Raw genomic sequence first — 55,153 nt, forward strand, 5'->3', positions numbered from 1 at the left:
GGTCTTTGCCGACAGGAAATGGGTATCGCCATAGCCGCGGGCGTAAGGCACCAGCACCCGGTAGCCCTGGGCAGCCAGCAGCGGCGCTACCTCGGAGTAGCTGTCAATGTCGTAGGGCCAGCCATGCAGCAGGATCACCACCGGGCCATCGGCCGGGCCGACTTCGGCGTAGGCCACATCCAGCAAGCCGGCTTTCACATGCTTCAACGGGCCGAGCGCGCTGTGGGCAGTTGCGCTGGCAGCCGCCGGTGCTTGCGCGTCCTGTGCACTGGCGACGCCGAGGGCACCGAACTGCAACAGCGCAAAGGCCAGCAGCGACGCGCCCATCAGGCGGCGGGGTGGGGGGTTCAACTGTGTGTGCATGGTGAGTCTCCGGCGGCGGGTGGTGTGCCTGGCTCACAGTTGAACGTAGTTGTGTATCCCGTCTGTTTCGAGAAAACCCGTGGGTTAAAGGTTTTGTATCGCAGCGGTGTTTGGACACACTGCGATACAAGGTCAGAGGGCCCGCCGGGCCACATACACCAGGCTCGGCGCCTGACCGGGTACATCGTCCAGCTCATCGATGTACTGCATGCCGATTTTCTCCAGCACCTTGATCGACGCTGTATGCGCCGGACGCACCACGCCGTACACCTGCGGCTGGTCCAGTTCGACAAACGCAAACTGCAACGCCGCCCTGGCAATCTCGGTTGCAAAGCCCTGGCCCCAGGCGCTGACCGCAAAGCGGTAGCCCAGGTTGATCCGCTCAACGTCGTTGTAGGGGTACAAGGTGATGCCACCAAAGCCGATCACGCGGTCCGGCGCCTCTAGTGTAGTAATCGCCCATTGGCCAAAACCATGTTCTGTCCAGTGCAGCAGCCAGCGAGCCAGGGCGGCCTCGGCTTGGCCCAGGTCCGTCAAGGGGCCCGCCGGGTTGTAGCGGTTGGTCTCGGGATCGCCATAAATGGCAAATACACTGGCCACATCGTCGGCCGCTGCGGGCCTGAGAATCAGGCGTTCGGTGGTAATCGGGTGGGTATTCATGGGTGGACTCTGATCCTTGGAGCGAGCGAGAAGGTGTTCACCTATATTTATCCTGCTTTCGGCGCTCTAGCACGCTTGATTCAGTTGTTAGGGCTACTGGCAGGATGCCACAATGGCACTTTGTCGCGGCAGTAAGATCAGGCGGACCAAATGAATGGCCTTGGGCGTGGGCAGGACCAGGATTGCTTCATCGAGGAGCAGGTACGAACAGATCGATTGCACCAGCTGTTTCGCCAGTCATTCTCTGCAGTGTTCGGCAGTTATATGGCGGCCGCCATGCTGTGCTGGCTGTGCTGGGAACGTTTTGATCACCGGGTAATGCTGGTCTGGCTGGTGGTATTGGCGGGGACGTCGTTGCTGCGGGTGTGGATGTTCTTGGACTGGTTTCGCTGCCCCAACAGTGAACGCACCCCCGCGCGCTGGGAGCGGCGCTACTGGGTAACGCTGATGTTGTCGGCCGGGGTCTGGGGCATCGGCGCATTCGCCCTGATGCCCACCGACGACCGCCTGTCCCAGGCCCTGGTGATGTTGTTCACCGTGGGCATGTCGGTCAGCGCAGTCTCGTGTTATTCGGCCTATCGCTACATGACCCTGGTCTCCATGGGCCTGGTACTGTTGCCGTGCACCCTGTGGCTGCTGTTTCAACCGTCGTCGATGCAAGTCGGCATGGCCCTGGCGGTGCTGGTGTTCTCTTCGTTTGTCGGTGGCGCCACGCGCAAGCTGTCGGATGCCCTGGAAAAAGCCTTTCGCCTGACCCGGCAAATGGAACGTGCCCACAACATCTCCGCCCGCGCCGCACAAACCGACGAACTCACCGGCCTGATGAACCGCCGGGCGTTTTTCGAGCATGCGCAGTTGCTCTACGAACAGTGCCGGCATAACCAGCAGCCGTTGTGCGCGCTGATGATGGACATGGACCACTTCAAGGACATCAATGACACCTACGGCCACCAGGCCGGGGACCAGGTGCTGCGTCAGATCGGCGGGGTGATCAGCGCGTCGTTTCGCCAGGCCGATGTGTATGGGCGGCTGGGGGGCGAGGAGTTTGCGGTGTTGCTGCCGGATACGTCGCTGGAGACCGGGCGGGACATCGCCGAGCAGTTGATCAAGGCCATCGCCGGGCTGACCAGCGAGCCGGTCCAGGGGTTGACCGCCAGCCTCGGCGTGGCCTGGGCCCGCGCGGTGGACCAGGACCTGCACGGCCTGATGAACACCGCAGACAAGGCGCTGTACCGCGCCAAGGCCCTCGGGCGTAACCAGGTGGCCGTCGCGGAATAGGCCTCAGCCCTTGAGCAGCGCCTTGGCCAGCACCTGCGAGACCTGGTCGGCCGAGTAGGGCTTGGGCAGGAACACCAGGCCTTCATAGCCGCTTTCCGCCAGCTCCTCGCTGTAGCCCGAGGTCAGTACCACCGGCAGGCCGGGCCGGCGGCGTCGCAGTTCCCTGGCCAGGGCCACCCCGGTGATGCCGGGCATCACCACATCGGAAAACACTGCATCGAACCCCAACGCGTCTGCGCCGGCCAGTTCCAGCGCCTGTTCGGCATTGGTTGCCCAGGTGGTCTGGTAGCCGAGGTCCTGGAGGATCTGATTGGCAAAGCGGCCCACTTCCAGGTTGTCTTCCACCACCAGGATATGGCGCTGGGCGCATTCGGTGATCAACCCGCAGGTGTCCGGGGTGTCTCGTTGGAAGCTCTCTTCAGGTACCACTTGCGGCAAGTACAGGGTAAACACCGTGCCCTGGCCGACCTGGCTGGCCACATCGACGTTGCCGCCCGATTGCTTGGCGAAGCCGAACACCTGGGACAGTCCCAGGCCGGTGCCCTTGCCGACTTCCTTGGTGGTGAAGAAGGGTTCGAAGATGCGCTCGAACGTCTCCCCGGGAATCCCGCTACCGGTGTCGGTGAGTGAAATGGCGATGAACGCCTGGCGTGAACCGGCGTCACCACGGATGCTCGGCAGTGCTTGATCGGCGTCCAGTCGCAGGGTCAGGCTACCCTGGCCGTTCATCGCGTCCCGGGCGTTGAGGGCGATGTTGATCAGGGCGGTTTCAAACTGGCTGGAGTCGGCGCGGATGTAGCACGGCTGCCCGGGCAGTTCGACGTGCACATGAATCCGCGCGCCAGTCACCGTCTCGAGCATCTCGCCGATGTTTTTCACCCGCAGGCCTGCATCGAACACTTCCGGGTTCAGCGGCTGGCGCCGGGCAAATGCGAGCAACTGGCTGGTCAATTTGCCGGCCCGGTCCACGGTGTCGGTGACCGCGCTCATGTAGCGCTGGCGACGCTCTTCGGACAGGCTCGGCATCCGCAGGAAGTCGACGGATGAGCGAATGATGGTCAGCAGGTTGTTGAAGTCGTGGGCCACGCCACCGGTCAACTGGCCGATGGCTTCAAGCTTTTGCGATTGACGCAAGGCGGCTTCGGTCTGGGTCAGCAGGGTGGTCCTTTCGGTGACGCGCTGCTCCAGGCTTGCATTCAGCTCGGCCAGGCGCTGGGACAAAACCACGGTGGTGGTGGTTTCGGTCACGGTGTCGAGCATGCCGACCACCTTGCCCTGTACGTCGCGGATCGGGCTGTAGCAGAAGGTGAAGTACGCCTGCTCCGGCGCGCCGCCGCGTTCGATCGTCAGCGGGAAGTTTTCGATAAAGGTGGCTTCACCTGCGAAGGCGGCATCCGCGATCGGACTGATCTGGGGCCAGGCTTCCTGCCAGATCTCGTTGAATGGCCGCCCGAGGGCATCAGGCTTGTCGCCGAGAATCGGGATAAACCCGTCGTTGTAAAGCGTGATCAGCGCAGGCCCCCAGACGATCGCCTGGGGGAAACTGGAGGCAAGGCACAGGGCGACGGTGGTCTTCAGTACGTCCGGCCAGTGTTCCAAAGGCCCCAATGGCGTATTGGCCCAGTCGTGATGCCGGACCCGTTCGGCCATTTCGCCGCCGCCTTGCAGCCAGTTTGTCATTCGGTGAACGCCTTCTTGCCACGGTTCGCTGAGGTAGGGATGCCAAGCTACAGACATCCCGGGACTCAGCCAGTTCAGCGGGATTATCCACTAGATGGCACTTTAGTGTCTCGGCCGGATAATGCTTCGCTGAGCTCCCTTCAGGCCACCGTAATCGTTACCGCGATATTGCCGCGGGTGGCCTTGGAATACGGGCACGTCTGGTGGGCACGGTCCACCAGTGCCTGGGCGGCCGAGTGTTCGATACCCGGCAGGCTGACCCGCAGGCGCGCCTGCAGGTAATAGCCATCTTCCGGGCTGTTCACCAGGTCCACTTCGGCACTCACTGCCGTGTCGGCGGGCAGGCGGATGTGAAGGGTTTGTGCGGCTTTGCCCATTGCGCCGATAAAGCAGGCGGACCAGCCGGCACCAAACAGTTGCTCGGGGTTGGTGCCGGGCGCCTTGGAGCCGGGCGGCGACAGCTTGATGTCCAGGTGCAGGTCATCGCTGTGGGACGCGCCTTCACGCCCGCCGGTGGTGTGGGTTCTGCCGGTGTAGAGCACGGTGCTGTTCTGGGACATGACGGTTTCCTCGCAAGTGGCCCGGGGTGGGCCGGTGTGCACAGGAAACCGCGCCGGCGTATCCGCAATGTGTCATCGCCGGGGGCCTGCACCTCGCAGTGTGTCGCCTCGCCGGGAAGATACGTTGGGATACAAACCGTTATTGCTGCTGCACGCCAAACAACCCGGTCCAGTAGATGCCGGCATCACTTTTCGGGTCCATGGCGTAGGCGGCGCCCATTTCGCGGAACTGCGGGTTCATCAGGTTGGCACAGTGCCCGGGGCTGGCCAGCCAGCCGTCGACCACCTTGCGTGGGGTGTCCATGCCGGCAGCGATGTTCTCGCCGATCTGCTGGCCGATGTAGCCTGCCAGTTCAGCCCGGTCACCCGGGGTGCGGCCATCGTGGTCCAGGTGATCGAAGAAGTTGCCGTTGGCCATGTTGCGCGCGTGGCCGGCGGCGGCGTTGGCGAGTGCTTCGTTCCAGCTCAGGGGCGTGGTGGCGGCAAAGGCCTGGGCGCCACATTGGCGTGGTTGCTGGCGGGCGGTGTTGATCAGGTCGAGCACCTTCTTGCCTTCGGTCTGGGTCTCGCCCAGGCCGCTGGTCAGCAGCGGGCGGGCCAGCACGATGCGCCAGTCCTGGCCGCTGTTGCTCACGCCGATATCAATGAACTGCGGGTCGAGCACCACCCGGCAAAAACTTTCGCGCACGGCTTTCATCGCGGCTTCGGCGTTCCTGGGCCCGGACAGGCTGATGGCCTGGACGTTGACCATCGGGTACGCCGCTCGCGCCAGCGCCTGCTGCAAGTCGCCGACACTGTTGACCGGCAACACCAGCCGCGTGTCGCTGGCCAGCGGTGGCAATTCCTGGGAACCCTGGTTGCCGCAGCGCTGGACCTGGCTGCGGTATTGATTGATCGAGTCGACCAACAGGCTTTCTTCACCCGCCTGCGCCTGGGTGGTAAACACCAGACTGGCGGCCAGCGTCGTAAGACCCATCATCAATGACAGAACGCGCATGGACGTTTCCCTTGAGCTTGAAAGTGCCCATGATGCGCGATGAAGGGGCATCCATGCACCCGTTGGTCCGAACTTTTTGCCTCAGTTCTTGAATGCCGAGTGTTTACGGCCCTGATCGCACAAGGCGAACACCACCACCAGCAGGGACGAGATCGCGAGGATTATCACAACGCCATCAGTGGAGTGAGTGGCCGACGCCGCCACCATCGACAACGCCCCTAATGGCGCCAGGCCACCTGCGATCGCGGTGCCGATTTCCCGCCCGGTGCCAAAGCCCGAGGAGCGGGTCTGGGTCGGGAACTGGCGGCTCAGGAACGAACCCTGCGGCGCAAACATCATCGGCGCGAGGATGCCGGTGCCCACGCCAATGGCGACGTAGATCATCAGGCTTTCACCGGTATTGAGCAGCGCAAGGAACGGGTAGGCAAACAGCAGCGACAGCAGGCCGCCGAGCATCAGCACGGTCTTGCTGCTCCACTTGTCGCACAACCAGCCGAAGCATGGCACGGCGACGATGGCGATCAGGCTGGCAATGGTCACCGACAGCGACGTGACGTGCACATCGACACCCTTGAACTGGGTGAGGTAAGCCAGGGAAAAGGTCTTGAAGATGTAGCTCAACGCGTTGTAGCCAATCGCCACGAAGAACACCACGGCCAGGCCCTTGAGGTCGTTCTTGAACAGCGCCTTGAGCGGCGACGCCTTGGCCTTTGCGGTTTCCTTGCTCAGTTCCTTGAATTCCGGGGTTTCCGGGATGCTGTTGCGCACCCACAGGCCCACACCCACCAGCGCGATGCTGCAAATGAACGGAATCCGCCAGCCGCCGGCCAGCAGGAATTCATTGCCGTTGATGGTCAGCAGGTACACGGTCAGCGACGACAGCAGCAAGCCCAGGTTCAGCCCGAGCGCCGGCCATGCACCCTGGCTGCCGCGCTTGCCTTCTGAGGCGTGCTCGTAGGAGGTAACCGCCGCGCCGGACAGTTCGGCACCGGCCCCCAGGCCCTGGATGATGCGGATAAACACCAGCACGATCGGCGCCCAGATGCCGATGGAGGCGTAGCTGGGGATCAGCCCGATCAGTGTGGTGCACACGCCCATCATGCAGAAGGTCAGCACCAGCACTTGTTTACGCCCGAACTTGTCGCCCAGGTAGCCAAACAGAATGCCGCCGAACGGGCGCGCGATGAAGCCGATGGCAAAGGTGGAAAACGCCATCAGCGTAGCGGCTTTCGGGTCGCTGTTATCGAAGAAAATCTTCGAGAACACAATCGCCGCCATGGTGGCGTACAGGTAAAAGTCATACCACTCCAGCATCGAACCGAAGATCGTCGCGGCCGCGACTTTGCGCAGGCGTTTCCTGGTTTGCTCGGGGGTTTCAACGTCCGGGGTGCGGGCTGTAGCCGTCATTCTGTACTTCCTTATGAGTCATTATATTTATTGTCAAAGTGAGGCGTGGTGCGGTGCGTCAGTGGGGCTTGAGCATGCGGTCGGCGATCATCGAGCCGATGGGAATCGCGGAGGTGGCAGCGGGTGAGGGCGCATTGCACACGTGGAGCATTCGCGGGGTCTGGGCGAACAGGAAGTCGTGCACCAGGGTGCCGTCGCGCATCACGGCCTGGGCGCGGATGCCGGCTTCATAAGGCAGCAGGTCTTCGATGTTGAGCGATGGGCAGTACTTGCGGCACTGCTCCAGGTAGCCGGACTTGAACAGCGAGTTCTTCATCTCGACGCTGCCCGAACCGAGGTTCTGCCAGATGGTTTTCCAGAAGCCCGGGAAACTCGCGTACTGCGCCACGTCGCGCCAGTTCACCGAGAATTTGCGGTAGTTCTCGCGACCCAGGCCGAGTACGGCATTCGGGCCAACGGTGACGCTGCCGTCGATCATGCGGGTCAGGTGCACGCCAAGGAAGGGCAGCTCCGGGTCGGGAATCGGGTAGATCAGGTGGTTGACGATGGTGTTCTTCGATTCCGGCAAGCGGAAGTATTCGCCACGGAACGGGATGATCTGGTGGTCGATCTTGACGCCGGCCATCACGGCCAGGCGGTCCGATTGCAAACCTGCACACACCACCAGATGCCTGGCCTGCCAGCTTTCGCCCCGGGTGCTGACGGTGACTTTGTCGGTGTCCTCGACGATCGCAGTGACGGTGCGTTCCAGGCAGATTTCCCCGCCGGCGCGACGAATCACCCGGGCCATGGTTTCGCAGACTTCGCGGTAATCGACAATGCCGGTGGCGTCGAGAAACAGCCCGCCCAGCCCGACGATGTTCGGTTCGCGCTGGCGCAACTGGTCGGCGTCCAGGCGTTCGACTTTCATGCCGTTGAGCTGCGAGCGGGCGTACAGCGCTTCCATCCGTTGTACTTCCAGATCAGTCGAAGCCACCAGCAACTTGCCGCACACTTCGAACTTGATCCCGTGCTCGGTGCAGAACTGCTTCGTGGCTTCGGCGCCGCGTTTGCACAAGTCGGCCTTGAGGCTGCCCGGCGCGTAGTAGATGCCGGCATGGATCACGCCGCTGTTATGGCCGGTCTGGTGCTTGGCCAGCAGGCTTTCCTTCTCCAGGATCACCAGCGAGGCGGTGGGCTGGCGCTTGAGCAACTCCATCGCGGTGGCCAAACCGACGATGCCGCCGCCGATGATGCAAAAGTCGTAAATCATTGTTTTGGGTACCTACGCATTTCAGTCTGCTTATCAGGTTGTCAGACTAATGGTTTTGTTAAAAAAACAGCGCGCCATCGGCACGCTTTAAACGGGTTCGGATCGGTCAATTGATAGCGGGCAGTTCCAGATGCAGGCGCCTTGCTGCGGCGCGCAAGTGAGCCTCGGCACAGGCGGCAGCACCTTGGGCATCACCGTCGACGATGGCCTGGTAGAGCGCGGTGTGTTCCTGGGTGGCATCGGCCGAGCCGCTGACAAAGCGGGTGGCGGAGTTTTCCCAGGCGGTCTTGCGGGCGCTGGCCAGTTGGCTTCTGAGGAAGTCATGGAAGGCCACGAAATAGTCGTTCTTGCTGGCCTCGGCGATGGCGCGATGGAATTCCACATCGGCCAGGGCGGCGGCGTCGAAGTCGGCGCGCTTGTCGTGCATTTCCTGCAGGGCGGTCTTCATGCGCTGCAGGTCGGCGGCGTCGCGGCGTTGGGCGGCAATCGAGGCGGCCTGGGTTTCGATCCACAGGCGCACTTCGAACATTTGCGCCAGGTCCGGGCGGCGACCGTTTTTTTCCGGGAAGCGGAACACGGTGCCGGCCGGGGTTTGCGAGATAAATGAGCCCAGGCCACGCCGTGCGGTCAGTACGCCGTCGGCCTTGAGCTGGGCAATCGCTTCGCGCACCACCGAACGGCTGACATTGAGTTGTTCAGCCAGTTGCTGTTCGGTGGGCAGGCGCGCTTCGGGCGCCAGTTGGCCGGAGTCGATTTCTGCACGAATGGCGCTGACAACGCGCATAACGAGCGAATCAGGGCGCTGGAGCTCAAGCATAAGAAAACCTTGGTAATCAGGTTGTCAGACAATAGTCGTTACGATTTTACCTTGTCAAGACAGGTGTTACGCGGAACCGGGCGCGTAGGGCCAGGAAAAGACCTACACCAATCAGTGCCAATGCCACGCCGAACGTGGCTTGCATCCCACTTCCCACATCGCCGGGAGTGGCTGTGGAGAGGTCACCTGAAACGTGCGCAAAGACAGCACCCAATGCCGAGGCGCCCGCGATCAGCCCCACATTGCGCGACAGGTTGAGCAAGCCGGCGACTACGCCACGGCGGTCTGCCAGTACGTCGCTCATCACGGCGGTGTTGTTGGCGGCTTGAAACTGGGCGTAGCCGAGGGTGAGGATGATCAGCGGGGCGACGTACCCGGCAACCCCAAGGTTCAGCGGCGCCAGGGAGAGCAGCAGGCACCCCGCCAGCATCGCCAGCAGCCCGGCGATGGTCATCGGGCCGCAGCCGAAACGGTCGGTCAAGCGTCCCGCAGGGATGCCCATCAATGCCGAAACGCAGGGCCCGACTGCCATTGTCAGGCCCATCCAGGCGGGGTCGAGGCCTGCACCGTGGGTCAGGTAGAAGGGCCCGACCACCAAGGTCGCCATCATCACCGCCGATACCAGCGCGCTCATGGCCAGGCCAGCGCTTAGCGTTGAATCCCGTAGTGTCGACAAGAAACTGAACCCGGATTGCGCGGGCTGTAGCCCATGGCGGTCGACGCGCAGATAACGCCGGGCGAGGGCAAATGTCAGCAAACCCAGCGGCACGGTGATGAAAAACAGCGCGCGCCAGCCAAACCCCGCGATCAACACCCCGCCAAGGCTTGGCCCCAGCGCGGTACCCATGGCCGACATCGTGCCCAGCAACCCCATGGCGCGGCCGGTGCGTTCCTTGGTCACGGTGCCGCCCACCAGCGCCATGGTCATCGCCATCATGACCGCCGCGCCCAGGCCTTGCAGGGCGCGGGCCGCAATCAACAGCCCGAGGGACGGAGCCATGCCGCACAGGGCCGAGGCAACGGTGAAAAGCAACAACCCGGCCAAGAGCAGGCGGCTGCGGCCCATCAGGTCGCCCAGTCGCCCGACGCTGACGATCACCGCGGTAATCGCCACCAAGTAGGCGAGCACCACCCACTGCGCCGCCTGGAACGATGCATCAAACGCCTGCACCAGGCTCGGCAGGCCGACGTTGGCGATGCTGGTGCCCAAGGACGCCAGCAACATGGACAGTGACAGGGCGACGAGAGCGCCACGGGGTGCAGGTGATTTCATCAAGAGGCTCCAGGGTTTGACCGCTGTCAGAAATCTACGCCGTCACCTAACATGGCGGAAGGCGCAGCATTTGCACTTTATACGTGCGCCAAACGCCCTATGAGGTTTGCCGTGTCGACACCTGATTTCAATCTGCTGGTCACCCTCGATGTGTTGCTCGCCGAAAGCAGCGTCGCCCGTGCCGCTCAACGCTTGCGCCTGAGCCCGTCGGCGATGAGCCGGGCGCTGGCGCGACTGCGGGAAACCACCGGCGATCCGTTATTGGTCCGTGCCGGCCGCGGCCTGGTACCTACGCCGCGCGCTTTGGCGTTGCGCGAACAGGTCAGCCAGTTGGTGCAGGACGCCGAAGCGGTGTTGCGACCCGCTGCGACGCTGGATGTGAGCCAACTGGTACGCACCTTCACCTTGCGCACCAGCGACGGATTTGTTGAAAACTTCGGCCCGGCGCTGTTGACGCGGATCGCCCGGGAAGCGCCTGGCGTGCGGTTGCGCTTCGTGCACAAGCCGGACAAAGGCAGTACGCCGCTGCGCGATGGCAGTGTCGACCTGGAAACCGGCGTGGTCGACAGCAGCGCCAGCCCAGAGGTGCTGACCCAGGCGCTGTTCCGCGACCGGTTTATCGGCGTGGTGCGCAAGGGCCATCCGCTCAGCCAGGGCGAAGTCACGCCGCAGCGCTTCGCCGAAGGCCAGCACATCTACGTGTCCCGGCGCGGCCGTGATCAGGGCCAGATCCATCAAGCCCTTGAAGCGCTCGGGCTGACCCGGGACGTGGTGACCATCGTCGCCGGCTTCTCGACCGCCCTGGCCCTGGCCCGCAGCACCGACCTGATCGCCAGCGTGCCGGAGCGGCATACCGCCAACCTGCACAGCGACCTCTACCGCTTTGCGCTGCCGTTCGTGTTCCCGGACTTCACCGTCTCGATGCTCTGGCACCCGCGCCTGGACGCCGACCTGGCCCATCGCTGGCTGCGCGGTTGCCTGCGGGAGGTATGTGCGCAATGAGCCGAGCCCGGACATCCAGCTCCCCCTGTGGCGAGGGAGCTTGCTCCCGCTGGGCTGCGAAGCAGCCCCAAAACCTGCATCCTGTTTCCCGCGAAAAGAACGCGGTGCGCTTAATGGGGCTGCTACGCAGCCCAGCGGGAGCAAGCTCCCTCGCCACAATGGGTGCTTGCGGGTCCACGGCGGCCCTTCAGCAGGTACAATCCGCCGGGCCTTAAAATGAAACACCAGGAATTCAAATGTTCAGCCTTACCCATTACGAAACCCCATGCCCCGAGCCGATCAACGCGCAGATCCTGCAGATGGTGGTCGACTACCTGACGGACATCAGCATGGTCGCCATCCCGCCAAGCAACCTGCTGTACAACGTCTACCAGTACGCCATCGGCTACGAGGTGCACCTGTACCTGGAAGCGCTGGGCGGGTCCAAGGGCATTGCGGTGGAATTGATCGTCGCGCTGGACGCGCAGGAGCAGGTGATCGGCTTCCTGCTGTACCTGCCGGTGAAGGACGATCCCGAGGCGTGCGGCGTGGCTTACATGGCGGTGCACGCCAGCCATCGGCGCAAAGGCGTGGCGCGGGCGATGATGCAGGACATGCTGGCCCGCTACCCCCATGCCGAACTGACCTGCGCAGTGGAGAAGGTCCCGGCGTTCGAGTCAATGGGTTTTCAACTGCGCGGTGTGCGCGGTACCCAGGTGTTGATGAACACCCGCGACTACAGCACTGACGGCTTGATGGGGTTGCTGGATGTGGCGTCGATCTACAGCTCGCTGGAGGTGCGGCAGATCCACACCTACCTCCTGCAAAAGCACGGCAAGCGGGCGATGGTCGATGCCGAAAAACAGCGTGATCGTCACTTCGACCAGATGACCCACAAGGCTCGGATGTTTGTGCACGCAAGGCTGGGCTAACGCGCTCCTCGACTCACCATCGACTTGATGCTCGCAAACAGCTCCTCCTGTGCCTCCAGCGCGCTGATTTCCCCGCTCGCTGCGGCATGGGACAAGGCTTCCGCTGCGCCCAGCATCCCCCTCAAACCGGCCTGGGTTATCACACCGTCCACGGCAAAAGGGGCGAGGGCATCGCGGCACTTGCCGAGGAATATCACGTCGTACTCACGCTTGATGCTTTCCAGTTCCGGGCTGCCAGCCAAGGCGGAAATCACGCCCGGAATTTCACGTCCCTGCAGCAACACACAGTCGACATAGCACGAGGCGATGACCCACGCGCGGTCGTCCAGGGTGGGTTCGCTGGCCTCGATTGCGGCGGCAAATACCTGGTTCTGACGGGCGTCGAAATCTTCATACAGCGCGGCCAACAGCCCCGCGCGATCGCCAAAATGGTCATACACCACCGGCTTTGTAACGCCGGCCAACTCAGCCAGATGCCCCAGGGTCAGGGCATCGGTGCCTTCTTCTCGCACCAGTTGCCAGGCCACGTCGAGCAGCTGGCGCAACCGGTCATCCCGGGACAAGCGGCGGCGAGGGGCAGGGGATTGATCGCTTGACATGCTTATATACCAAAAGTAACTTACCAGCGGTAACTTAGCTCAAGCCTACTCAATTTGCCTGCTCATCGCCACCCCCCGAAGGAGTCATTGCCATGCACGCGCTGATCGTTGTTGCACATCACGACCCACAATCCCTCACCCACAGCCTCGCCAAACAGGCTGCTGCCGGCATCACTGCCGCAGGGCACACCTTCGAGATCGCCGACCTCGCCGCTGAAGGTTTCGACCCGCGTTACAACGCCGCCGACCATAAAGTGCATCGCACCCGCGCCACGCCGCCGGCCGACGTACTGGCCGAACAGGCCCGACTCGACCGCGCCGACGCCTTGGTGCTGGTGTACCCGATCTTCTGGTGGTCGATGCCGGCCTTGCTCAAGGGCTGGATCGACCGGGTATTCGTCAACGGTTGGGCGATCGACTACAGCCTTGAGACGAAGGTGGTGAAAAAACTCGGCCACTTGCAGGTGCACTTACTGGGCGTTGGCGGGGCGGACGAAGGGGTGTTTGAACGCCACGGCTATGCCGACGCCATGCGCACGCAAATCGACCATGGGATCTTTGATTACTGCGGTGCGAAAGTGCTGACATCCGAGCTGCTGCTGGACTCGGAAAGCGGCGCTGCCGAACAGCATCTGGAGACGGCGACGAAGTTGGGGCGACAACTGTTCGTCACTCTGCAACCCTGCGAAACCGCCTAAACCAGGCTGCTCTGTATGAGCGCTGCCAGCTGTTCGACCGCAGCGCCTGGCGCTGGATGGCTGCAATGCAATTCATAGCCAAGGGACGACACCGGCGGCAGACCGTCGAGTACACGCAGGTGCGCAGGCAAACCGATACGGGTGCGCAAGGTCACACCCAACCCGGCATCGACCGCCGCCCAGATCCCACCCACGCTGGGGCTGGTGAAGGCAATGCGCCAGGCAATGCCGGCGCGGTCCAGGGCTTCGGTGGCAGCGCTGCGCAATACGCAGGGTGCCTCGAACATCACCAGCGGCAGCGGCGCGTCTTCGGCGCGCGGTAGTTGGGGCTTGTCCCGGGGCCCGATCCAGTGCATGGGTGTTTGCCCCAGGCGGGTGCGGCAGGACGATGTCTGACCGGTTTCCCAGGTCAGCGCCAGGTCCAGGCTCGCGCTGTCGATCAGGGTCAACAGCTCGGCATTGCGGCCTATCCGCACTTCAAGGCTGATCATCGGATAAAGCCTGGCGAAGCGCCGCAGGATGTCACTGAGCACATGCTCGCCGAAATCCTCCTGTAAACCGAGGCGCAAAGTGCCTGCGGTTTGGGTTTCGTTAAGGCTGCTGAAGACAGTGTCATTGAGGTCCAGCAACCGCCTGGCGTGGCCGAGCAGCGCTTCACCCACCGGCGTCAGCACCAGCCCGCGCCCGGATTTGCTCAGCACCGGCGTGCCGACCTGTTCTTCGAGTTTCTTTAATTGCGCGCTGACGGCTGAAGTCGAACGGCCCAGGCGATCCGCCGCCTTGGCAAAGCTGTTCAGCTCGACGCCGGTGACGAAGGTGCGCAGTACATCAAGGTCGAAGGTGGGGCGGCGCATTGAATGGTCCATTAAAACGGGATGGTGGATGCTATTAAATCTGATATTCGGAATGATCCTGGCTTGCTAGTTTTTGCCCGTCAACTGAATTGTCGGAGCGAGCGCCCATGAGCAACAAATTTACCGAGCTGACCCGCGACGTGCTGTTCGCCGATATCTGGGAGCGCGAGGGCCTGTCGCCCAGGGAGCGCAGCCTGATCACCGTGGCGGCACTGGTGGCGATGTACCGTCTGGAGCAACTACCGTTTCACTTGCAGCGGGCGGTTGGCAATGGCTTGAGCGTCGAGGAACTGGGTGAAGTCATCACTCACCTGGCGTTTTACTCCGGCTGGCCGACAGCGGCGTCGGCGCTGAACCTGTTGGCAGCCATCCATCCTGCGGAGTAACCACCATGCCTTACGCCCGAATCTCCTTGCACCGCGGGAAATCCCCTGAGTATCTGCAAGCGCTTTCACAGGAATTGCATGACGCCCTGGTTGAGAGCTTCAAGATTCCTGACGCGGATCGCTTCCACGTGATCCACCAGCACGAAATTGGCGAGATGATCATCGACCCCAACTATTTGGGCGGCCCGCGCAGCCACGACTATGTACTCATCGCGATCACGGGCGGTAAACCTCGTGATACCGAGACCAAACGGCGGTTTTACCAGGTGTTGGTGGAGCGGCTGGAGGCTACGATTGGGCTGAGCCCTGAGGATGTGATGGTGGTGATTACAACGACGGCGGCGGATGAGTGGTCGTTTGCGGGGGGAAGAGGGAATTAGTAGCACGGGCGTACTTTTCCAATTGGAATGATTGCCCACAAGGTATGGAGAGGTGATCGGGAAATGTCAGTCTGGAAAGGAGGACCTTTCTGACAACCTTTCAGGCGGCTCAGTCTTACTCTTTGCGCTCTCGTGGAATCCAGGAGTAAAGGAATGACTTCCAGCGTCTTGAAGGACGGTTTTCCAGCTGCCTATCGCACCACCCGCGAACGGATCGAAGGCAGTATCGACCTCGGCCGGTTGTTTGCCGCGATCGATGCTGACTCGGCGATTGCGGGGGCAGGAGTGGGTGCAACCATGAGTGTCATAGGCAGCGGCGTCTCCGGGAATATCCGGACACTGGCCATCGGCCTATATGAAGAGTTTGAATAATGGAGCTGAGAAATTCCCCTAGAGCTTTTATGGCTCACTATTTCCCTGTTTTCATCAGTGCTTTTATGTTTGCGCTTTTTGCTCTTGCGGTAGCGGGGTCGTCGATGGGTAGTACCTACATGCGAGGCGTGCCTGCTTATCGTAGTTACACGGGACTGGATGTGGGCATCGCTTCCATTATCTTGTCAGCGGGCAACTTTCTTATCCTCCGAGGTCGCGCCTGGGGCGTCTGGATACTGGCAGGCAGTTGTGTGATGAGCTTTTTCATTGTGCTGTTCACCTACAGCTATCAGCCCCATCCTTTTATCTACACAACGGGGCTGTTGTTCCCGCTGCTAAGCCTCTACCTGCTCAATACCCACCGCCACCGCCAAACGCGCGCAGAACTCGTTCTACTTCGTCACGAACGCCAGCGCTACAAAGCCGGCTTTCGGCCCCCGCGTACTCAGGAGATGGCCCAGGCTCGCCTCGAATACAAAACGGCCCGCAGACTCAAGCGTGAAAATCGCCGCAAATGGAACGCGGCCCTCAACCCTCGCGAAACAAGTCATGAGCATCCAGCAACCGATACGCAATCTCCGGGCGCTTCTCCATGCCCTTGCGAATCGCCGCTGGAATCGACTGCCGGGTCTTGCGACACAACCCCGGCAAGTCATCGATAACGATCTGAATCCCGCGCATCGTCTTCACTTCCGTATGGCCCGGCGCGATATGCACGCGAATGCCCAGTTGCTGGTACATCAGCTGTTGCATGCGCTCAAGATCGGGCAGGCTTTGCAGGTTTTCGAGGCGTTCGAGCAGGCGTTTTTCTTCCTGGCGCGTCAGGTGCAGGATGCGTGCATCGGCGCCGAGAAGGTTGAGCAGTTGCTCACGATTGCAGTCGCAGACGCCGGGTGGGCAGGGTTGGCGAATCGTCATGCAGTCTCCCTCCCGTTACCGGCGCCGTTGGCTTACCAGGTCAGATGAACCCCAAGGCTTTCCAGCTCTTTCCAGTACTCGGGATAGGTCTTGCCGACGCAGTCCGGGTCCTGAATCCTGATCCCCGAGACCTTCAAGCCCGCCAAGGCAAAGCACATCGCGATGCGGTGGTCGGCGTGGGTGTCGATCAGCGCGTTGCACGTGGTGCCCGCCAGGGCCGGATCGCTGGCCACCAGCAAATCATCACCTTCAATGGTCGCCAGGCCCGGACGGACTTCATTCAGGCCGTCATGCAGGGCCTGCACCCGGTCACATTCCTTGACCCGCAGGTTGGCCAGTTCCGTGAAACGTACCGGCGTGTTGTTGAACGCGGCGAGCACGGCGAGGGTGGGGATTGCGTCCTGCATCTGCGAACCGACAACCACCGGTTGCATGTGCGGGAACTGCGCGATCACTTCCTGGGCCTTGGCATCGGGCTGGGTGAAATCCTGCGGGGCGACACCGAGGTCGATGCGGCCGCCGGTCAACACTTCGGCAGCCCACAAATAGGTGGCGGCGGAAGCATCAGGCTCGATCAGGTAGTCGTGGGCGGTGTAGCCGGTCGGGGCCACGCGCCAGGTGCTTTCATCGACGATGTCTACCTGGGCACCGAAGGCGCGCATGCAGTCCAGGGTCAGGTCGACATAGCCACGGGCGCCAATGTCCTTGCCGGTCAGTGCCACTTCAATCGGGGCTTCGCCGCACGCCGCCAGCATCAGCAGCGCCGACACGTACTGGCTCGACAGGCCGCCGTCGATCTCGAAACGCTTGGCTTGCACGCGGCCAGTGCCATGGACGGTCACGGGTGGGCAACCGGTTGGGCTGTCGACCTGGATGCCATTCTGGCCGAGGGTCGCCAGCAGCGGGCCGATCGGGCGTTTTTGCATGTAGGCATCGCCGTCCAGCACCACGGTGCCTTGTACAGTGGCCACGGCAGCGGTGAGGAAGCGCATCGCCGTGCCGGCGTTGCCGAGAAACAACGGCTGCGCCGGCAATTGCAGCTTGCCCAGGCTGGTGACGACGAACGTGGTGTCGTCCGGTTCATCGATCACCACGCCCATCTGCCGCAGGGCCACCGACATGTGGCGAGTGTCATCGCTTTTCAGCGCGCCGCTCAAGCGACTGGTGCCCTTGGCCAGGGCCGCCAGCAGCAAGGCACGGTTGGTAATGGATTTGGAGCCGGGGGGCGCTACCTTGCCGTTCAATGGAAAGTTGGGCGGTGTAACGGTCACGGTTTTCTGCGAACTCAAGGTACAAGGCTCCTGCTTCAAGGCGGGTGGCGTTTGGCGGACACGAATAATCGGCCAAACACGCTACCCTTGTCGAGCATGGATCTACGCCTCCAGCCCTGCCACCGGCTTCCAGGCGGCCAGTGGTGTCAGGAAATGCAGCTCAAAGCGCCGCTCGCTGAACGCCCATTGCCCTTGCCGGCGTTCGAACCGATCGTGATAAAGACCGCTGATCTGCACCTGCCCCAGTTCGTTATGGGTGCACAGGCAATCCACCGCAACCCTCGCGCTGGCGGTATCGCCGCTGATGTCGATCAGCGGGTTGGCCATCCAGTGATGCATATGCGGCATGGCTGCCCAGTTGAGGTGGGCGGAAGCAATGATCGCGGCGACGCCGTCATGGCAGCCGAACGCGGCACCGAGGTCCAGCCGTGCGTCGTCGTGCCAGATGCTGCGCAGCAGTGTTTCGTCGCGGGCGTCGAAGGCGTGGGCGTACTCACTGATCAGGCGCTCCAGGGCGAAGCGGGTTTCCAGCTGTTCTACGCGGGTGATGAGGTCAGTCATGACAGAGGCCTTTATTGAGGAAAATCGGTGGAGGTGGACAGCGAGCGCCAGCGTTCAAGATCGGCGCGAACCTGGTCCAGCTTGGCTTCGACGACACTCAGCGCATCGCTGCCAGCGACGAAGCGCAACGGCGGTGCTGCCAGAGCCGCCAATTGCACAACCGCCAGGCCGAGTCGGTACGGGTCGCCGATTTGCCGGTGATTACGAGCCTCGAAGACCGCCAGCGTGCGGGCGCGAAATTCGGCGTAATCCTCAAGTGCCCGGGTGCCGAGCTTGAGCGTGCGGCTGTCGAGAAAGTCAGTACGAAACGCCCCGGGCTCCAACAGCGTCAGGCGGATGCCGAACTCGGCGACTTCCTCGGCCAGGGCTTCAGAAAACCCTTCAATCGCAAACTTCGACGCCGAATACATCGAGGCCCCACGCACGCCCTTGAAGCCGCCATTGGACGACATCATCACAAGGTGCCCGCTGCGCTGGCGGCGCATCACCGGCAGCACTGCGCGGGTGACGTTGAAGGTGCCGAACACGTTGGTCGCGAACTGACGCTCGATGGCCTCGGGCTCGACTTCCTCGAATGGCCCGAACTGTCCGTAGCCGGCGTTATTGACCAGCACATCGATGCGTCCGAATCGTGCGATGGCGGCGGCCACCACCGTTTCGGCCTGTTGCTCATCGCGGATGTCCAGCGCGGCGGTCATCACCTGGTCGCCGCCGTAGGTTTGATCCAGGCGGGCCAAGTCAAGGTCAGTCGCCACCACCTGGTCGCCGTGGTCCAGCGCCGCGCGGGCGATGCCGGCACCCAGGCCGCCAGCGCTGCCGGTAATCATCCAGACTCGGCTCATAGCGGCATCTCGCTGCCGATCCAGTCGAGGATCGAAGCGTGCCGCGGCGCCCAACCCAGCTCGGCGCGAGCACGCTTGGCCTTGACCCGGCTATTGGTGCCGAAGGTGTAGTGCACATGCATCGGGTCCCAGTGTCGTTCGGCTTCGTCGGCCGGCCATGACTGCACCGCGCCCAGGTTCATGCGCTTGGCCAGTGCGGCGGCCATGTCGATGAATGACGCTTCACCGTTTTCCAGAAAGTAGAACGCGCCGGCCGGGGCCTTTTCCACGGCTAGCAGGAACAGTTGCGCGACGTCGTCAATGTGCACGTTGGACCAGCGATTGACACCGGCCCCGACGATACGCATCACCCCGGTTTCCCGGGCGCGGGCCATCAGGAACGGCAGCTGGAAGCTGTGATTGGTCAGGCCATGGCCCACGCCATAGATATTGCTCGGGCAGATCACCACGCTGCGAATGCCCAGGTCGGCGGCAGCCATCATGCGCAGGTCAATGTCGTAGCGGGCTTGCTTGGGGGCCTCGATGATGAACGGCGTGTCTTCGTCGAAGATGTGTTCTGACAGCATATTACCCAACGCATCATCGCCGATGATGCTGGAGCCGCTGGTGTGGATCAGCAGTTTGCCGGAGCCCTGCAGCGCCTCGATAAACGCGTCGACGGCGCCGGCGTGGTCGCTGTTGGCGGCATCAATCACCGCATCGGCTTGGCGAGCTTCGTCGATCAGTAATTGGCGATCATCCAGGCTGCCAATCACTGGAGTGATGCCCTGGGCTTGCAGGCGTTCGGCTTTCTGCGGGTCCCGCAGCAAGCCGCGCACGCTGTGCCCTTGGGCGATCAAGTGATGGGCAACGCTGCCGCCGACGAAACCATTGGCACCGGTAAGTAAAATCTTCATGGGAAAAAGCCTGTGGCTGGGGAACAAGCCACCACCATAGGCGTGAACAATTAGCGGAAAAACAGGCTTTAGTTCTGTTTAGAATGGACTCCAGAGTCCTTAATGGGTGAGCGTATGGAAAGCCTGAATGCCATCGGCGTATTTGTTGCGGCGGCTGAAGCCCGCAGCTTTGTCGGCGCGGGCAGGGCGCTGGGCATTTCGGCGTCGGCGGTGAGCAAAAGCATTGCCCGGCTGGAGGCAAAGTTTGGTGTGCGGCTGTTCCATCGCAGCACCCGCAGCATCACCCTCACGGCCCAGGGCACGCAGTTTGTCGAGCGCTGCCGGCGGGTGTTGGCGGAGCTGGAAGTGGCGGGTGAAGAGCTGTCGCAAACCCTTGCCGCGCCACAGGGACCGCTGCGGGTTGGCCTGCCGATGATTGCCCGGCCGTTCCTGGCGATGCTCGGCGAGTTCCAGGCGTTGTACCCGCAGATCCAGCTGGACCTGGATTTCAACGACCGTCTGGCTGACGTGATCGCCGAAGGTTTCGATGCAGTGATCCGCAGCGGTGCGCCGAAGGATTCCGGGCTGTCGGCGCGTCCGCTGGGCACTTATCGAATGATGGTCGTTGGCTCCCCGGATTATCTGGCGCGGAACGGAACGCCGCGTTGCCCGGAAGACCTGCACGCACATCGCTGCATCCATTTCCGCTTTCCCGCCTCCGGCAAACTCCAGGCCTGGCAGATGCGCCGCGACGAGCGAGCGCTGGAGCTTGAGCTGCCGCGCTCGATGATCTGCAATTCGGTGGAAGGGCGCATGGAGCTGGCGGTGCAAGGCCAAGGCCTGACTTATGCGGCCGACTTCGTGGTGCGCGAGGCGCTGGCGGCCGGGCATCTGGTGGAGGTGCTTGGGGATTACACCTGGGAGGGTGGCCAGTTCAACCTGCTGTGGCCGTCGGGGCGGCAGGTGCCGCCCAAGCTGCGGGTGTTTATCGAATTTATTGTCGCCAATATGCCGTTGGTACGTGGGACGTCTTAACCCGGCATGCGGCCATTCAAGTCGCCGTAGGTGAACGACTTCAGCTCATGGGTATCGAGCTTCCCGGTTCGCAGGAAACCTTCGGCCAGGCTGTGCATGGCGCCATACAGGAATTCGGCGATGCTCGAGCCGGCCGTGAGGCGGCGTACGCCCAAGGCTTGCAGCGTCTCGGGCGCGGGCAGGCCGGCCCAGGCCAGCACGTTGACCGGCAAGTTGGTCGCCTGGCAGAGCTGCTGGATTTCGTGCTCCAGGTGGATGCCGGCGGCAAACAGCCCGTCGGCGCCTGCGCCCTGGTACAACGCGGCGCGCTTGAGGAGTTCTTCAAGGCGCTGTGGCTCCGGGGCCAATCCTTTCAAATACACGTCGCTGCGGGCATTGATAAACAGCTTCACGCCACAGTTGTCCGCCACACGACGGGCGACTTCGATCTTGCGGGCCAGCAGTTCAGGCGTGCCGGCACCGTCCTCGATGTTAATCCCGACGGCACCGGCGTCGATCACCGCCTTGATCACCCGGCCCACGTGCTCCGGGTCGTCGGAATAACCGGCCTCGATGTCCACGCTCAGCGGCACATCGATGACGCGGGCGATGGACTGCACGGTGCTCACCAGCAACGGCAGAGGCAGTTGATTGCCGTCCTTGTAGCCATGGGTCCAGGCGACTGCGGCGCTGCTGGTGGCGACGGCCTGGCTGCCCAGTTGCGCCACCAGGCGCGCACCGCCGGCATCGGCAACGTTGGGCAGGATCAGCAATTGGGCGTGGTGCAGGGCGTGGAAGGCGGTGGCGTGGGCGGTCATGGCGGGTCAGTCCTTTGAGTGGGCTTTGTTGTTGAAGGCGCCTGTCATATCAAGAATCGGCCCGGCATCGCAATCGATAACACACCACTGGTCGACATTTCCCACGTTGATGTCGATTGAGCGCCTGATTGATCGACTACAGGCAGAACAACCCGTCGAATCAGGAGAGTGATCATGTCTTACGTAGATGGCTGTGTGATCGCGGTGCCCACCGCAAAACGCGAACAATTCATCCAGCACGCCAAGGCCGCCGCCGTGGTGTTCAAGGACCATGGCGCGCTGAATATCATCGAGTGCTGGGGCGATGACGTGCCCCAGGGGCAGGTGACCTCGTTTCCCATGGCGGTCAAGCTCAAGGAGGATGAAACCGTGGTGTTTTCCTGGATCGTCTGGCCGTCGCGGCAGGTGCGTGACGCCGGGATGAGCAAGGTGATGGAAGACCCGCGCCTGAAGGCAGACGTCAATCCGATGCCGTTTGATGGGCAACGGATGATCTATGGCGGATTTGAGATGATCCTCAACACCTGAGGCCAGGCGTTCATGGACGGCGGCTGTAGTCCGATCGCCTGTCGCAGGGTAGGACCGACGATAACTCTGGTGCAAGACCAGTGCGAAAGCTACGCAAAACAAGGACATGACGCGATTTGTCTGACAGAACCGTCGGGTAGACAACCCGGCGAGGTGGGCTAAGTTCAAGGCGCTTCCCATGAGGGGAAGTCTTCAATCAAGGAGTGACTGAAATGAACAAACCCCAGACTCAACTCAGGCATGGTCGCGTCGTGACACCCGCCAGCCGTGGCTCGGTGGCGGTAGAGCGTGGCCTGCTGGAAAACTGGCAAGTCAACGAAATGGAAGGCGGCAAGAACTTCCCGGCCCTCAACGCCGGGCCGTTTCCGGCGCCTTATGAAACCGACGATCAAAGCGTCACGCCGCCCGCCGACGGGCACATCCTCAGCGGCGGCAAGACCGATGCCCGCGACTGCGTGAACTTCACCGACGAAGAAATGGCTAAAAAGCTCAACACTCCGTTTAACTGGCCGTTGTTGAATGTTGAAGCCGGCCAGGTGTTCAAGGTGCAGTGGGATTACACCGCCGCGCACGTGACCCGTGGCTATCGCTGGTTGATCACCCGGGACGGTTGGGATCCCAGGCAGCGCATCAGCCGCGCGCAACTGGAGGCCAAGCCGTTCTTCGAGGACTTCTACACCCAGGTGCCGTACTACCAGCACTCGGCTGAACTGAAGGCCAAGGTTGAACATCAGGTGACATTGCCCAAGGGCAAGAAGGGCCGGCATGTGCTGGTGTTGATGTGGATCGTGGCCAACACCGGCAATGCGTTCTATCAGGCGTTTGACGTCGATTTCAACTAGCGGCAACTGAACCTGGAGGAACAACATAAATGTGGCGAGGGAGCTTGCTCCCGCTGGGCTGCGAAGCAGCCCTAAAAATCGGGGGCGCTTCGCACCCCAGCGGGAGCAAGCTCCCTCGCCACAGGTGTTGCGTTCAGCGCTGGGCCAACCAGTAGTCGTGCAACGCACGGGCGGCCGGTTCGATAGCGGCTACCCGTTGCTGATGGGCATTTACATCCAGGTCTGCCGGCAGTTCAAAGTTGTCCTGCTCGGCGCACCAGGAAATCTTCTCCAGTTGCCCGGCCTGTTCGGCAGGCAGCTCTGGCCAGTTGCCGATAGCGGCGCCACGGATATAACCAAAGCACCATTCTTCCGCCAGGGTCAGTGGCTGGTCCTGATGCTCGGTTTCCTCGAAACGTGCCTTGAAACCCTGGGCGTCGGTCGCCAGTTGCGTGGCAATGGCGTTCATATGGCGCACGCACAATTCAAGGAACTGGCCAGCTTCTTCCGGGCTTTCCCAATCCGGGTTCTGCCCACCAAAGATACCGGGGAACCATTCGGCAACCTCCACCTGCGCGGGGCTTGAAACCAGGGCGGTGAAGTAACCGTCGAGCTCGGCCAGGTTCAGCACCGAGTGGTCGTCGCCGTACTTGAGCAGGGTGTCGTCGATGAACTCGAAATCGGCGGGGGCGAGGGGTTGGTCGTGCATGGGCATATCCTTTGTGCGTGGAACGCCGCTGATGGGGCGGCTTAAAGCGCGGAGGATGGCGCGTGTCGGGGTTTTAATCCAGCTTCTTCAGCGCTTTTCCCACAGGACGCACAGCTTGCTCATGCACATCGAACCTGCCACCGCGAGAATGATCGGCACCAGGAAGTCATGGTCGATGCGGGTGAATTCCGCCACCAGCACGATTGCCGTCAACGGCATGCTCATGCTCGATGCCAGGAACGCCGCCGCACCGATGATCGCGAAAGCCCCCAGCGGCACGCCGGGCCACAACAGGCTCCAGGCGCCGCCGAGGATGATGGCGAGCAGGGCGCCGTTGGCCAGCGCCGGGGTCAGCAAACCGCCTTCGGCACCGGCGCGCAGGCTGCTCGCAGTGATCAGTACCTTGACCACCAGCAGCACCGCGGCGAGGCCGATGGTCAGCTCATTGTCAAAGCCCAGTTGCGCCGGGCCCTTGCCGTTGCCGAGGATCTGCGGCAGGAAAATCGCCAGGCCCCCGATGATCGTGAAGTTGATCAACGACAGTACCGGCAACCGCCAGCCACGGGCGGCGTTGCTGCGGGCCGCGCCGGTCAGCCGGGTGAATCCGTAGGCGGCCAGGCCAAACACCGGCCCGCAGCCCAGCGCCCAGGCGATCAAGCCAGGGCTGAGCACAAAGTGCGGCACCACGTATTGCGCCTCTGCGCCCAAGCCAATCCAGGCCACCGACGCGCCGATGGCCGAGGTGGCCAACGCAATCACTGCCGCCGGCCAACTGAACACACCCACCAACACTTCGAGCACAAACACCGCGCCGCCCAACGGCACGTTGTACACCGCCGCCAGCCCGGCGCCTGCACCGCAGGCGACGATCAGCCGGTGCATGTCCGGCGCCAGTCGCGCCCGTTGTGACAACCAGGTGGCGGCCAGCGCGCCGACTTCCCGTGGCGCCACTTCACGGCCCAATGGCGAGCCGAGGGCCACAGTGATGATTTGCAGCACGGCGTGGGCGAGGGTGGTCTTGGGCGGCATGATCGGTGCCTGGGCGGAGACCGCTTGCTTGATGCTCACCAGTGGCCGGCCATAGCGGTAGATCAACCACCAGCCCACACCGGCCACCAGGCCACAGGTGATCAGCACCAGCACCCGGCGTTCGGGCGCGGCGGCGGTGACGCCGAGCAAAAAGGTTTCATGGCTGATCAGGCTGTCGAGGCTGTAGCCGTAGGCCAGATGCTGGATGCCGTGCAGCAGCAAGGCGAGGAGCATGCCGCCCAGGCCGGCGCCGATGCCGGTGAAGATGACGACAAGTGCGAGAATCAGCAGCGAACGGGTTTTTGAGGGCATGAAGGGTCCAGGGAGCCGGGTTTCCGAGCCCGATTCTATAGCGCAATGGTGACGCCATAGCCCCGAGATGTAATGCACATGCGCGAACTGGCCTTCCACAACATTGCATTACGTTCAGATTACTTTAACGGCCCGGCCAATTGCCTGAATCGGACCTGTCGGCTTGCCGGTTTTCGACCCGCCGGGATTTTCCAGGGTCAGCTCAAACAGCTGGTTCGGCGCCAGTGGCGGGAGTTTGTCCAGGGGCACAGATAACGTCTGTCCAGGCTTGACCAAGCCCAGCGACACCGGGCCTTGCCAGTCTTCGCCCTTGGTCCAGAACTGCAGCGTCTTGTCTGCCGGTACTTCCATGATGCCCAGGGGAATCAGCTGGATTTCCTGGGTATTGCTCGCCTGGATTACCCAGCCCGGCGCCTGGTTTTGCGGGGCTACCAGCACCACTACATAAGCGGTCGGGTTGATGGCGGCCGTACGGGTCAACAGCAGTGTCGCCAATACCAGGCTCGCCGCGATGCCGGCGCCGGCCAGTCCGCGCCACAACGCCAGCCTGTTCCACCATGAGACCGGCGAGTCCCGGGTGGCTGAATGCCCCAGGCTGCGCTCGATGCGTCGCCATAAATACACCGAAGGCGTTGCCGGGGCGGCCTGTTCAGTCAGTGGCAGCAGGCGCTGTTCCCAGGCGTCCACTGCCGCACGCAAGTCGGCATCGGTGGCCAGGCGCTGTTCCACCTCGGTGCGTTGCTCGGTGGGCAAGGTGCCCAGCACATATTCGCTGGCCAGTTCGTCGATGCTGTTCATGCCATGCACTCACGCAATGCCGCGAGGCTGCGTTTGATCCACGCTTTCACGGTACCCAGCGGGGTGCCGAGTTTGTGCGCGATTTCGCTGTGGGAATAACCGTCTACATACGCATGCAGGATGCAGTTGCGGCGGGCCGGGTCGAGTTGTTCGAGGCAGCTGTAGATCCGCGCCGAGTGCGCCTGATAGTCGAAGGTATCAGCGCGCTCTGCGCTTTCATGCTCTTCGCTGAGGGGCACTTCGCGTCCATTGCTGCGCACGGCATTTAGCGCCAGGTGCCGGGTCACGCTGTATACCCAGCCGCGGGCCGAGCCTCTGTGCGGGTCAAAACTGGCCGCGCCGTTCCAGATCTTGATGAAGGCGTCATGCACGATATCTTCGGCCACCGCCTTGTCACGCACGATGCGCAACGCGACCCCCAGCAGCCGGCTGCTTTCCTGTTGATACAGCCGGCGCAAGGCCGGTTGTTCGCCACGGGCGCAGGCCAGCAGGCAGGCTTGATAGTCAAAATCGGCTTCAGGCAAAGACAGGTTTCCAGGTGGAGGCCCCGGCGGTGAGCCCGGGGCGCTTTGGCAGCAGCGTAGACGAATCTGGTCAGTTGGCCGCCCAGAAGATGTAGTCGGCCTGGTACTTGACCACTTCCTGCTTGCCCTTGTTGGCCACCGTGCATTCCGTGCCTGGCGCCACGCCGCCCTTGAGGGCCACCCGCTGGATATACGCGACGCCACTCATCGCGCCCTTGCCTTCGGCGGGGTTGGCCTTGACCAGTTGATAAGGCAGGTTGCCAGGGCTGGACGGCGCCACGGCCAACTGGGTGCCGGTGACTTTCGAACCATCCTTGGCCTGCCAGGTGGCCGGCGGGCCGAAGTAGCTACCGACCTGCTGGCCGCTGCGGTCATTGAGCACCGCCTTGGGACCGACGAAAAACCATTCGGTCTGGCCGGCAGCATTGGCCTTGTCCCGGCATTCGTAGGTGATTTCGCCGACTCCGGTGGTTTCCATGGTCACCTTGTGGCCGTCCGGCACCTTGATGCTGTCGGGTAAACCGGTCTGGGCAAAGGCAGTCGGTGCAGCGGCGAACAGGCAGGTCACGCAGAACAGGGCTTTGGCGTTCATCGGTGTCTCTCCATAAGGGCAGCAAGGCGCTGCTACCTGTACTACCCACGGCACGCGCAAACGGATGCAGCGATTAGAAAATAAATCTTCAAGGGCGCACACTGTGGGCCCCCGCACTACCAGAGGAGAGATTGACGATGACCGGTGTTCACAAGTCTGCTCAACAGGGTTTCTCTACTCAGGCCGTCACGTACGCCCAAGGCCGGCCGGACTATCCACGGCAACTCACGGGTTGGCTCACCGACGCCCTGCAGATCAATCCCCACTCCACGGTCATCGACCTGGGCGCCGGCACCGGCAAGTTCACCCGCTTGCTCAGCACCGTGGCGCCGACGTTGATCGCAGTGGAGCCGGTGGAGGCAATGGGCGCGCAGTTGCACAAACTGCTGCCCCAGGTGCGCCTGCTGTCGGGCACCGCTGAAGCCATCCCCCTGGAGGCGGCCACCGCTGATGCCCTGGTGTGTGCCCAGGCGTTCCATTGGTTTTCCACGGAAGCGGCCCTGGCGGAAATTCACCGGGTGCTCAAGCCGGACGGTCGCCTTGGGTTGATCTGGAATGTGCGGGATGAGTCGGTGGACTGGGTCGCGGCCATCACCGAAATCATCACGCCCTACGAGGGCGACACACCGCGCTTTCATACCGGACGTTGGCGCGAGGCCTTTACCGGCGAGTATTTTTCCGCCCCCGAAATGACCTGCTTCCCCTACAGCCATGTCGGCAGCCCCCAGGAAGTGATCATGGACCGCTTCCTTTCCGTGAGCTTTATCGCCGCATTGCCACCGGCAGAAAAGGCGCAGGTGACTGAGCAGTTGCAGTCGCTGATCAACACGCATCCGGCCTTGCGCGGCCGTGAGACGGTTGCGTTTCCGTACCAGACCCAGGCTTATCGCAGCCAGCGGCTGATCAGAAAGGCATAAAGTCAGATCGTTTTGATATAAGTAGTTATAAGAAAAATCGCTATGCTGCGGCCAGAATTTTATAAGGCCGCAGGTAGTGGTAATGGATGTAGGTAATTTTGGTTTCTCGATTGCTGGCCTGATTGTTGGATTTATCGTGGGAATGACCGGTGTAGGCGGGGGCTCGTTGATGACGCCGATCCTGCTCTGGTTCGGCATCAACCCGGCCACCGCCGTGGGCACCGACCTGTTGTACGCCGCCATCACCAAGTCCGGCGGGGTGCTGGTTCACAGCAAGAATCGCAACATCGACTGGACCATCACCGGCTGGCTGACCCTGGGCAGCGTGCCCGCCGTGTTGCTGACCTTGTGGTTTCTCAAGAGCCTGGACACCGACCCCGCCGCCTTGAACGCGGTGATCAAGCAGTCCCTGGGCGTGGTCTTGCTGCTGACGGCCACGGCGATCCTGTTCAAGAACAAGCTGTTGGCCTTTGCCCAGCGGCATGCCGGCGACGACTACAAGATGGCGCCGCGCAACCTTAATGCGCTGACCATCATCACCGGCGCTGTCCTCGGTACCATGGTGGCCCTGACCTCCATCGGCGCCGGTGCCCTGGGCACGGTGGCGCTGTTTATCCTGTACCCGTTCCTGGCCACCAAGCGCCTGGTGGGTACCGAAATCGCCCACGCCGTGCCGCTGACCCTGGTCGCCGGCCTCGGCCACGCCAGCATGGGCAACATGGACTGGACCCTGCTGGGCTTCCTGTTGCTGGGCTCGCTGCCGGGGATTTATGTCGGCAGCCACATGGCCGGCAAGGTCCCGGACGGGATATTGCGTCCTTGCCTGGCGTTCATGCTGGTGATGATCGGCTTCAAGCTGGCGTTTTAACGCGCCGGCCCATTGCCGATCTGCCACACGAACGGCGGCTCGGTGCGGTTGATCACCCAGTCGCCGACAATCCGCGCCTTGTAGATCACCGGGTTGTGGGACGACACGGTGCGGGCGTTGCGCCAGTGCCGGTCGAGGGCTTTGCCCTGGCGCACATCCGAAGCCCCCAGTGCGTTGAACAGTTCAGTGGTGGCGCGCTGGATCAGTTCCGAGACCACCACCTGCGCCGTGGCTGATTCGATTTCGGCGGCCACATTGGCTTCGTGCTCCACGGCATCGTCCCCACCGAACCGCGCCACATAAGCCCGCTGCGCTGGAACTGCGGCTTTCAATGCGCTGGCTTCGGCCGCATACACCAGCGCTGCAACTTCACCCACCACCTGCTGAATCTGCGAGTCCTGGCTCACATGGGCGGCGTTGCCATGGCTGTAGATCCGCTTGCGGCTGCGCACCTGATGCGCCACATCCTTGAGGGCTGTGCGGCCGATGCCGGCGAGGGTGGCGAGCAGCACCAACTGATAGAACGCGGTCTGGTATTTGAAACGCGTGGCAAAGTCGATGACGTTTTCCGCCTCCACCACCGCATCGGTAAAACGCGAGGTGCCGCTGCCGGTGGTGCGTTGGCCAAAGCCGTCCCAGTCGTCGCTTTGCACCACGCCGGGCTGCTGGGTACGAGTGGCCGCAATCACGTCGGCGCCGGTGTCGCTGCGTTGGGCGTAGACGTCGATCCAGTCGGAAAACAGGCTGCCGGTGCTGTAGAACTTTTCACCGTTGAGTTTCCATTTGTCGCCGTCGGGGCTGACTTTAGTGACGACATCGCCGATGGCCACGCTGCCGATTTCGGTCCAGGCGCAGCCCACGATGTCACCGTCGACAAAGCGTTTGAACCAGAGGTCTCGCGCCGCGCCGGGGGCGGCATTCAGGCGGTCTTCGGCAAACGCGAAGTGCCCGCGCAGGGCCTGGGGCACGTTGGAGTCGGCTTCGGCCAGTTCGATCAGCAGTTCGAATAGCTGGGGCAGGGAGGCGCCGCCACCGCCGTATTCCACCGGGACGCGCACGGCGCCAAAGCCGGCTTGCTTGAGCCATTGGATCGGCTCGTAGGGCAGGGCGCGGGTTTGTTCGCGCTCTACGGCACCCTCGGCGATGCGCTGGAAAATCGGCCGGAAGCGTTCGGCCAGGGCGTGATAATCGACGCCGGTGGACAGTGGATTGATCACGTGATGTTCGGTCATGGGGACGGTTCCTGGGCAGTGAGATAGGTGAGCTATTGCACGGTCCATGCCGGGCGCGAAGGCACGTATTTACGGGACGGGTGCCGATTCAACTGTTGTTCCTGCAACAGCAAAACGACAAACCGCTGCAATCCATGACAGCTCGGAGCAGGCTGCTTTTCGCCTGTTTCCGCGCTCGAAGGCCGGTAGTGCGGGCCTCTCACGCCCACTGGCACAGTTGCTGCTCCACACCTCGTACATGCCAATCCGCGAGGTACAGTCCAATGAGTCAGCAAGCCGTCAAATTTGCCTACTGGGTGCCCAACGTCAGCGGAGGGCTGGTGGTCAGCAAGATCGAACAGCGCACCCACTGGGGCATCGACTACAACCGCAAGCTGGCGCAGTTGGCTGAAGAAGCCGGCTTTGAATACGCCCTGACACAGATTCGTTTCACCGCCGGTTATGGCGCCGAATACCAGCATGAGTCGGTCGCGTTCAGCCACGCGTTGCTGGCGGCCACCACCAAGCTCAAGGTGATCGCGGCAATCCTGCCAGGCCCCTGGCAACCTGCGCTGGCGGCCAAGCAACTGGCAACCATCGACCAACTCACCAACGGCCGCGTTGCCGTCAATATCGTCAGCGGCTGGTTCAAGGGCGAGTTCCAGGCCATCGGCGAACACTGGCTGGAGCATGACGAGCGTTATCGCCGTTCCGAGGAATTCATCCGCGCCCTGAAAGGCATCTGGACCCAGGACAACTTCACCTTCCGGGGTGATTTCTACCGCTTCGACAACTACAGCCTCAAGCCCAAGCCACTGGGCGAGCCCCACCCGGAAATCTTCCAGGGTGGCAGTTCGCGGGCCGCGCGGGACATGGCGGCACGGGTGTCGGACTGGTACTTCACCAACGGCAATACCCCGGAAGGCATCAAGGCCCAGGTCGATGACATTCGCGCCAAGGCGGCGGCCAATAACCATTCGGTGAAAGTCGGTGTGAATGCGTTTGTGATCGCTCGCGACACCGAGGAAGAAGCCCGCGCCGTGCTCGCGCAAATCATCGAACAGGCCGACCCGGAAGCCGTCAACGCGTTTGGCGATGCGGCGAAACAGGCGGGCAAGGCGTCACCGGAAGGTGAGGGCAACTGGGCCAAGTCGACCTTCGAGGATCTGGTGCAATACAACGACGGCTTCAAGACCAACCTGATCGGCACCCCGCAGCAGATTGCCGAGCGCATCGTCGCCTTGAAGGCGGTCGGCGTGGACCTGGTACTGGCCGGCTTCCTGCACTTTCAGGAAGAAGTGGAATACTTCGGCAAGCGTGTATTACCGCTGGTGCGCGAACTGGAAGCCAAGGCCGGGATCAAGCAAGTCGCCTGAACACCACCACCGCTGCCCGCAATTTGTTATTGCCGAACCGGCACATTCGCTCGAACTCCCCATGGCTGACCGGCAGATGCTGGCAGTCCATGGGCTGGCGGTGCTGGCTGTGATCCACGTCCGGGTCGTGCAGGTACACGAAGTCTTCGTCGCAGTCGGTGACGATTACCCAGTGGGGCGACTTGGAGCGGGTCAGGCGGTAGCTGCTGATCAACACCAGCGGCTGGCCGCCTTCGCGCAGCACCTGGGGTAAATCCAGCGGGCCGCCGAGCACTTGCTCAACGTCGCTCAAGGCCAACTCTTCCTCGAAGGCGTCATGCACCAAACGCATGACGTCTTTTTTATGCTGATCACGCACCCCGTCGAGAAACAACGGCCCGCTGACATTGACCTGCATGCGCACCCGAAAGCCCCGGCGCCAGGCGGCCAGCGCCAAACCCTGGGGGCTGCAGCCGCCATGTCCGGCGGTCATGAACACGGTGGTTGCCTCGCGCCAGATCTGCAGTTCCTCCCGGCGCTGGGCCACCCGCGCAGGTTCCAGGGCACCCATGGCCATCAGCAGGCTGGCGGCGCCGCAGGTGAAGTCGGTGGTTTGCTGGTAATAGGGCACGCTCAAGGCGCGCGCGTCCTGGTGCTGGAGGATGCGTTTCTCCAGGCGCAGGGCCGGGGCGTGGTCTTCGTAGTAGTCGTTGACCAGGGCAAAGCGCCGGTAGCCGTTGCGCTCATACAGGGCGATGGCGCCGGGGTTGTCGGTACGCACTTCCAGGCGCAGGTAGGCGCAGTCATGCTCCACCGCACAGGCTTCGATGCGCGTCAGCAGTTGTTTGCCCAGGCCCAGGCCCCGGGAAGACTCGGCGATGGCGATGGAGTACAGGCGCGCCAGGGAGGTGCCACGATGGAACAACACCAGGGCGTAGCCCAGCAATTCGCCGTGTTTTTCTGCCACCAGCAGTTGCCCGTGGGCGCGACTGACCATCCACTGGAAGCTGCGGGTGGAGAGCCGGTCCGTGGTGAAACAGTGCTGTTCCAATGCCACCAATGCAGGCACGTCATCGGGTGTTGCAACGCGAAAGGAAAGAGCCATGTGACCGCCGTAAAAGTTGCGTAACGAAACGGGACTTCTCTAAAAGATCGTGCTTAATAGAAAAGGTCTAGTTCTCTAAAGCGGATCAATCAATATGTCAGCGGTACAAGGTCATTGGCGTGAAGTATCCGAGCAAACAGTGGCGGCGACAATAACTTCCAACGGTTATTTTTCCAGCCCTCCCAAGAGTGCAAGTCAAGTCGTAATCATTGTCGAGCGCAAGGAAGACTGGGCCTCGTACTTCCCCAGCGAAGACATCGTCACCGCCCAGGAATACCTTGAGCAAACCCGGGAAAACGAGACGGGCAAGCGCGTGCAGGTGATCAACCTGTGCCGCAGCTACAAGTACCTGGGGCACGGCTACTACTGCTCGCTGCTGGCCGAGGCGCGGGGGCACAAGGTGATTCCGTCGGTGCGCACCATCAGCGAACTGACGAAAAAGTCCCTGTACGGCCTGGCCCTGGATGACCTCGATAAAACCCTCGATAAAGCCTTGAGTCATCATCTCTACAGCAACACCGAAGGCTTTACCCTGACACTTTACTTTGGCCGGACCAATATTGAACCCTTGCAGGATCTGGCCCGCCAATTGTTTGAAGCGTTTCCCTGTCCGATCCTGTTAGTTGAGTTTCGCAAGAATAACGGCTGGCACATCGAAGGCATCAAGTCTGGCGTATTGCACAAGTTGCGTGATGACCAGGAAGACCAATTCGCGAATGCCCTGGACAACTTCAGCCGCAAGATCTGGCGTCAACCGCGCTCCCGCCGTCTGGCCCGCTATGACCTGGCGATCCTGCACGACCCGCAGGAACAACTGCCGCCGTCCAACGCCCGCGCCCTGGAAAATTTCGTCCGGGTCGGCAAGGGGCTCGGCATCGACGTGGAACTGATCGAACGCAAGGACTACGCCCGCCTGGCCGAATACGACGCCCTGCTGATCCGCGAGACCACCAGCGTCGACAACCACACCTACCGCTTCGCGAAAAAGGCCGAAAGCGAAGGGCTGGTGGTGATGGACGACCCGGCCTCGATCCTGCGCTGTACCAACAAGGTCTACCTCACGGACCTGCTGAAAAGCCATCAACTGGGCATGCCCGCCACCGAAATTCTCTACAAGGAGCGACCCGAAGATTTCGAACGGGTGGGTGAGCGCCTCGGCTTCCCGCTGGTGCTGAAGATCCCCGACGGGTGTTTCTCCCGCGGCGTGATCAAGGTCGAAAGCCAGCAAGCGCTGCTGACCGCCACCGCCGAACTGTTCGAGCATTCCGTGTTGCTGCTGGCCCAGGAATTTTTCTACACCGAGTACGACTGGCGCATCGGCGTCCTCAACCGCAAACCGATCTTTGCCTGCCAGTACTTCATGTCCAAGGGGCATTGGCAGATCTACAACCACAAGGCCATCGGCCAGGACATCAACGGCGAGTGCCGCACCCTGGCGGTCCACGAAGCCCCCAAGGCGGTGGTGGAACTGGCGGTAAAAACCGCCAACCTGATCGGCGACGGCCTGTACGGCGTCGACCTCAAGCAGTCCGGCGACAAGGTGGTGGTGATCGAGGTCAACGACAACCCCAACATGGACGCCGGCATCGAAGATGCCTACCTGCAAGACGACTTGTATTCCCTGGTACTGGAAGAGTTCGTGCGACGCCTGGAGTTGAAGCGTCAAGGCCAGGTGTGGTGACGCGCGATGATCCAGCGCTTTGAATTAACCGATGGCAAGTTGTACAACAGCCTGGGGGACGGCGGGGATGTCTTGCTGTTCAGCAATCCTGACCCCCACGAGCGCAAGTACCTGCGCGACTGCTACAAGCTCGATGAACACGCCCTGGCTTCGGCGCTGGACCCGGACGAAGTGTCGCGCATCGAGTTCCACCCCGATAACCTGTTCCTGATCTGGAAGCGCCCGGAGAACTATTCCGGCGGCGGCAACCTGGTGTTTGAAGTATCGTCCTGCGGCCTGTTGTTTTCCGGGGACCAACTCCTGGTGATCGCCACCGACGACAGCCAGCTTTCCGGGCTGGGGGCGCGCCGGCCATTGCGCACGCCGCTGGATGTGTTGCTGGACTTGCTGCTCAACAACATCCATCACTACCTGGGCCACCTCAAGGTGATCAAGATGGTCGCCCGGGAACTGCAGCAGCAGTTCAATGCATCGATGAGCAATCGCCACCTGATGCAGATGTTCAACCTCAGCGAAAGCCTGATCTATTACATCAACGCCCTGCACAGCAACGGCGCGGTGCTGACGCGCCTGCGCAACCATGGGGAAAAGGAACATTTCAGCGCTGAAACACTGGGCCTGATCGATGACCTGATTATCGAGAACAACCAGTGCTACAAGCAGGCGGAGATTTACTCCAACGTGTTCTCCGGGCTGATCGACGCCCGGGGCAACCTGATGAACAACAGCATGAACAACCTGCTGCGCAAGCTGACGCTGATCAACGTGGTGTTCCTGCCGTTGAACCTGATCGCCAGCGTGGGCGGGATGTCGGAGTTCAGCATGATGACGGCGGGCACGCCGTGGTGGATTTCGTACCCGTTGTTCATGGCCGCGATGGGACTCGGGGCGGGGTTGATGGTGCTGGGGTTGAAGCGGATTGCGGGGAGTGGCGACAAGGCAGTATGACTAAAATCCTGAATATCACTGAGGTCTAAATGTGGGAGCGGGCTTGCTCGCGAAAGCGGTGGATCAGTCACTGTAGATGGCGACTGTCACACCGCTTTCGCGAGCAAGCCCGCTCCCACAGGGGATGTGCGCCATTCAGACGTCCGGCTGCAACGTCAGCACCTCAAACCCATCCCGCGTCACCGCCACGGTATGTTCCCACTGCGCCGACAAGCTGTTGTCCCGCGTCACCACCGTCCAGCCATCCTTCAAGCTGCGCACCTTGGCGCTGCCCTGGTTGAGCATCGGCTCAATGGTAAACACCATGCCTTCACGCAGTTCGAGCCCGGTACCGGGGCGGCCGAAGTGCAGGACCTGCGGGTCCTCGTGCATCTCGCGGCCAATGCCATGCCCGCAATATTCACGCACCACGCTGTAGCCGTTGCTCTGGGCATGGTTCTGGATGGCGTAGCCGATATCCCCCAGGCGCGCGCCGGGTTTGACCTGGCGGATCCCGGCCCACATGGCCTCAAACGTCATTTCCACCAGGCGCCGGGCCTTGGGCGCGACGTTGCCGATCATGTACATCTTGCTGGAGTCGGCAATGAAACCGCCTTTTTCCAGGGTGATGTCGATATTGACGATGTCGCCATCCTTGAGCACGGCTTTGGCGCTCGGCATGCCATGGCACACCACCTCGTTGATCGAGGTGTTGATGCAGAAGGGGTAGTCGTACTGGCCCAGGCTCGCCGGCCGCGATTGCAGGTCGTTGCGGATGAAAGCTTCGACGGCGCTGTCGATCTCCAGGGTCGACTGGCCGGCGGCGACAAAGCCGTCAAGCATGGTAAACACCTGGGCCAACAGGCGACCGGATTCGCGCATCACGGCAAGTTGTTCGGTGGTCTTGATCATTCGCTGCGCCCCCGGATCAGGTCGGGCTTGTCCAGCAACAGTTTGTTGATCAGGTCGTTATAGGCCAGGTGTGGATTGAGTTCGGCGAGCAGGCCGATCTTGATCCAGAACTCGGCCTGGGCGTTGATGGAACGGTCCATGGTGGCGCTGGCCAGACGGAGTTGTTCGTGCAATTGGTCGGTGATCTTGACGATGCCCATGAGCTTCACTGTGCAGAGTTGATATACAAAGCGTATACGTTTCGTATGCTCTACGTAAAGCCTGGCGTTTCGCCATTGACTTGCCCGGTGGCGCCGGTTAATTTTGATTCATGACATTTCAAACCTTTCGTTGCCAGCCAAGCATTATTACCGCCATTCCTCATTTGGCGGGATAGCACACGGCTGCACCCAAACCCGCCCTAGAGGCGGGTTTTGTTTTTCCGTCTCCAGGGCCTTGTAAACACCCAGGAGACATCCATGAGTACCCGCCCGGCGAGCCAGCCCCAAGATTCGGGATTGCTTGAGCACTACGTGAAGAAGATCCTGGCCGCCCCGGTCTACGACCTGGCGGTGCGCACGCCATTGCAGGCAGCGCCGGCGCTTTCGGCGCTGCTGGGTAATCAGATCCTGCTCAAGCGCGAAGACTTGCAACCGACCTTTTCCTTCAAGATCCGTGGCGCCTACAACAAGTTGGTGCAACTCAGCGCCGAGCAAAAGGCCCGGGGCGTCATCACCGCGTCGGCGGGCAACCATGCCCAGGGCGTGGCATTGGCGGCGCGGGAGTTGGGGATCAAGGCGACGATTGTCATGCCGTGCAGCACCCCGGAGCTGAAAGTGTTGGGCGTACGCTCCCGAGGCGGCGAGGCGGTGTTGCATGGGGCCAGCTTTCCGTTCGCCTTGGCCCATGCGTTGCAATTGGCCGAGGCCACCGGCAGTACGTTTGTTTCGCCGTTCGACGACCCGGACGTGATTGCCGGGCAGGGCACAGTGGGGATGGAAGTGCTGCGTCAGCAGCAGGGCCCGCTGGACGCGATCTTCGTCCCGGTGGGCGGCGGCGGGTTGATCGCCGGTATCGCGGCCTACGTGAAATACCTGCGGCCCGAAGTGCGCATCATCGGCGTCGAGCCCGAAGGCTCCAGTTGCCTGCTGGCAGCCTTGCGCGCTGGGAGCCGGGTGGTGTTGCCGAGTGTCGACAGCTTTGCCGATGGCACGGCCGTGGCCCAGATCGGCGCCTATGGTTTTGAAATCTGCCGGCACCATGTGGATGAAGTGATCACCGTCAGCAATGACGAACTGTGCAGTGCCATCAAGCTGATCTACGACGATACGCGCTCGATCACTGAGCCTTCAGGTGCCCTGGCTGTCGCCGGTATCCGCAAGTATGTCGGGAAGACTGGCCTCCAGGGGCAAACATGGGTGGCGATCAACTCCGGGGCCAATATCAACTTCGATAGTTTGCGGCATGTTGCTGAACGAGTGGCTGCTCAGACAGGTTAAACGTTTAACCTAAAGACTGTTTAATTTAGTTACATTCATCCGTTTGGATAGTGGTTATGAAGGCGTCAAAAAGTTTGTTGCGGGCACTTATAGCGAGCGGTCTTTCAATTTGCATGATGCCAAGGGAGGCTCATTGCAAGACGCATGAATCGACGGCACGTAATTTTGTCCGAAAGCCCCGATTTGTCTGGGGCGCAGGGCAGTGCGTATGGCGGCACGTTTAATGCTTTATAAGATCCTGTTACAACTCTGAATGAGCTACAAGCACGACGGTTCATACCTCAAACGGGAGGGTTGATGGCGGTCTGCCACGTAACTTATATAAGTAATGTCGTCGCTTATGAGGAAAGGATCCAACGCATTTCGAGCGAGCCTAGTACGCTGGGTAAGCAAAGCCGTCTGCCAGGGCTGGTCAGGCGCAAACGGCGAGCGTGTCACCGCGTTCGCCAGCCGTACGAATAAAGAATATTGATAACAATCGATTGGCAATCTCATAAAAGGAGAGGTCGGCCATGCTTTCGGATCTGGAATTACGCGGCATTATTGAAGGAAGTTTTCTGCCTAAGCGCTGTGAAGTCACCAAGGCGCCAGACGCCTCGCTGACGGTGAAGGTTTATCACGAGATCGACCATGACCGGGTCGACTTGGTGGTCACCGGCATTTGCGCGAACAAGCTCGACAGCAGTCGGGCGATCTGCAATTTGATTACCGAGTTGCGTGAAGACCTCAAGCACACCCACACCCATGCCCCGGCCCTCAAACGAGCCGGTGCGCGTCCTTTCTATTAAACGGACGTCTATTAAACGGACGGTTGAGCTTCAGTCAGTGAAGACTTGCGGGCCTGGATAAATGCCAGGCCCAACGCCGTTTCCGTGATCACCGCCAGCAAAATCCCCGGGCCCGCATGGCCGCTGATCCATTCGCTGATCCCCAACATCGCCAGCACAAAACAGCCGATCGCAAAGCCGGAGGTCATGGCATGCCGTGTCGCATCAGGTGGGGAATGGCGGGCGCGGTAAAACATGATGCCAATGGCCAGGAACAGCGCTGCGTTGCGTCGGGCGACCAGGCCGGTGGCACTGGAGTATTCAACACTCCACACCCACAGGAGCAGGTCCGGGCGCAAACCCCAGATCAGCGCGAGGGCAAAGCACAGCAGGGCAGTGAAGGTAGCGAGGGGACGGAAGTGCACTTGCATGGCGAATCCTTTCAGCCGTAACGAGCGCTCAAGGATACCCCTGTAGGAGCGAGCTTGCTCGCGAAGAACGCAAGGCCCGCGTACATTCAGGATGCCCGCGTTTCGCTGGAGTCTTTCGCGAGCAAGCTCGCTCCTACAAAAAAGCCGATCGGTTCAATTCTGGAAATCACAGGCTTCCGACAGTTTGCGATAGCCCACGTCCTGGACTTTCCCTTGACTGTCCACGAACTTGATATCGGCCTTGATCACCTTGCATTCATTGGTATCGGTTTCATGCATGGCAAGCACCTTCTGCACATCCATCTTCTCGCCGTAGTGATAAGGCGTGACGACGGGTGCGGTGTCAGCCTGCGCCATCCCCGTTACAGCCGTCAGGGCCAGTGCAGCACCGAGCATTAACGTACGCAGTTTCATGGTGTTTCTCCGCAAGTCGTTCGCAGGCTCAACAACGTGATGAGCCGCGGCCGCCCTGGGCAACGGTTGGAGCCGTGCGAGTGCGGTCGAATCAACTGTCTTCCCGGGGGATTAACCATCGATTAAGTGAGGCTTTACTGACAAAAGCTTCATCTTCATGGGGGCGTGGGCTGCGTGAGGGAAGCATCTATTACGCCTTTTTTTATCACCTCACAACCTGTCAACTCTGACAGTTGTCTGTCCTGGGAACTGTGCCATAACTAGGTTGCCCCGGCGCTTGAAACGTCTCACCCGCCGGCCATCAAACTGGCCTCCAAGGAAAGAATAGCCATGAACAATTTGATCAACCGCACGCTGGTTCTCGCGATGGCGGGTGCAACTGCCTATACAGGCGCTGTCAGCGCAGCAACATTCGTCGGTGAAGGCACGGCTGCCGGGAAGCAATGTGTTTCCTTGGCGGTCAACAACTCGGGCGTTGTGGTGGGTACCTGTACCCCGGGCACTACTTCGGGGCCATCCGTGGCGTGGGTCGCGTCCACGGCAGGCACTGAAGTTCCGCTACCGCCATTGGTGAGTGGCCAAGGCTGCACCGCCGTGGCTATAGACAATAACGGACAAATAGCGGGCTCATGCAAAATGGCAGACAATCGAGCCACCGCCGTCATCTGGAACAGCGCTACGCCGGGCGCTACGCCGGGCGCTGCGCCGGTGGCGTTGCAAGCCGTCTCGGTATTGGGCACTGGATTACTGCCTGAGGCGCGCACTGTCATTAGTGCCTTCAACCAGAGCGATGTATTGGCCGGGGCGAGCTTAAGCGGTACCGGTGACGCAACGGCAGTATTGTGGTTTTCCGGGAGTACAGCCCCGCTTCAAGTGTCCGCCCTGCACGACAACTGCTTTCCCGCCGACATCAACAACACGCCTATAAACGGTGTGCCCACCGTTGCGCTCGACTGCCCGAATCCTGCGTCTGGCAACACCGTCGCCAAAGTCGTGCAGAAAACCGGGCTACTGGGCACCTTGGTCACGACGCCCTTGACCACACCTGCCGGTAGCACGGGCTGCAGCGTAAGCAGCGTAAACAATGCAGTGCAGTTGCTGGGCACTTGCCACTTCTCGGCGCCGGATGTGCCCCAAGCCGTCTACTGGCCCAATCCAAGCGCCACGCCGGTTCAGTTGAGCAGCATCAGCGGTGTATCGGGGGCATCTCGAATCACCGGTTTGCGGTTGAACAATAACGGGCATGCCGTTGTGTCGTACCAGGACAGCAATGGCCATCATCTGTTGGCCTTCTGGACGCCTTCGTCGGGCAGCACTCAGTTGATTCCGCCGTTGGCAGGCGGCACACATATAGGCTTCGTGGATTTGAGTGATAACGACGTCGTGGCACTGACCAGCGAAAATGCCGGCGAGCATCACCAGGCCGCCACCTGGACTTCTGCGACGGGAACCGTGGCCATTCCACAGTTCGGCGGCGGTCAGGAAAGCGGTCTGACGGCGATATCCCCAAACGGCACTTATGTGGCAGGCGGTGCTGAAGACAGCACGGGCACCGACGATGCAGTCGTTGCAACGCTGCCATAGAAAAAGGCTCACCGGTTTACCGGACAAGTCTGATACAGCCAAGTTAATCGCTTTTGCTACCGTCGCCGCCAGGCCCATCAATCGGATGGCGTTGGCATTGGGTGGAGTTGGTTTGCAAAAGAAAATCGCAGCAGAGTTTCTTGGGACGTTCTGGTTGACCTTCTGCGGGTGCGGCAGCGCGATACTGGCCGCGGCGTTTCCGGAACTCGGGATCGGCTTCGCCGGTGTCGCCCTGGCCTTTGGCTTGACGGTGCTGACGATGGCCTACGCGGTGGGCAGTATTTCTGGTGCACACTTCAACCCGGCGGTGACCATCGGCCTATGGGTGGGGCGCCGGATGCCGGGCGTTGACGTGGTGCCGTACATCATTGCCCAAGTCGCCGGTGCGATTGTCGCCGCCGCCGTGTTGGCGCTGATCGCCAGTGGTCGTCCGGGGTTTGAAGTGGGCGCTTTCGCCGCCAACGGCTATGGCCAATTGAGCCCCGGGCATTACAGCCTGCTGGCCGCGTTGGTGGTCGAGGCGGTGGGGACGTTCTTTTTTGTGTTCATCATCATGCGTGTCACCGGCCCGGGTTCGGCTGTCGGGTTTGCGCCGATTGCCATTGGCCTGACCCTGACGCTGATTCACCTGGTGGCCATCCCCGTCACCAACACCTCGGTCAACCCGGCGCGCAGCACCGGGCCAGCATTGTTTGCCGGCGGGGAATACCTGATGCAGTTGTGGCTATTCTGGGCGGCACCGATAGTGGGGGCGGTGGTGGGCGCCATCGTTGCCCGGGCGGTTACCCGCGCTAGGGAAGCGTGAGCCTACCAGCTCATGCGTACCTGCGCATTACCGCTGAAACCCTCCAGCGTATAGCTGTCCAACTGGGTCTCCTCACATCTTCCAGAATTGCCTTTGTGTCGACGGGCGTTGCGCCTGGAACCAACGTGGCCAACACGATCCCGTGCTGCGCAAACCAAGTATCCGGCTCATGCTGGCCACTTCAATAGTGCAAATTGACCCCTATGCGTGTATGTCCGACAGCTTTTCCCGCTCCCGTGCGGCAACTGATCCCATTTGCCGAGGTGCCGTTACAGAAACCCGTAGGGAATCCGGGTTGAGTGGCGCTCTTTTCTGGGCTCAAAGTTTTCAATGGGGCATAGGGTGCTATAGACACAAAGGACACATGTTCCCATGCAATAGACTCCAGGTCTGTCGTGGTATCCAGTGGCGTTGCGCGAGCAACCGACGTGGCCAACACTATCCCTACGAACAAGCCAATCTTGATGTTTTTCATAAAATCTCCCGGCAACACAATGATGTTGGCGCCACTTCCTTGAGATTGAGGCGTAACCGGAGTCTTGACCCGAAAACCACGACTGACAACTGTCAAAGTTGACAGGTTGTGGAGGAAAGGAGAAAGGAGTAAATGAGTTGCCCCCGCAGCGCGCGGGGGCAGGCTGGGCTAGTTCAATTGCTGGCGGTAGGGCAGGTCCGGCCCGGTCTTGCTGCAGGTGAGTGCGGCAGCGCGGATGGCGAAGGTGAGCATGCTGCTGATCTGCTCGCGGGTCAGCCGTTGCAGGCCCTCCACCGAGTCCAGTTGCTGCTCGGTCAGCCAGGCAATCAACGCGGCCTGGAAGGTATCGCCAGCACCAACCGTGTCCGCCATGACCACCTTGACCGCCGGCGCCGACCAGCTGCCGTGCTGGCGGCTGAACACCGTCGCGCCGTCGCCGCCGCGGGTCAGGAACACCAGTTGGCAACGGTGCTGCAACCAGCCTTGCAGGACGCTTTCCGGGGTTTGGCCGGGGTAGAGCAGGTGCAGGTCTTCGTCACTGACCTTGATCAGGTCGGCATGCTTGACCAGCTCGGCCACGCGGGCGCGCCACAGCTCGATGTTCGGCTCCGGGTTCAGGCGTACGTTGGGGTCGAGGCTGATCAGGCGCTTGCCGCTTTCCCGGCGTACCAGGGCCAGCAACGTGTCGGCAATCGGCTGCACCACCAGTGAGAACGAGCCGATGTGTACGCCACGCACTTCGTCGCCCAACGCCGGTAGATGCTCAAGTTGCAACTGGCGGTCGGCGCAGCCTTCACCGCGAAAGCTGTATTGCGGTGAGCCATTGGCGCCCACTGCGACCATTGCCAGGGTGGTGGGCGCTGAGAATTCCACGAGGTAATCCTCGCCCACGCCTTCGTCCTTGAGCACCTGCAACAGGCGTCGGCCCAGGTAGTCGTCGGAGATCCCGGCGAAAAAGCCCGCGTCGATTCCCTGTCGACGCAAGCCTACCGCGACGTTGAACGGCGAGCCGCCGGCAATCGCCTTGTAATTGACCCTGGATGCCTTGCCGCTGGCATCGTCCTCGCTGAAAAAATCAAACAGCGCTTCGCCACATACCAAATACATATTCGTTCGCTCTTAAAGGGATGCCACGTGCTGTTGATAACGCTCATAAGCCTGCTGGTAGGCGCTGACGCTGCCGGCATCCGGCAGTGTGCGGCTGGCTGCGTCGACGCTCACGCAGCGCTGGCACAACTGCGCCAGGCTTTCACCGGACTGGCACCACGCGGCCTGGATTGCCGCACCCAGGGCTGCGGCTTCGCTTTGTTCGGTGCAGACCACTTCGGTATTCATGATATCCGCGATCATCTGCCGCCACACCGGGCTTTTCGAGCCGCCGCCGATCAGGCGGATGCTCTGGCTCTGCAGGCCGGTCTGGCGCAGCAGGTCCAGGCCGTAGCGCAGGCCGAAGGTGGTGCCTTCGACCACGGCGCGGCACAGGTTGGCGCGGGTCAGGTTGGTCATGGTCAGGCCGTGCAGGCTGCCGGTGGCGTGGGGCAGGGCGGGCACCCGCTCGCCATTGAGGAACGGCAGCATGCTCACGCCGTCGGCGCCGATCGGTGCCTGGGCCACCAACCCGTTGAACGCCGCCAGGTCCAGGTCGAACAGCTCGCGGATGACCCCGGTGGCGTTGGTCAGGTTCATGGTGCAGATCAACGGCAGCCAGCCGCCGCTGGATGAACAGAAAGTCGCCACCGACGCCTGCGGGCTGACATTGGCCTGATCGGCAAAGGCGTACACGGTACCGGATGAGCCCAGGCTCATGGTGATCACGCCGGGGGCGATATTGCCGGTGCCGATGGCGCCCATCATGTTGTCGCCGCCGCCGCTGGACACCCGGGCGTTCGGGTTGATGCCCAGGCGCTCGGCGATGGCTGGCAGGAGGGTGCCCACGGGCTGGTTGGCCTCGATCAACTCGGGCAGCGCAGCTTCCAGGCGTCCGTCGGGATCGATGTGGCGCAACAGTGCCAGGTCCCATTCACGGGTGCGCACGTTGAAATAACCGGTGCCGGAGGCATCGCCGTATTCGGCGCAGGCGCGGCCGGTGAGCCAGTAGTTGAGGTAGTCGTGGGGCAGCAGGATATGCGCGATGCGCGCGAACACCTCCGGGTGCTGTTCGCGGGTCCACAGCAGCTTGGACACGGTGTAGCCCGGCGCGATGGCCACGCCGAGGCGTTCCAGGGAGCCGCTTTCACCGCCCAGGTGTTGCAGCAGGCGATCATTTTCGGGCGCGGTTTCGGTGTCGCACCACAGCTTGGCGGGGCGCAGCACCTGGCCTTGGTCATCCAGCAATACCAGGCCGTGTTGCTGGCCGGAAACGCCGATGGCGAGGATGTCCTGGCCGTCCACCCCGGCCTGTTGCAAGGCGCGGTGAGTGGCTTCGGTAAACGCGTCCAGCCACTCCTGGGTGTGCTGTTCGCGGCGGCCGTTGGCACCGCTGATCAGCGTGTGGCTGGCGGCGCCCAGGCCCAGGACTTTGCCGCTGCTGGCGTCCAGCACGATGGCCTTGGTGCCCTGGGTGCCGCAGTCGATGCCGAGGTAGAGGTTTTGCTGGGTCATGGTAGGTCGCTCAGCCTATTGTTATGGAGAACTCGGTCAATGTGGGAGCGGGCTTGCTCGCGAATAGGGTGTGTCAGTTATGCAAATATTGACTGATCCACCGCTTTCGCGAGCAAGCCCGCTCCCACATTTTTGATTCGGTTCCGTCAGTTGAGATTGGCGAGCAGCCGCTCCAGCGTTTTGCTCACACCCACATCCTGCAGGCTCTCGAAACACCGCTCAAACGCTGCCACAAACTCGGGCGAGTTGGGAATAGCCGTACCAAAAATCTCTTCCACCCCCAGCAGCCGCTTGCTGATCAACGCATCTTCCGTCACCAGCCCCTGGCAAAACTCGGCGCGAGGGTCTGGAATGCGGTAGATCACCCCATTCTCATCCACGCCTTTCAAGTACAACGCCCAGGCCGCCACCACCAGCGCAGCACGCTCGGTCTCGCGACCATCGGCAATCAGGCGGTTGATGGTCGGTACGGTGAACTTGGGAAACTTCGACGAACCATCGGAACACACGCGCTCCAGCTGGTCGGCAATCGCCTGGTTGGAAAAGCGGTCCACCAGGGTCTGCTTGTATTCGGTCAGGTCGATACCCGGAACCGGCGCCAGGTTGGGCGTGACGTCCAGGTCCATGTAGGCGCGCATGTAGGCCACGAACAACGGGTCGTTCATGGTCTCGTGGACGAAGCGATAGCCCTTCAGGAAGCCCAGGTACGTCAATGCCAGGTGGCTGCCGTTGAGCAGGCCGATCTTCATCTCTTCATACGGTGTCACGTCATCGGTGAACTGCACGCCTACGGTTTCCCACGCCGGGCGGCCGTTGACGAACTTGTCTTCCAGCACCCATTGCACAAACGGCTCGCAGACCACCGGCCAGGCGTCGTCGATGCCGTGATCGTCATGCAGTTGCAGGCGGTGCGCGGTACTGGTCATTGGCGTGATGCGGTCGACCATCGCATTCGGGAAGCTCACGTTGGCCTTGATCCACTCGTGCAGGTCAGCGTCATGCAGCGCGGCGAAGGCCAGCAACGCCTTGCGAGTCACGGCGCCGTTGTGGGGCAGGTTATCGCAGGACATCACGGTAAATGCCGGCACCCCGGCGGCCCGGCGCTGGGTCAACGCCGCGCAGATAAACCCGAACACGGTTTTCGGCGAGCCCGGGTTGGCCAGGTCATGCTGGATCTGCGGCAGGTGGGCCATGAACTCGCCGTTGCTGTCGTCGATGCAGTAGCCGCCTTCGGTGATGGTCAGCGAGACGATGCGAATCTGCGGGCTGGCCAGCTTGTCGATCAACGCCTGGGCGCCGTCTTCGGCCAGCAGCATGTCGCTGATGGAGCCGATCACGCGCACTTCGGTGTCGTCGGTGTCGCCCAGTTCATACAGGGTGAACAGGTAGTCCTGGCCGGCCAGGTCGTCCCGCGCCTTGCGGTCCTCGCTGCGCAGGCCCACACCACAAATGCTCCAGTCCAGGCCTGTGCCGGTATTCATCAAGGCATCGGTGTAATACGCCTGGTGGGCGCGGTGGAACCCGCCAACGCCGATGTGCGCGATGCCCTGGCTGGTATTGGCAATCGCATAGGCCGGCAGTTGCACTTCGGGCGCCAGTTGCGTGAGGTTTTGCTTGTTCAGTTTCATCGGGAAATTCTCGCGAAATCAGGCGGCGGCGCGCAGTGGGCGGGCCACGGCAACACCCTCAGCGTCGAACAGATGGCATTGGGTCGGGTCCAGGTACAGCTGCAGGGTCTCGCCATACTGGCTGGCCATGTCGCCACGGATCCGCAGGGTCAACGGCTCCTTGCTGGCGGTAATCACATGGCAGAAGGTGTCGCTGCCGAGGCGCTCGCCGACGTCGGCGGTGACGGTCAGGGTGGCTTGCCCCGGCGCGGCGATTTCCAGGTGCTCCGGGCGAATGCCCAGGGTCACGGCGCTGCCGACGCTCAAGCTCGCGCTGCTCAGGGGCAGGCTGATGCGGCCGCCGGCGTCCAGTTCGACTTCGCAGCTCTGTGGGTCAACGCGAGTGACCTTGCCCTTGAGGAAACCCATTTTCGGCGTGCCCAAAAAGCCTGCGACAAACAGGTTGGCCGGCTGGTGATACAGCTCCAGCGGCGAGCCCACCTGTTCCACGCGGCCGCTGTTGAGTACGACAACCTTGTCGGCCAGGGTCATGGCTTCGACCTGGTCGTGGGTCACGTAGATCATCGTGGCTTGCAGCTCTTTATGCAGGCGCGACAGCTCCAGGCGCATCTGCACCCGCAGGGCGGCATCGAGGTTGGACAGGGGTTCGTCGAACAGGAAGATCTTCGGGTTACGCACAATCGCACGGCCAATGGCGACACGCTGGCGCTGGCCGCCGGACAACTGCTTTGGCTTGCGCTCAAGCAAAGGGCCCAGCTCCAGGATACGTGCTGCTTCGTTGACCTTGCTCTCGACAATCTTCTTGTCGACGCCGGCCAGGTCCAGGGCAAACGACATGTTCTTGCGCACGCTCATGTGCGGGTACAGGGCGTAGGTCTGGAACACCATTGCCAGGTCGCGCTTGGCCGGGGTGACCTCGGTGATGTCGCGGCCATCCAGCTCGATGGTGCCTTCGGTGACTTCTTCCAGGCCCGCAATCAGGCGCAGCAGGGTGGATTTGCCGCAGCCCGACGGGCCGACGAACACCACGAATTCCTTGTCGTTCACCTCAAGGTCGATGCCCTTGATGATGGAGAAGCCTTCGAAGCCTTTTTGCAGATTCTTGATTTTCAGGTTGGCCATGATGGGCCTCCGCTTCTAAATATTTTTGAAGGAGCCGTTACTTCACGGCGCCGAAGGACAAACCGCGGACCAGCTGTTTCTGGCTGATCCAGCCAAAGATCAGGATCGGCGCACAGGCCAGGGTCGACACGGCAGACAATTTGGCCCAGAACAAGCCTTCGGGGCTGGAGTAGGAGGCGATCAATGCAGTGAGCGGCGCGGCGTTGGACGAGGTCAGGTTCAGCGACCAGAACGCCTCGTTCCAGCACAGGATCAGCGACAGCAACACCGTGGAAGCCAGGCCGCCCTTGGCGATCGGCAGCAGCACCCGGACCATTTCCTGCCACAGGGTGGCGCCGTCCAGGCGGGCGGCTTCGAGGATGTCCTTGGGGATGTCTTTGAAGTAGGTGTAAACCATCCAGACCACGATCGGCAGGTTGATCAGGGTGTAGATGATGATCAGCGCAATGCGCGTGTCCAGCAGGCCGAAGCTCTTGGCCAGCAGGTAGATCGGCATCAGCACGCCCACCGGCGGCAGCATCTTGGTGGAGAGCATCCACAGCAGCGTGCCCTTGGTGCGCTTGGTCTCGTAGAAGGCCATGGAGTAGGCGGCCGGTACCGAGATCAGCAGGCACAGGGCGGTGGCGCTGAAGGAAATCAGCACCGAGTTCCAGGCGTAGCTGAAGTAGTTGCTGCGCTCGTTGATGTGCAGGTAGTTCTCCAGCGTCGGCGTGAAGATGAACTGCGGCGGCGTGGCGAACGCGTCGATTTCGGTCTTGAAGCTGGTCAGCACCATCCAGAAGATCGGGAAGAAAATCAGGATCGCGATGGCCCAGGCCAGGGTGCCGAGCAGCACGCTTTGCAGGCGGCGGGATTGTTGAAGCGTCATGGCGCGGCCCTCAAGGCTTGTCAGTCAGGTTTTTGCCGATCATCCGCACCAGGATGATCGCCGCGATATTGGCGATGACCACGGCAATCAAGCCGCCGGCCGAGGCCATGCCCACGTCGAACTGCACCAGCGCCTGGTTGTAGATCAGGTAGGCGAGGTTGGTCGAGGCGTAGCCGGGGCCACCGTTGGTGGTGGTGAAGATTTCGGCGAACACCGAGAGCAGGAAGATCGTTTCGATCATCACCACCACGGCAATCGGACGTGCCAGGTGCGGCAGGGTCAGGTGCCAGAAGATCGCGATGGCGCCGGCACCGTCGAGGCGGGCGGCTTCCTTCTGTTCCTGGTCGAGGGACTGCATGGCGGTCATCAGCAGCAGGATCGCGAAGGGCAGCCACTGCCAGGACACGATGATAATGATCGACAGCAACGGGTAATGGGCCAGCCAGTCCACCGGCTGGGCGCCGAACAGCTTCCACACGTAGGCGAGGATCCCCGAAACCGGATGGAAAATCAGGTTCTTCCAGATCAGCGCACCGACGGTGGGCATGATGAAGAACGGTGAAATCAGCAACACCCGCACCAGGCCGCGACCGAAGAACTCGCTGGCTTCCAGCAGGGCGCTGATCAATACGCCAAACACCACGCTGATCAGCAATACGCTGCCCACCAGCAACAGGGTGTTGGTGGCGCCGGGCAGGAAGCCCGAGTCGGTGATGAAGTAGGTGAAGTTCTCCAGGCCCACGAATTGGTTTTCGCCGGGGTAGAGCAGGTTGTAGCGAATCAGCGAGAAGTACAGGGTCATGCCCAGCGGCACGATCATCCACAGCAGCAACAAGGCCACCGAGGGGCTGACGAGGAACCAGCCGGGGTTGATCAGGCGGCTTTTACGCGGCTTGTCCGGCGTAGCGGTTTGCACTTGGGCAGTGGTGGTATTCATGGTGATCAGGACCAGTCAGGTACATGCGGAATGCGGGTCGGAGTGCGGTCAAATGTGGGAGCTGGCTTGCCTGCGATGAGAGCGCCTCGGTGAAACTGACAGACCGAGTTGTCTGCATCGCGGGCAAGCCCGGCTCCTACATAAAGCGGGTTCCCACATTCAGTGTGGTGAGACCGCTTTACTTGGGATAACCGGCCCGCTTCATTTCGCGTTCGGTGAAGGTCTGTGCATCCGCCAGGGCTTTTTCGGCAGTGGAGCCACCAGTCAGTGCGCTGGAGAAGAACTTGCCGACCTGGGTACCAATCGCCTGGAATTCAGGAATGGTCACCAGCTGGATGCCCACATACGGCACCGGCTTGGCCGACGGGTCTTTCGGGTCGGCGACTTTCAGCGATTCCAGCGTCACCTTGGCAAACGGCGCGGCCTTCATGTATTCGTCGCTGTAGGTCGATTTGCGGGTACCTGGCGGTACGTTGGCAATCCCGTCGGTCTTGGCGACCAACTGGCTGTATTCCTTGGAAGTGGCCCAGGTGGTGAACACCTTGGCAGCGTCCTTGGCTTTGGAACTGGTTGGAATCCCCAGGGACCAGGAGTACAGCCACGAAGTACCTTTGTCGGTCTTCTCGTGCGGGGCAAAGGTAAAGCCGACGTGGTCAGCCACCTTGCTTTGGGTCTTGTCGGTGACGAACGAGCCGGCGACGCTGGCGTCGACCCAGATCGCACACTTGCCGCTGTTGAACAGCGCCAGGTTTTCGTTGAAACCGTTGCTGGAAGCCCCCGGCGGGCCGGATTTCTTCATGTTGTCGACGTAGAAGTTCAGCGCGTCTTTCCACTCAGGCCCGTTGAATTCCGGCTGCCACTTCTCATCGAACCAGCGTGCACCGTAGCCGTTGGCCAGGGTGGTGATCAGCGCCATGTTCTCGCCCCAACCGGCTTTGCCGCGCAGGCACAGGCCGTACTGTTCCTTGTCCTTGTTGGTGAGTTTGGCGGCGAATTCGCCGATCTGGGTCCAGGTCGGATGCTCGGGCATGGTCAGCCCGGCGTCCTTGAACAGGTCGGTGCGATAGTAGGTGATGGAGCTTTCGGCGTAGAACGGCAGGGCATACAGCGAGCCCTTGACGGAAAGACCGTCACGCACGGACGGGAAAACGTCGTCCAGGTCGTAGGAAGCAGGCAGGTCCTTCATCGGTTCCAGCCAGCCTTTGGCGCCCCAGAGTGCAGCTTCGTACATGCCGATGGTCAACACGTCGAACTGTCCGCCCTGGGTGGCGATGTCGGTGGTGAGGCGTTGGCGCAGGACGTTTTCTTCGAGTACCACCCAGTTCAGCTTGATCTCCGGATGCTCGGTCTCGAAGGTTTTCGAGAGCTTTTGCATGCGGATCATGTCGCTGTTGTTGACGGTGGCAATGGTCAGGGTTTGCGCGCCAAGACTGACGGCGCTGAGGGTCATGCAGGTGCAGGCAAGCAGAGCTTTGGCTGTGAACTTCATCGCGCACTCCATTTCTGCGCCCAGGGGCTGCAGAAGGACAGTTATTGTTGTTGTGTCTTCCACGACAGCTGGAAGAGTGTGCGTTGATTACAGCCTTCAATTGACGTGCTGACAAATCCTTGGGAGCACTTTTACTGATACTTTTTTGCACTGAGGCGGAAAATTGCTGAAACGATTCGCTGGGAGCGATCGGCTTCCTGCGTGAGCGCGATGCAAATGTGGGAGCGGGCTTGCTCGCGAAGGCGGTGAATCAGCCGACATTTGCGCTGCCTGACACACTGCATTCGCGAGCAAGCCCGCTCCCACACAAGCGGGTTCCCACAGGAACGCGCGTTTTCAGGCGAGGTTCTGCTCGGTTAACCGCTGCACCGCCAGGCGCCGGTAGTGCGAGGGGGTCATGCCCTTGAGCTGCTGGAAGCGGCGGTTGAAATTGGAGATGTTGTTGAAGCCTGACTCGAAGCACACATCGGTCACGGCTTTGTCACCATCGGCCAGCAGCTCGCAGGACTTGCTGATACGCAGGCGGTTGACGAATTCGATGAAGGTGCGGCCGGTGGCTTGTTTGAACACGCGGGAGAAATAGGTGGGTTTCATGCCGAGGTATTCGGCCACCTCTTCCAGGGACAGCTCCCGCGCGTAGTGGGCAAAAATGTAGTCCACCGCGCGGTTGGTGCGGTCGATGCTGTGTTCGTCCGCCAATTGCGGCGTGGTCACGCCGGAGAGCAGTTGGTAGTCCTCGCAGGCACTCAGCACTTCCATCAGGATGAAGAAGTGGCCCAGGCGCGCCATGCCCTGGGCATCCTCGATGCGCTGCATCAGGGTCATGGCCTGGGCGATGGTTTTCTTGCAGCGAAATTCGATGCCGTATTGCGCCCGTTCCAGCAGTGGCGCCAGGGTCTTGAGCTCGGCAAAGACATGACTGCCGCCGTCGAACAGCTCGTCGGTGAAGTTCACCAGCATGTCGCGCTTGGGCACCACTTCGTCCTCAGCCACCTGGCTGATCCAGTTGTGGGGCAGGTTGGGGCCGGTGAGGAACAGGCTTTCCGGGTAGAAGTTGCCGATGTAGTCGCCGATAAACACCTTGCCGGAGCTGGCAACGATCAGGTGCAGCTCGTATTCCTTGTGGAAATGCCAGCGCACCAACGGGCACGGGAAGCCGTGTTGGCGATAGATGATGGACAGACCGTTGTGATCGTCCATCAGCTCGTAGGAAGGATCGGTGATTCTCGCTGCTCGGGTCATGCTGCAGTCGCTTTATTGTGGTTGCGAAAAGGATAATGCCCCCTTGCGCGCCACCTCGCCAGCGTCTGTGTCTACAGCGTACGGTTTTTCGCCTCGATCCACTGCGCCATGTACTGGGTACTTTTGTGCAGGTGGTGGCGCAGCATGCTGCCGGTGAAATTGTTCCGACGGTGCTCGGCCAACTGGCGGCGGCACTGCTCCAGGCGCTCCACCAGGGCCGGGCCGTGGAGGTCGTGGGCGTAACGGCGGGCCAGTAACTGCCGGCCATCTTCCTGGGCCTGGGTCCAGCGTGGCTGGTCTTGATACAACGCAACCGCCGCAGCAGCCAGTGCACTGGCGCTGTGTTCGACCACGCCGGGCCACGGTTCGCCCATGGCTTCGGCGCCAATCGGTGTGGTAACGCTGGGTGTGCCGCAGAGCATCGCGTCGGCCAGCTTGCCCTTGATCCCGGCACCAAAGCGCAGTGGCGCCAGGCAGATACGCGCAGCGCTCATGACCTGCAATGCATCCTCGGCCCAATTCATCACGTGGAAGCCCTGGGCCGGGTTGTGCAGCGCGGTGGCCTTGGGTGGCGTATAGGCGCCGTACACGTGGAGTTGAGCGCCGGGCAGTTGCTGGCGGATCAGGGGCCACACACTGTTCTTCATCCACAACACCGCATCCCAGTTCGGCGCATGGCGGAAATTGCCGATGCTCAGGAAGTGGGCACGGTCCTCAAAGGGGGCAAAGGCTTCGGTGGGCGGCGCCAGCATCAGCGGGCACCAGTGGAGCAGGGCAGCGGGCACCTTGAAGTGTTCGGTCAGCAACTGGATTTCCACGTCGGAGATCATCAGGCTGATGTCGCAGCGGTAGATCGCGGCGATCTCGCGCTTGGCCAGGTCGGTGTCGGCCATGTCATCGAATTCGGCGGCCAGGTCCCGGCTGAACAGCGCGTCGAAGTCATCAGCTTCGGGGTGCGCCTTCAGGAAATCCTTGAGGCGCTGGTGGCGGGCGTCCCGCAGGCTTTGCAGGTCGGATGCTTCCAGCACCCGAAGAGCATTCGGGCAGGATTTTTCCACGCGCCAGCCGAACTGTTCTTCCATCATGAAACGGTCGAACAGCACGATATCCGGAGCCAATTGCTGGATAAACGCGTCGAAACTGCTGTTATTCAACTCGATCGCGCATTCGCGAATGCCCAGGGCGGGCAGGTCGGCCTTGTGTTCGCCGGTGACCGCCGGGCTGCTGAAGGTGATGTCCCAGCCTTGGGCCAGGAAACTCTCCAGAATCTGCATCATGTGCCCGCTGGCCGCCGAGGAGCGAGGCTCTGGCCAGACGTAGCCAATGACCAGGACTTTGGTGGCGGGCTGATTCATCGACAACGGATTCCTTGAAGGGCTGGGCAAAGGCGCGCAATTAAACCACAGCCCTTCAAGTTCCGGCGCACTCAGCGGAAGATGTTGACCGGCGTCGGCAGCGTCACCAACCCTACATAACCGTCCCAGAACTGCTTCTGGTCCACCGCGAAGACCACCTTGGCCTTTTGCGTGCCGACCGGCGCGCCTTTCTTGTAGCCCAGTGCCCGGCCATAGTCGGCGCCGAAGGTGGCATCCACGTCCACCCACAGCTCGCGGGATTCGGTGACGATCCCGGGATTCACGAGAAACAGTGCCGGCAGGCTGTCCCAGGTGAAGCTGTGGTAAGCCGGGTCCTTGGCGAACAGTGGCCCGAACTCGTGCTTGTACAGGTCGGCAATCGGGCCTTTGTGTGCGATCACCCGCTCATACACCGACTTGTCGAAGGTGACTTTCTCACAGACATCGTTGGGAAAAATCACGTGTTCGATGGGCGAGCGCAACACGATCTTCGCCGCCTCCGGGTCGAACCACCAGTTGAACTCCGCCGCCGGCGTGGTGTTACCCGGAATCTCCAGCGCGCCGCCCATGTACACGATGCGCTTGATCAGCGGCACGATGTCCGGGGCCGAGCGAATCGCCAGGGCAATGTTGGTCAGCGGGCCGACCGCCAGGATCGTTACCTCGTGGGGGTTGGCCCGTACGCTGTCGACGATGAACTGGGCGGCGGTTTCCTTGCGCAGCCTGGTGTGGGTCGCCAGGCCGTCCGGTGGCGCGACCAGTTGTGAGGCACTGGTTGGCCGCGGGTTCTTGAACGCACCCGGCCAGCCGGAACCGAACAGGGCTTTTTCCGCCTCATAGGTGGCGTAGTCATGCAGCAGCGGGTAGGCGGCGCCGGAATACACGCCGACTTCCTTCTCCACACCCATGCGTTCCACCGCCTTGAGGGCGTCGACCTGTTCCTGGTCGACCCAGGCGTTGCCGCTGACCAGAGTCATGCCCAGCAGGTCGATGCGTTTTTGCCCGTGCAGCTGGGCGAGCATGATAAAGGCCTGGCCGTCATCGTTGAGCACGTTGAAGTCGGTGTCGAAGATGACCTTTTCTGCGGCCTGCGCCGTACCGGCACACAGGCCCACGGCGACAAGCAGGGCACAGCGCTTGATGAAACCTTGCATGGAGACTCACCCGAAAAATTGTTGTTGTTAGCGGTTTACCAGCTTCGCCGGCAAGGCGATCACCAGGAAGCTGCTGAGAATCAGGCAGCCGGCAAAAAACCACAAGGCCCCTGCGCTGCTGCCGGTGACGTCAATCGCCACGCCCATCAACGAGTTGCTCACCAGGCCTGCGATGTTCGCCAGCGAGCAGGCCAGGGCAAAGCCGGTGGCCGCTGCGGTGCCTTTCAGGAAGGTCGCCGGCAGGCTGAAAAACACCGGCACCGCACCGATGATCGCCGCCGAGGCAATCGCAAACAGCGCCACGGTGGCGACCACGTTATGGGTGAAGAACGTGCTGGTAGCCATCGCCGCCGCGCCGATGAAGAACGGCACGATGATGTGCCAGCGGCGTTCGCGGTGTTTGTCGGAGCTGGCGCCGATCAGCAGCATGCCCAAGAGGGCCGCCACGCTGGGCAGGGCCGTGAGGATGCCGATGTGGAAAGTGTCGGTAATCCCGGCGTTGCGGATGAATGTGGGCATCCAGAACCCCATGGCATAGGCACTGAGCAGGATCGAGAAGTCGATACCGCCGAGCATCCACACCTTGAGGTTGAAGAAGCCGTCGCGGAAGCTGTGTTTGCTGGCGGCACCGTCGGCGTCGTCCTTGCGCAGTTCGCTTTCCAGCAGGGTTTTTTCTTCCGGCGACAGCCACTTGGCTTGCTGATAGGTATTGGGCAGCGCCCAGAA

The 55,153-nt window shown here is 61.7% G+C and carries 58 protein-coding genes (2 of these 58 running past the window's edge); 19 read left to right on the top strand and 39 right to left on the bottom strand.

The window, feature by feature from the left end; genetic code table 11:
- Positions 1-363, bottom strand: the 5' end (the start) of a protein-coding gene (locus tag AC3WKX_RS03430) for an alpha/beta fold hydrolase (RefSeq protein ID WP_102605876.1). Its footprint begins 678 nt before the window's first position; 363 of the gene's 1,041 nt are visible here — the first part of the coding sequence; its start codon is at positions 361-363; the stop codon falls past the left edge of the window.
- 132 nt (positions 364-495) lie between these two features.
- The gene (locus tag AC3WKX_RS03435; protein WP_102605875.1) at positions 496-1,023 is read right to left on the bottom strand and encodes a GNAT family N-acetyltransferase; all 528 of its coding nucleotides are present in this window, start codon (positions 1,021-1,023) and stop codon (positions 496-498) included.
- A 150-nt stretch (positions 1,024-1,173) separates the two neighbouring features.
- Here AC3WKX_RS03435 and AC3WKX_RS03440 point away from each other — a divergent pair, with 150 nt between their 5' ends.
- Positions 1,174-2,301 carry a GGDEF domain-containing protein gene (locus AC3WKX_RS03440; protein ID WP_102605874.1) on the top strand — a complete coding sequence of 376 codons (1,128 nt, stop codon included), beginning with the start codon at positions 1,174-1,176 and terminating at the stop codon, positions 2,299-2,301.
- A 3-nt stretch (positions 2,302-2,304) separates the two neighbouring features.
- On the opposite strand, the gene AC3WKX_RS03445 is transcribed toward AC3WKX_RS03440, so the two are convergent.
- The 7 genes from AC3WKX_RS03445 to AC3WKX_RS03475 all read right to left on the bottom strand — a co-directional run bounded on the left by AC3WKX_RS03445 (position 2,305) and on the right by AC3WKX_RS03475 (position 10,287).
- Entirely contained in the window at positions 2,305-3,981 is a 1,677-nt protein-coding gene (locus tag AC3WKX_RS03445; protein ID WP_102605873.1) for an ATP-binding protein, read from the bottom strand.
- 140 nt (positions 3,982-4,121) lie between these two features.
- Positions 4,122-4,541: an organic hydroperoxide resistance protein gene (locus AC3WKX_RS03450; protein WP_087695064.1), complete on the bottom strand. Its 420-nt coding sequence runs from the start codon at positions 4,539-4,541 to the stop codon at positions 4,122-4,124.
- A 139-nt stretch (positions 4,542-4,680) separates the two neighbouring features.
- Positions 4,681-5,538, bottom strand: a complete 858-nt coding sequence (locus tag AC3WKX_RS03455) for a CAP domain-containing protein (protein ID WP_102605872.1) — start codon at positions 5,536-5,538, stop codon at positions 4,681-4,683.
- Positions 5,539-5,619: 81 nt separating this feature from the next.
- The gene (locus AC3WKX_RS03460; protein ID WP_008436370.1) at positions 5,620-6,945 is read right to left on the bottom strand and encodes an MFS transporter; all 1,326 of its coding nucleotides are present in this window, start codon (positions 6,943-6,945) and stop codon (positions 5,620-5,622) included.
- 58 nt (positions 6,946-7,003) lie between these two features.
- Complete coding sequence (gene lhgO, locus AC3WKX_RS03465; protein ID WP_102605871.1) at positions 7,004-8,197, bottom strand: L-2-hydroxyglutarate oxidase; 1,194 nt, start codon at positions 8,195-8,197, stop codon at positions 7,004-7,006.
- 106 nt (positions 8,198-8,303) lie between these two features.
- Positions 8,304-9,014: a FadR/GntR family transcriptional regulator gene (locus AC3WKX_RS03470; protein ID WP_008436372.1), complete on the bottom strand. Its 711-nt coding sequence runs from the start codon at positions 9,012-9,014 to the stop codon at positions 8,304-8,306.
- 46 nt (positions 9,015-9,060) lie between these two features.
- A complete protein-coding gene (locus AC3WKX_RS03475) occupies positions 9,061-10,287 on the bottom strand; it encodes an MFS transporter (protein ID WP_102605870.1) in 1,227 nt (408 codons plus the stop codon).
- 111 nt (positions 10,288-10,398) lie between these two features.
- Here AC3WKX_RS03475 and AC3WKX_RS03480 point away from each other — a divergent pair, with 111 nt between their 5' ends.
- Positions 10,399-11,289, top strand: a complete 891-nt coding sequence (locus AC3WKX_RS03480; protein WP_102605869.1) for a LysR family transcriptional regulator — start codon at positions 10,399-10,401, stop codon at positions 11,287-11,289.
- A gap of 236 nt (positions 11,290-11,525) precedes the next feature.
- On the top strand, positions 11,526-12,200 hold the full coding sequence (locus AC3WKX_RS03485) for a GNAT family N-acetyltransferase (RefSeq protein WP_003215223.1): 675 nt from the start codon (positions 11,526-11,528) through the stop codon (positions 12,198-12,200).
- Here the strand turns inward: AC3WKX_RS03485 and AC3WKX_RS03490 are convergent.
- Entirely contained in the window at positions 12,197-12,799 is a 603-nt protein-coding gene (locus AC3WKX_RS03490) for a TetR/AcrR family transcriptional regulator (protein ID WP_102605868.1), read from the bottom strand. The genes AC3WKX_RS03485 and AC3WKX_RS03490 overlap by 4 nt on opposite strands.
- Positions 12,800-12,891: 92 nt before the next feature.
- Here AC3WKX_RS03490 and AC3WKX_RS03495 point away from each other — a divergent pair, with 92 nt between their 5' ends.
- Entirely contained in the window at positions 12,892-13,497 is a 606-nt protein-coding gene (locus AC3WKX_RS03495) for an NAD(P)H-dependent oxidoreductase (protein WP_102605867.1), read from the top strand.
- On the opposite strand, the gene AC3WKX_RS03500 is transcribed toward AC3WKX_RS03495, so the two are convergent.
- Complete coding sequence (locus tag AC3WKX_RS03500; RefSeq protein ID WP_102605866.1) at positions 13,494-14,351, bottom strand: LysR substrate-binding domain-containing protein; 858 nt, start codon at positions 14,349-14,351, stop codon at positions 13,494-13,496. The two genes, AC3WKX_RS03495 and AC3WKX_RS03500, sit on opposite strands and share 4 nt — an antisense overlap.
- A 107-nt stretch (positions 14,352-14,458) precedes the next feature.
- On the opposite strand from AC3WKX_RS03500, the gene AC3WKX_RS03505 reads away from it, so the two are divergent.
- The 3 genes from AC3WKX_RS03505 to AC3WKX_RS03515 all read left to right on the top strand — a co-directional run bounded on the left by AC3WKX_RS03505 (position 14,459) and on the right by AC3WKX_RS03515 (position 15,489).
- Positions 14,459-14,737: a carboxymuconolactone decarboxylase family protein gene (locus AC3WKX_RS03505; protein WP_008436391.1), complete on the top strand. Its 279-nt coding sequence runs from the start codon at positions 14,459-14,461 to the stop codon at positions 14,735-14,737.
- A gap of 5 nt (positions 14,738-14,742) precedes the next feature.
- Complete coding sequence (locus AC3WKX_RS03510) at positions 14,743-15,117, top strand: tautomerase family protein (protein WP_102605865.1); 375 nt, start codon at positions 14,743-14,745, stop codon at positions 15,115-15,117.
- 153 nt (positions 15,118-15,270) lie between these two features.
- The gene (locus tag AC3WKX_RS03515) at positions 15,271-15,489 is read left to right on the top strand and encodes a hypothetical protein (protein ID WP_102605864.1); all 219 of its coding nucleotides are present in this window, start codon (positions 15,271-15,273) and stop codon (positions 15,487-15,489) included.
- A gap of 528 nt (positions 15,490-16,017) precedes the next feature.
- Here AC3WKX_RS03515 and AC3WKX_RS03520 read toward each other — a convergent pair.
- From AC3WKX_RS03520 to AC3WKX_RS03540, 5 genes are all read right to left on the bottom strand, one after another.
- Complete coding sequence (locus AC3WKX_RS03520) at positions 16,018-16,407, bottom strand: hypothetical protein (RefSeq protein WP_102605863.1); 390 nt, start codon at positions 16,405-16,407, stop codon at positions 16,018-16,020.
- 32 nt (positions 16,408-16,439) lie between these two features.
- On the bottom strand, positions 16,440-17,696 hold the full coding sequence (aroA, locus tag AC3WKX_RS03525; RefSeq protein WP_102605862.1) for a 3-phosphoshikimate 1-carboxyvinyltransferase: 1,257 nt from the start codon (positions 17,694-17,696) through the stop codon (positions 16,440-16,442).
- An 84-nt stretch (positions 17,697-17,780) separates the two neighbouring features.
- Positions 17,781-18,239, bottom strand: a complete 459-nt coding sequence (locus AC3WKX_RS03530) for a nuclear transport factor 2 family protein (RefSeq protein ID WP_102605861.1) — start codon at positions 18,237-18,239, stop codon at positions 17,781-17,783.
- A gap of 11 nt (positions 18,240-18,250) precedes the next feature.
- The gene (locus AC3WKX_RS03535; RefSeq protein WP_173883058.1) at positions 18,251-19,081 is read right to left on the bottom strand and encodes an SDR family NAD(P)-dependent oxidoreductase; all 831 of its coding nucleotides are present in this window, start codon (positions 19,079-19,081) and stop codon (positions 18,251-18,253) included.
- Complete coding sequence (locus AC3WKX_RS03540; protein ID WP_102605859.1) at positions 19,078-19,977, bottom strand: NAD-dependent epimerase/dehydratase family protein; 900 nt, start codon at positions 19,975-19,977, stop codon at positions 19,078-19,080. Before AC3WKX_RS03540 ends, AC3WKX_RS03535 begins: the two co-directional genes overlap by 4 nt.
- Before the next feature lie 114 nt (positions 19,978-20,091).
- Between AC3WKX_RS03540 and AC3WKX_RS03545 the strand changes: the two genes are divergently transcribed.
- Positions 20,092-20,991, top strand: a complete 900-nt coding sequence (locus tag AC3WKX_RS03545; RefSeq protein WP_102605878.1) for a LysR family transcriptional regulator — start codon at positions 20,092-20,094, stop codon at positions 20,989-20,991.
- On the opposite strand, the gene AC3WKX_RS03550 is transcribed toward AC3WKX_RS03545, so the two are convergent.
- Positions 20,988-21,788, bottom strand: coding sequence for an isocitrate lyase/PEP mutase family protein (locus tag AC3WKX_RS03550; RefSeq protein WP_102605858.1), 801 nt, complete (start codon positions 21,786-21,788; stop codon positions 20,988-20,990). The two genes, AC3WKX_RS03545 and AC3WKX_RS03550, sit on opposite strands and share 4 nt — an antisense overlap.
- Before the next feature lie 174 nt (positions 21,789-21,962).
- On the opposite strand from AC3WKX_RS03550, the gene AC3WKX_RS03555 reads away from it, so the two are divergent.
- Together AC3WKX_RS03555 and AC3WKX_RS03560 are read left to right on the top strand one after the other, a co-directional pair.
- Positions 21,963-22,316 (top strand): DUF1428 domain-containing protein, encoded by a 354-nt coding sequence (locus AC3WKX_RS03555; RefSeq protein ID WP_102605857.1) that lies wholly within the window; start codon positions 21,963-21,965, stop codon positions 22,314-22,316.
- A 212-nt stretch (positions 22,317-22,528) separates the two neighbouring features.
- Complete coding sequence (locus AC3WKX_RS03560; RefSeq protein WP_102605856.1) at positions 22,529-23,158, top strand: lytic polysaccharide monooxygenase auxiliary activity family 9 protein; 630 nt, start codon at positions 22,529-22,531, stop codon at positions 23,156-23,158.
- Between the two features lie 133 nt (positions 23,159-23,291).
- Here the strand turns inward: AC3WKX_RS03560 and AC3WKX_RS03565 are convergent, their stop codons facing one another.
- From AC3WKX_RS03565 to AC3WKX_RS03585, 5 genes are all read right to left on the bottom strand, one after another.
- Positions 23,292-23,846: a UPF0149 family protein gene (locus AC3WKX_RS03565; protein WP_008430812.1), complete on the bottom strand. Its 555-nt coding sequence runs from the start codon at positions 23,844-23,846 to the stop codon at positions 23,292-23,294.
- Between the two features lie 87 nt (positions 23,847-23,933).
- Positions 23,934-25,187, bottom strand: a complete 1,254-nt coding sequence (locus AC3WKX_RS03570; RefSeq protein ID WP_102369179.1) for a chloride channel protein — start codon at positions 25,185-25,187, stop codon at positions 23,934-23,936.
- 114 nt (positions 25,188-25,301) lie between these two features.
- The gene (locus AC3WKX_RS03575; RefSeq protein WP_003215263.1) at positions 25,302-25,985 is read right to left on the bottom strand and encodes an anti-sigma factor; all 684 of its coding nucleotides are present in this window, start codon (positions 25,983-25,985) and stop codon (positions 25,302-25,304) included.
- Complete coding sequence (locus AC3WKX_RS03580; protein ID WP_087692699.1) at positions 25,982-26,509, bottom strand: sigma-70 family RNA polymerase sigma factor; 528 nt, start codon at positions 26,507-26,509, stop codon at positions 25,982-25,984. The genes AC3WKX_RS03575 and AC3WKX_RS03580 overlap by 4 nt, the downstream gene beginning before the upstream one ends.
- A gap of 70 nt (positions 26,510-26,579) precedes the next feature.
- Positions 26,580-27,101, bottom strand: a complete 522-nt coding sequence (locus AC3WKX_RS03585) for a DUF3455 domain-containing protein (RefSeq protein ID WP_102605855.1) — start codon at positions 27,099-27,101, stop codon at positions 26,580-26,582.
- Positions 27,102-27,238: 137 nt separating this feature from the next.
- On the opposite strand from AC3WKX_RS03585, the gene AC3WKX_RS03590 reads away from it, so the two are divergent.
- On the top strand, positions 27,239-28,018 hold the full coding sequence (locus AC3WKX_RS03590) for a class I SAM-dependent methyltransferase (RefSeq protein WP_003215268.1): 780 nt from the start codon (positions 27,239-27,241) through the stop codon (positions 28,016-28,018).
- 82 nt (positions 28,019-28,100) lie between these two features.
- A complete protein-coding gene (locus tag AC3WKX_RS03595; protein WP_008430805.1) occupies positions 28,101-28,886 on the top strand; it encodes a sulfite exporter TauE/SafE family protein in 786 nt (261 codons plus the stop codon).
- On the opposite strand, the gene AC3WKX_RS03600 is transcribed toward AC3WKX_RS03595, so the two are convergent.
- Positions 28,883-30,118 (bottom strand): acyl-CoA dehydrogenase family protein, encoded by a 1,236-nt coding sequence (locus AC3WKX_RS03600; protein WP_102605854.1) that lies wholly within the window; start codon positions 30,116-30,118, stop codon positions 28,883-28,885. The genes AC3WKX_RS03595 and AC3WKX_RS03600 overlap by 4 nt on opposite strands.
- Positions 30,119-30,381: 263 nt before the next feature.
- Here AC3WKX_RS03600 and sfnG point away from each other — a divergent pair, with 263 nt between their 5' ends.
- Positions 30,382-31,473 (top strand): dimethylsulfone monooxygenase SfnG, encoded by a 1,092-nt coding sequence (gene sfnG / locus AC3WKX_RS03605; RefSeq protein WP_087692696.1) that lies wholly within the window; start codon positions 30,382-30,384, stop codon positions 31,471-31,473.
- On the opposite strand, the gene AC3WKX_RS03610 is transcribed toward sfnG, so the two are convergent.
- Complete coding sequence (locus tag AC3WKX_RS03610) at positions 31,457-32,557, bottom strand: GNAT family N-acetyltransferase/peptidase C39 family protein (RefSeq protein WP_003215276.1); 1,101 nt, start codon at positions 32,555-32,557, stop codon at positions 31,457-31,459. The two genes, sfnG and AC3WKX_RS03610, sit on opposite strands and share 17 nt — an antisense overlap.
- 94 nt (positions 32,558-32,651) lie before the next feature.
- On the opposite strand from AC3WKX_RS03610, the gene AC3WKX_RS03615 reads away from it, so the two are divergent.
- Together AC3WKX_RS03615 and AC3WKX_RS03620 are read left to right on the top strand one after the other, a co-directional pair.
- Positions 32,652-34,238, top strand: a complete 1,587-nt coding sequence (locus AC3WKX_RS03615) for a RimK family ATP-grasp domain-containing protein (RefSeq protein WP_003215278.1) — start codon at positions 32,652-32,654, stop codon at positions 34,236-34,238.
- A 6-nt stretch (positions 34,239-34,244) separates the two neighbouring features.
- Positions 34,245-35,186, top strand: a complete 942-nt coding sequence (locus AC3WKX_RS03620; RefSeq protein WP_008430799.1) for a magnesium transporter CorA family protein — start codon at positions 34,245-34,247, stop codon at positions 35,184-35,186.
- A gap of 135 nt (positions 35,187-35,321) precedes the next feature.
- Here AC3WKX_RS03620 and map read toward each other — a convergent pair whose 3' ends face one another.
- Entirely contained in the window at positions 35,322-36,077 is a 756-nt protein-coding gene (map, locus tag AC3WKX_RS03625; protein ID WP_102606113.1) for a type I methionyl aminopeptidase, read from the bottom strand.
- Positions 36,074-36,277, bottom strand: a complete 204-nt coding sequence (locus AC3WKX_RS03630) for a ParD-like family protein (RefSeq protein ID WP_003215288.1) — start codon at positions 36,275-36,277, stop codon at positions 36,074-36,076. Before AC3WKX_RS03630 ends, map begins: the two co-directional genes overlap by 4 nt.
- Positions 36,278-36,535: 258 nt before the next feature.
- On the opposite strand from AC3WKX_RS03630, the gene ilvA reads away from it, so the two are divergent.
- Together ilvA and AC3WKX_RS03640 are read left to right on the top strand one after the other, a co-directional pair.
- A complete protein-coding gene (ilvA, locus tag AC3WKX_RS03635) occupies positions 36,536-37,555 on the top strand; it encodes a threonine ammonia-lyase, biosynthetic (RefSeq protein WP_102606112.1) in 1,020 nt (339 codons plus the stop codon).
- 512 nt (positions 37,556-38,067) lie between these two features.
- Positions 38,068-38,343 carry a DUF1652 domain-containing protein gene (locus AC3WKX_RS03640; RefSeq protein WP_063029815.1) on the top strand — a complete coding sequence of 92 codons (276 nt, stop codon included), beginning with the start codon at positions 38,068-38,070 and terminating at the stop codon, positions 38,341-38,343.
- An 11-nt stretch (positions 38,344-38,354) separates the two neighbouring features.
- Here the strand turns inward: AC3WKX_RS03640 and AC3WKX_RS03645 are convergent, their stop codons facing one another.
- Both AC3WKX_RS03645 and AC3WKX_RS03650 read right to left on the bottom strand, forming a co-directional pair.
- On the bottom strand, positions 38,355-38,753 hold the full coding sequence (locus AC3WKX_RS03645; RefSeq protein ID WP_102606111.1) for a hypothetical protein: 399 nt from the start codon (positions 38,751-38,753) through the stop codon (positions 38,355-38,357).
- Positions 38,754-38,906: 153 nt separating this feature from the next.
- Complete coding sequence (locus AC3WKX_RS03650) at positions 38,907-39,167, bottom strand: DUF2790 domain-containing protein (RefSeq protein WP_008436118.1); 261 nt, start codon at positions 39,165-39,167, stop codon at positions 38,907-38,909.
- Between the two features lie 330 nt (positions 39,168-39,497).
- Here AC3WKX_RS03650 and AC3WKX_RS03655 point away from each other — a divergent pair, with 330 nt between their 5' ends.
- Positions 39,498-40,751, top strand: a complete 1,254-nt coding sequence (locus AC3WKX_RS03655; RefSeq protein WP_102625820.1) for a hypothetical protein — start codon at positions 39,498-39,500, stop codon at positions 40,749-40,751.
- 112 nt (positions 40,752-40,863) lie between these two features.
- A complete protein-coding gene (gene aqpZ, locus AC3WKX_RS03660) occupies positions 40,864-41,556 on the top strand; it encodes an aquaporin Z (protein WP_008436121.1) in 693 nt (230 codons plus the stop codon).
- Between the two features lie 643 nt (positions 41,557-42,199).
- On the opposite strand, the gene AC3WKX_RS03665 is transcribed toward aqpZ, so the two are convergent.
- The 11 genes from AC3WKX_RS03665 to AC3WKX_RS03715 all read right to left on the bottom strand — a co-directional run.
- The gene (locus AC3WKX_RS03665) at positions 42,200-43,138 is read right to left on the bottom strand and encodes a carbohydrate kinase family protein (RefSeq protein WP_102606109.1); all 939 of its coding nucleotides are present in this window, start codon (positions 43,136-43,138) and stop codon (positions 42,200-42,202) included.
- Between the two features lie 12 nt (positions 43,139-43,150).
- Positions 43,151-44,632 carry a xylulokinase gene (gene xylB / locus AC3WKX_RS03670; RefSeq protein ID WP_102606108.1) on the bottom strand — a complete coding sequence of 494 codons (1,482 nt, stop codon included), beginning with the start codon at positions 44,630-44,632 and terminating at the stop codon, positions 43,151-43,153.
- Positions 44,633-44,778: 146 nt separating this feature from the next.
- The gene (locus tag AC3WKX_RS03675; RefSeq protein WP_102606107.1) at positions 44,779-46,260 is read right to left on the bottom strand and encodes a mannitol dehydrogenase family protein; all 1,482 of its coding nucleotides are present in this window, start codon (positions 46,258-46,260) and stop codon (positions 44,779-44,781) included.
- Positions 46,261-46,278: 18 nt separating this feature from the next.
- Positions 46,279-47,382, bottom strand: a complete 1,104-nt coding sequence (locus tag AC3WKX_RS03680; protein ID WP_102606106.1) for an ABC transporter ATP-binding protein — start codon at positions 47,380-47,382, stop codon at positions 46,279-46,281.
- A 37-nt stretch (positions 47,383-47,419) separates the two neighbouring features.
- Positions 47,420-48,250 (bottom strand): carbohydrate ABC transporter permease, encoded by an 831-nt coding sequence (locus AC3WKX_RS03685; RefSeq protein WP_003215312.1) that lies wholly within the window; start codon positions 48,248-48,250, stop codon positions 47,420-47,422.
- Positions 48,251-48,260: 10 nt separating this feature from the next.
- Positions 48,261-49,187 carry a carbohydrate ABC transporter permease gene (locus tag AC3WKX_RS03690; RefSeq protein WP_003215314.1) on the bottom strand — a complete coding sequence of 309 codons (927 nt, stop codon included), beginning with the start codon at positions 49,185-49,187 and terminating at the stop codon, positions 48,261-48,263.
- A gap of 178 nt (positions 49,188-49,365) precedes the next feature.
- Positions 49,366-50,676, bottom strand: coding sequence for an ABC transporter substrate-binding protein (locus AC3WKX_RS03695; RefSeq protein WP_003215317.1), 1,311 nt, complete (start codon positions 50,674-50,676; stop codon positions 49,366-49,368).
- Between the two features lie 336 nt (positions 50,677-51,012).
- Positions 51,013-51,918 (bottom strand): AraC family transcriptional regulator, encoded by a 906-nt coding sequence (locus AC3WKX_RS03700; protein ID WP_003215319.1) that lies wholly within the window; start codon positions 51,916-51,918, stop codon positions 51,013-51,015.
- Between the two features lie 71 nt (positions 51,919-51,989).
- On the bottom strand, positions 51,990-53,273 hold the full coding sequence (locus AC3WKX_RS03705; RefSeq protein WP_102606105.1) for a glycosyltransferase: 1,284 nt from the start codon (positions 53,271-53,273) through the stop codon (positions 51,990-51,992).
- Positions 53,274-53,344: 71 nt separating this feature from the next.
- Entirely contained in the window at positions 53,345-54,427 is a 1,083-nt protein-coding gene (locus AC3WKX_RS03710; RefSeq protein ID WP_008436139.1) for a nucleoside hydrolase, read from the bottom strand.
- Between the two features lie 27 nt (positions 54,428-54,454).
- A protein-coding gene (locus AC3WKX_RS03715; protein ID WP_102606104.1) for an MFS transporter crosses the window boundary here: on the bottom strand, positions 54,455-55,153 show its 3' portion. 612 nt of this gene lie beyond the right edge of the window; only the last 699 of its 1,311 coding nucleotides appear in the window; its start codon lies beyond the right edge, outside the window; its stop codon occupies positions 54,455-54,457.

The sequence above is a fragment of the Pseudomonas sp. GP01-A4 genome, assembly GCF_058780865.1.

Coding starts and splice junctions, on each gene's coding strand:
- AC3WKX_RS03435 (WP_102605875.1), bottom strand. CDS start 1,023: ATGAATACCCACCCGATTACCACCGAACGCCTGATTCTCAGGCCCGCA.
- AC3WKX_RS03685 (WP_003215312.1), bottom strand. CDS start 48,250: ATGACGCTTCAACAATCCCGCCGCCTGCAAAGCGTGCTGCTCGGCACC.
- lhgO (WP_102605871.1), bottom strand. CDS start 8,197: ATGATTTACGACTTTTGCATCATCGGCGGCGGCATCGTCGGTTTGGCC.
- AC3WKX_RS03630 (WP_003215288.1), bottom strand. CDS start 36,277: ATGGGCATCGTCAAGATCACCGACCAATTGCACGAACAACTCCGTCTG.
- ilvA (WP_102606112.1), top strand. CDS start 36,536: ATGAGTACCCGCCCGGCGAGCCAGCCCCAAGATTCGGGATTGCTTGAG.
- AC3WKX_RS03615 (WP_003215278.1), top strand. CDS start 32,652: ATGTCAGCGGTACAAGGTCATTGGCGTGAAGTATCCGAGCAAACAGTG.
- AC3WKX_RS03470 (WP_008436372.1), bottom strand. CDS start 9,014: ATGCTTGAGCTCCAGCGCCCTGATTCGCTCGTTATGCGCGTTGTCAGC.
- AC3WKX_RS03440 (WP_102605874.1), top strand. CDS start 1,174: ATGAATGGCCTTGGGCGTGGGCAGGACCAGGATTGCTTCATCGAGGAG.
- AC3WKX_RS03490 (WP_102605868.1), bottom strand. CDS start 12,799: ATGTCAAGCGATCAATCCCCTGCCCCTCGCCGCCGCTTGTCCCGGGAT.
- map (WP_102606113.1), bottom strand. CDS start 36,077: ATGATCAAGACCACCGAACAACTTGCCGTGATGCGCGAATCCGGTCGC.
- AC3WKX_RS03475 (WP_102605870.1), bottom strand. CDS start 10,287: ATGAAATCACCTGCACCCCGTGGCGCTCTCGTCGCCCTGTCACTGTCC.
- AC3WKX_RS03560 (WP_102605856.1), top strand. CDS start 22,529: ATGAACAAACCCCAGACTCAACTCAGGCATGGTCGCGTCGTGACACCC.
- AC3WKX_RS03445 (WP_102605873.1), bottom strand. CDS start 3,981: ATGACAAACTGGCTGCAAGGCGGCGGCGAAATGGCCGAACGGGTCCGG.
- AC3WKX_RS03645 (WP_102606111.1), bottom strand. CDS start 38,753: ATGCAAGTGCACTTCCGTCCCCTCGCTACCTTCACTGCCCTGCTGTGC.
- AC3WKX_RS03655 (WP_102625820.1), top strand. CDS start 39,498: ATGAACAATTTGATCAACCGCACGCTGGTTCTCGCGATGGCGGGTGCA.
- AC3WKX_RS03675 (WP_102606107.1), bottom strand. CDS start 46,260: ATGAAACTGAACAAGCAAAACCTCACGCAACTGGCGCCCGAAGTGCAA.
- AC3WKX_RS03575 (WP_003215263.1), bottom strand. CDS start 25,985: ATGAACAGCATCGACGAACTGGCCAGCGAATATGTGCTGGGCACCTTG.
- xylB (WP_102606108.1), bottom strand. CDS start 44,632: ATGACCCAGCAAAACCTCTACCTCGGCATCGACTGCGGCACCCAGGGC.
- AC3WKX_RS03705 (WP_102606105.1), bottom strand. CDS start 53,273: ATGAATCAGCCCGCCACCAAAGTCCTGGTCATTGGCTACGTCTGGCCA.
- AC3WKX_RS03545 (WP_102605878.1), top strand. CDS start 20,092: ATGGAAAGCCTGAATGCCATCGGCGTATTTGTTGCGGCGGCTGAAGCC.
- AC3WKX_RS03495 (WP_102605867.1), top strand. CDS start 12,892: ATGCACGCGCTGATCGTTGTTGCACATCACGACCCACAATCCCTCACC.
- AC3WKX_RS03610 (WP_003215276.1), bottom strand. CDS start 32,557: ATGGCTCTTTCCTTTCGCGTTGCAACACCCGATGACGTGCCTGCATTG.
- AC3WKX_RS03540 (WP_102605859.1), bottom strand. CDS start 19,977: ATGAAGATTTTACTTACCGGTGCCAATGGTTTCGTCGGCGGCAGCGTT.
- AC3WKX_RS03595 (WP_008430805.1), top strand. CDS start 28,101: ATGGATGTAGGTAATTTTGGTTTCTCGATTGCTGGCCTGATTGTTGGA.
- AC3WKX_RS03665 (WP_102606109.1), bottom strand. CDS start 43,138: ATGTATTTGGTATGTGGCGAAGCGCTGTTTGATTTTTTCAGCGAGGAC.
- AC3WKX_RS03570 (WP_102369179.1), bottom strand. CDS start 25,187: ATGCCCTCAAAAACCCGTTCGCTGCTGATTCTCGCACTTGTCGTCATC.
- AC3WKX_RS03710 (WP_008436139.1), bottom strand. CDS start 54,427: ATGCAAGGTTTCATCAAGCGCTGTGCCCTGCTTGTCGCCGTGGGCCTG.
- AC3WKX_RS03515 (WP_102605864.1), top strand. CDS start 15,271: ATGACTTCCAGCGTCTTGAAGGACGGTTTTCCAGCTGCCTATCGCACC.
- AC3WKX_RS03620 (WP_008430799.1), top strand. CDS start 34,245: ATGATCCAGCGCTTTGAATTAACCGATGGCAAGTTGTACAACAGCCTG.
- sfnG (WP_087692696.1), top strand. CDS start 30,382: ATGAGTCAGCAAGCCGTCAAATTTGCCTACTGGGTGCCCAACGTCAGC.
- AC3WKX_RS03510 (WP_102605865.1), top strand. CDS start 14,743: ATGCCTTACGCCCGAATCTCCTTGCACCGCGGGAAATCCCCTGAGTAT.
- AC3WKX_RS03600 (WP_102605854.1), bottom strand. CDS start 30,118: ATGACCGAACATCACGTGATCAATCCACTGTCCACCGGCGTCGATTAT.
- AC3WKX_RS03590 (WP_003215268.1), top strand. CDS start 27,239: ATGACCGGTGTTCACAAGTCTGCTCAACAGGGTTTCTCTACTCAGGCC.
- AC3WKX_RS03690 (WP_003215314.1), bottom strand. CDS start 49,187: ATGAATACCACCACTGCCCAAGTGCAAACCGCTACGCCGGACAAGCCG.
- AC3WKX_RS03680 (WP_102606106.1), bottom strand. CDS start 47,382: ATGGCCAACCTGAAAATCAAGAATCTGCAAAAAGGCTTCGAAGGCTTC.
- AC3WKX_RS03505 (WP_008436391.1), top strand. CDS start 14,459: ATGAGCAACAAATTTACCGAGCTGACCCGCGACGTGCTGTTCGCCGAT.
- AC3WKX_RS03500 (WP_102605866.1), bottom strand. CDS start 14,351: ATGCGCCGCCCCACCTTCGACCTTGATGTACTGCGCACCTTCGTCACC.
- AC3WKX_RS03695 (WP_003215317.1), bottom strand. CDS start 50,676: ATGAAGTTCACAGCCAAAGCTCTGCTTGCCTGCACCTGCATGACCCTC.
- AC3WKX_RS03555 (WP_102605857.1), top strand. CDS start 21,963: ATGTCTTACGTAGATGGCTGTGTGATCGCGGTGCCCACCGCAAAACGC.
- AC3WKX_RS03450 (WP_087695064.1), bottom strand. CDS start 4,541: ATGTCCCAGAACAGCACCGTGCTCTACACCGGCAGAACCCACACCACC.
- AC3WKX_RS03565 (WP_008430812.1), bottom strand. CDS start 23,846: ATGCACGACCAACCCCTCGCCCCCGCCGATTTCGAGTTCATCGACGAC.
- AC3WKX_RS03520 (WP_102605863.1), bottom strand. CDS start 16,407: ATGACGATTCGCCAACCCTGCCCACCCGGCGTCTGCGACTGCAATCGT.
- AC3WKX_RS03535 (WP_173883058.1), bottom strand. CDS start 19,081: ATGAGCCGAGTCTGGATGATTACCGGCAGCGCTGGCGGCCTGGGTGCC.
- AC3WKX_RS03485 (WP_003215223.1), top strand. CDS start 11,526: ATGTTCAGCCTTACCCATTACGAAACCCCATGCCCCGAGCCGATCAAC.
- AC3WKX_RS03550 (WP_102605858.1), bottom strand. CDS start 21,788: ATGACCGCCCACGCCACCGCCTTCCACGCCCTGCACCACGCCCAATTG.
- AC3WKX_RS03650 (WP_008436118.1), bottom strand. CDS start 39,167: ATGAAACTGCGTACGTTAATGCTCGGTGCTGCACTGGCCCTGACGGCT.
- AC3WKX_RS03640 (WP_063029815.1), top strand. CDS start 38,068: ATGCTTTCGGATCTGGAATTACGCGGCATTATTGAAGGAAGTTTTCTG.
- AC3WKX_RS03700 (WP_003215319.1), bottom strand. CDS start 51,918: ATGACCCGAGCAGCGAGAATCACCGATCCTTCCTACGAGCTGATGGAC.
- AC3WKX_RS03455 (WP_102605872.1), bottom strand. CDS start 5,538: ATGCGCGTTCTGTCATTGATGATGGGTCTTACGACGCTGGCCGCCAGT.
- AC3WKX_RS03530 (WP_102605861.1), bottom strand. CDS start 18,239: ATGACTGACCTCATCACCCGCGTAGAACAGCTGGAAACCCGCTTCGCC.
- AC3WKX_RS03585 (WP_102605855.1), bottom strand. CDS start 27,101: ATGAACGCCAAAGCCCTGTTCTGCGTGACCTGCCTGTTCGCCGCTGCA.
- AC3WKX_RS03460 (WP_008436370.1), bottom strand. CDS start 6,945: ATGACGGCTACAGCCCGCACCCCGGACGTTGAAACCCCCGAGCAAACC.